Origin of the sequence: Rhodococcus sp. 05-2254-6 (assembly GCF_002258565.1) — a bacterium.
Lineage (GTDB): Bacteria > Actinomycetota > Actinomycetes > Mycobacteriales > Mycobacteriaceae > Rhodococcoides.
Genome location: NZ_NOZF01000096.1, coordinates 1 through 47685 on the forward strand (window position 1 = coordinate 1; position 47685 = coordinate 47685).

Sequence of the window (47685 nt, forward strand, 5' to 3'; positions counted from 1 at the left end):
TTCGCAACGTCCCGATGGTTCGCCAACGATTGCCGCGATCGACCGTCGTACCTCGATCGATACCGGTCGCCATGTGTCGTCCCCCGATTCAGCGTTGTGCGGCAAATGACGAGTGACCCCAGTGTGCACCTTTCCGGAAATTCTCAACATCGGTTGATGTCTCTGTAAATTCCCACGAACATGCTGACAGGTCACAACGCTGAATCGGGGGACGACACATGGCGACCGGTATCGATCGAGGTACGACGGTCGATCGCGGCAATCGTTGGCGAACCATCGGGACGTTGCGAACCGGGCCCGGTTCTGCAGTCCTTCCGTTCGGCTGGGGACCGGCGATCGTGTTGGTGCTCGTGGCCTTCGTGGACCGTATCGAATTCAGCCTCGTGGCCGCGGTTCTTCCTCAGCTGCAGGACGAATGGGGATTCGGCGACGCGGTGGCGGGATCGCTGCCCAGTGCGTCCGCGATCGCCGCGGGTGTCCTCGCGATACCGGCTGCATACCTTGCCGACCGTCACGATCGCGGCAGGATCGTGACCTGGGTCGTCGTTCTGTGGTCTCTGGCAACTCTCGGTTCGGCACTGGCACCCACTTTCCTGATCTTCTACCTCGTGCGGGTCGGTCTTGCCGCCGCGGAGGCCGTGGACAACCCGGCGAGTGCGAGCCTTCTTGCCGACTTCTACCCGCCTGCAACACGATCCACCGCGTTCGGTTGGTGGCGAACCTCGGCGTACCTGGGCGGGGCGGGCATAGTCCTGGGTGGTGTGCTGGCGGACTGGCTGGGTTGGCGCGGGGCGTTCATGGTCATGACGATCCCGGGACTGCTTGTCGCAGTGCTCGTCTCACGTCTGAGAGAACCCGAACGCGGATACGCAGACCGGTTGGCGGCCCGCGCAGACCCGAGTGCGCAGATTCCTACGCCGTCCGGACCGCTTGCCACCCAGCTACGCCGACTGCTGCCCATCCGAACGCTGTGGTTCACCGGCGCGGCCCTGACGGTCATGAGTCTGTCGATCGGTGGTCTGACCTTCTGGCTGCCGAGCCTGCTGCAACGCCGGTACGGCCTGTCCGAATCGGCCGCCGCGACGGCAGGCGGAGGAATGACACTGCTGGGAATCGTGTTCGGCACGCTCGTCGCGGCGATGGCAACCCGTCGAGCCGTCGTCGGCACCAGCCTCGCGCAGTGGCGAGTACTGCTGGGCGGTAGCGGAATTCTGGTGGGAAGTGTGTTCATGTCGATCGCGCTCGGCATGAACTCCACGGTGATGTTCGTCGTTCTGCTCACCGTGTTCGCCTTTTTCTCGGCCTTCGCCCTTCCCACGCTCACCGCCTGTGTCGCCGACGTGGTTCCGGCACGCGATCGGGGTCTCGGATTCGGCATGCTGCAGATCGCCGCGACCGCGGGCGGTGCCGTTGGGCCGCTCATGGTCGGTGTGGTGTCCGACGCGGCGGATTCACTCACCGTCGGCCTGATTCCGCTTCTTCCGCTGCTGGCGATCGGGGGAGTGTTCGCCCTCCTGGCCTACTGGTCCGTGGAACGCGACTCGACGCGCGTCCTGGCCGAGGCTGCGCGGGAAGAGTAATTCGTTGTCGTCGGTCACAATGTTCTTCATGACGAGTGAGCTATCGCGCGCCGAGGTCGGCCGGCGGCAGAGTCGATTCACTCCCGACGAGATCCCCCGCCTGCTGGCCATGGCCGGAGTCGTGGCCGCCCTGCACGTGATCGGGTGGGGGTTGTTCACCCATTACAACTCCATTCCGAGTATCCACAACCTCACCGGAGCGGACGGCACGCTGGTCTACGCCGGAGCCGGCGTGTTGGCGTACACCCTCGGGCTCAGGCACGCCTTCGACGCCGATCACATCGCCGCCATCGACGACACCACCCGCTTTCTGCTGCAGAAGGGCAAGCGGCCGTTGGCCGTCGGGCTCTTCTTCTCACTCGGTCATTCGACCGTCGTGTTCGTCTTCGTCGCCGCCATCGCGTTCGTCGCGTCGCGGGCGACGGCGTTCCAGGACGCGTTCGCCGGAGTCGGCGGCATCATCGGCACACTGGTCTCCGGAACGTTCCTCTATCTCATCGCGGCGTTGAACATCGCAGTGCTCGCGGGAATCGTCGGAGTGTGGCGACGCGCGAAACGAGGTGAGTTCACCGAAGCCGGACTCGACGAGTTGCTGGCCAAGCGTGGGCTGATGAATCGACTGTTCCGAGGTCGCTACGACAAGCTGATCGACCACTCGTGGCAGATGTACCCGCTGGGTCTGCTGTTCGGGCTCGGATTCGATACCGCCACCCAGGTCGGTCTGCTCGCGATCGCAGGCACGACGGCCATGGCAGGCGGACTTCCGCCGATGGCGATCATCGCCCTGCCGGTTCTGTTCGCCGCGGGCATGACCACCATGGACACCATCGACGGCATCTTCATGTCCAAGGCGTACGGCTGGGCGTTCGTGACGCCGGTGCGCAAGATCTACTACAACATGACGATGACGGGACTGTCCGTCTTCGTTGCTCTGGTGATCGGCACGGTGCAGCTCTTGACCCTGCTCGCCGAGCAGTACGGGCTGACCGGCGGACTGTGGGACGCGTTGTCCGTCATCGATCTCAATCTGGCCGGCCAACTCGTCGTCGGCACGTTCTTCGTCGTGTGGATCGGAGCGGTCGTGTATTACAAAGTGGCGCGCATCGACGAACGCGGTGGCTTCACACACTCGAACGAAATGGAGAACCAGTGAACTCTCGGCGTCGGATCGGTGTCCTCGCAGTTGCCGCGGCGCTCGCGTCGAGCATGGCGACGGCGCTGCTGGCCGTACCTGCTTCCGCTGCACCGTCTATCACTCAGAAGATCGGTGACGTCGTCTCGACTCGCGATCTGGACCGAAACCTCTGGATTCCCGGCGCGGCCTCGGCCGAGGTGCTCACCTACGTCACCACCGATACCTTCGGTGAGAAGGCTCTGAGCACCGGCACCGTCTTCCTACCGCCCGGAACTGCGCCGGAGGGTGGCTGGCCGGTGATCTCGTGGGCCCACGGCACTTCCGGGCTCGGCGACGCGTGTGCGCCGTCTCTGATCGGTCCGACCTACGCAGAGCGAGATCTGCCGTACCTGGCGAACTGGCTCGCGCAGGGCTACGCCATCGTCGCCAGTGACTATGCCGGCCTCGGAACACCAGGATTGCCAACGTATCTCGACGGTCGAACCACGGCTCACAACGTGGTCGACATGGTCAAGGCGGGCCGCAACTACAGCGAGGACCTCTCGCGATCCTGGGTGGCCGTCGGCCAATCGCAGGGCGGTGGCGCTGCGATCTACACCGCTCGGTACGCGACCGAGTTCGGCGGCCCCGATCTCGACTACCGCGGGGCCGTCGGAACCGGTACTCCCGCGTACATCGAGAAGTTGATCTCGATCGGTGGACCGGGCGTACCGCCGGTGGTACTACCGTCGGGCCTGACCGCCTACGTCGCGTACATCGGCGCGTCACTGCGCTACGCGCATCCCGAGCTCGGGCTGGACGACATCCTGACCCCGCTCGGGAAGAAGTATGCAGATCTGGCCGAGACGACGTGTGTGACGGACTTCGAGGCACAACTCGACGGTGTGACGATCGGTGACTTCTTTACGGCACCACTGACCGGTCTGCCGAACTTCACCGCCGTCCTCGACGACTACATGGCGATGCCCGAGACCGGTTTCGACAAGCCGTTCTTCATGGGAAACGGCCTGCAGGACATCGACGTTCCGTTCCCCACAACCGCCGCCTACGTCGCCCGTCTGACGGCCAACGGTCAGCCGGTGACGTTCCGGGCCTACAACACCGACCACAGTGGAGCCTTCGTGCAGTCGCAGGCGGATACGATTCCGTTCGTCGCGAACCTGTTTCGCTAGTTCACCGGCCGCTTGCTGGGCAGCCCGTAGGCGCGAGCGGTGAACAGTTCCAACACCGTGCGCGGCAGCAATCGCTGGGCGAGGAACACCGCCGGAGCATTGCTGCCGACCGCGTAGATGGGCAGCGTCTTCTTGTCCTCGACGGCTTTGAGGACGGTGAGAGCGACGGTCTCGGCTGTAATTCCCTCGGCCTCTTTGGCGTCCAGCTGTGAGATCACCGTGGTGAAGTCACGGAGGTAGGGCGAATGCGGGCCGCAGTACTTGGTCCGACGGGCCGAGAGCCCGGTGGCGATGGCCCCGGGTTCGACTGTGGTGATGTCGATTCCGTAGGGCTTGAGCTCGTAGCGCGCGGCCGTGGCGAACCCCTTGATCGCAGCCTTGGTGGCGGCGTACGACGAGCGATAGGCCAGCGGAAAGCTCGCGAGCATCGACCCGATGTTGACGATTTTTCCGCTGCCACGATCTCGCATGCCCGGCAGCACGGCCTGCGTCAACTCGATCGCTCCGAAGACGTTGAGCTGGAACAGCCGGGTGATCGCGTCGATGGGCAGCTCTTCGAGTGGGCCGCACTGGCTTTCGCCTGCGTTGTTGATCAGCACATCCACCGGGGCGTCGGCGATGCCGTCCGCGAACCGCCGGATCGATGCCGGGTCGGTCAGATCCAGGTCGCGGTAGTCGACGCCGGGTATCGGGTCGGCCACCGAGGAGCTGTCGCGGCTCGTTCCGATGACGTGGTAGCCCCGAGAGATCAGAACCTCGGCGACGGCCTCGCCGATTCCGGACGTCGCTCCGGTGACTATTGCAGTGTTCATCTACGCCTCTTGTTCACGGTGCGGGTAGGTGCCGGCTTCGTCGCGACAGGTGCCGGGCATTCTGTCCTGCGAAAAGCTGTGGTCGGCACTTTGGTGTGCAGGGACGGCACCGAGGTGCCCGACGCCATGACCGTGCGGTCCGGTCGCACGATGGCGGCGACAGCGTGGCCGCGGCGCAGCCAGACCCCCAGCTCCGACGACGCCGCAACCTCGACGACGACGGCTCCGCGGCGTTCGATCTCTCGACGGTGCCCGACGGCCAGGGGTGTCGACGAGACGAACAGGAACCGGCCCGGTGCGAGGTCGTCCAGACGAGCTCCGCCGTCCAACGGGCTGTTGGGGCAGAGCTTTCCGGCCAGTGTGCGAACCGGAACGGGTGAACGCAGCACGTACGGCGATCGAGCGAGTGGCGGGGTCGTGCTGGCGGTGACCTTCTCGCCGATGAACGGCAGATAGCCGAGGGCGGGTGCGATGTTCGCGCGCATGATGCCGGTGAGCCGGCTGCCGCCGGTCATGGCCCATCCGATCGCGACTGCCAACTCGATCATCTGCTTGGCGTGCGTCTTTCGTTCTGTCTCGTAGCTGTCGAGCGAGGTCTCCTTCAGATGCCCGTCGAGCACGCCGACGAGCTTCCAGACCAGATTGCGCGCATCTCGGAGTCCTGCGCCCATCCCCTGCCCGATGAAGGGCGGCGTCAGATGCGCGCTGTCGCCGAGCAGGAACACCCGGCGATCACGCCATCGGTCGACCACCCGTGCACGGAAGGTGTACTCCGCGCTGCGAATCAGCTTCATGTCCGGGATCTCGCCGGAAACGAACCACGGTGCGATGAACGGGTGGATGGCCGAGAGATCGGTGAACTCGTCGAGGGTCTCGCCGTCGAGCATCCGGAACTCCCAGCGGTAGCGGGTGGGGCCGATGCGCATGTACGTCGCCGATCGCTCGGAATCGCACACCTGGTGCACGCCATCCCACTGTTCGAGATCGACATCGGTCTCGATGTCCACGACCAACCATCGCTGCTCGAAACCGAGATCCTCCATTTTCGAGCCGATGGACCTGCGCACCACACTGTTGGCACCGTCGCAGCCGAGGACGTAGTCGGCGGTCACCCAATGTGGCGTCCCGTCCTCGGTCGAGTTGTACCGGACCCGAACCGAATCCTTCAGGTTCTGCACATCGGTGATCTCGCATCCGCCACGCATCTGCACGGAGTCGTAACGCGTGATGTGGGAACGCATCAGACGCTCGAGTTCGGGTTGATCGAACATGTTGGCCTGCGGGTAGCCGTGCGGTCGATCGTCGGGATCCCGCTCGAACTCGGCCAGCGTGTGAATCCGCTTGTCGCACAACCTCAGTCCGCGACCGGGACGCGAGATGGCCGCGAAGTCCTCGGCCAGGCCCAGATCGCCGAGGATGCGGTACACCTCGTCGTCGAGATGGACTGCCCGCGGCTGCGGGTAGACGTCCTCCCACCGGTCCAGCACGAGGCAGGGCACGCCGTACCGGCCCAACAGCAACGCCGCGGTCATGCCCGTCGGACCGGCACCGACGATCACCACGGGAAAGTGTCTGCCGTCGGACTCGGTACCGGTCATCGGTAGGAGACCCGGGTGCGCTGGACTCCCAGATCGAGGGCTCCGTCGGGAGTCGAGCAGGTCAGTTCGAGGACGTCGCCGTCTTTCAGGAACGCGGGATTCTTGGCCTGCTTCTTGAAGAAGACCTTCCACTTGACCGACGGTGGAACCAACGATCCGATCATCTCGATCGGCTTGGCGGGGGCCTTCAACGCGGTTCCACCGGGAGTGCCGGTGAGCAGCAGGTCGCCCGGGTCTATCCGCTGGAACTTGCTCAGCGCCTTCAGCGACTCGACCGGGCGGTAGATCATGTCGGCGACCGTACTGTCCTGTCGCACGGAGCCGTTGACCCGCAGGGTCAGTGCGAGTTCGCCGAACCGATCGAACTCGCCGGCCTCCAGAAGAACCAGGCGCGGCCCGACCGGAGTGAAGGTGGGATACGACTTGCCCTCGTAGAACTGAGTTTTCGGCAGCTGGACGTCGCGGGCAGAGACGTCGTTGGTGAGCACGAGCCCGGCGATGTACTCGGCCACGTTGGAGGCGTCGACCTTGGTTCCGACGGTGAGCGTCTTGCCGAACACCAGTCCGATCTCGATTTCGTAGTCGAGCAGCTTCACGTGCGGCGGCTTGATCACGTCGTCGGTGGGTCCGCTGATGGAACCGGAGGTCTTGCGAAAGAACGTCAGCGGAACGGTGTCGGGGTTCATCCCCGAGTCCTTGACGTGGGAGACGTAGTTGGTCATGTTCGCCATGACGCGGCAGGGTGCCGTCACCGGCGAGATCAACGACAGTGTTTCCACGGCAACGACATCGGTCGAACTGCGCGCGGATTCGATGGCCGGCCGATCGGCGAGGAGCTCGGCGGTGCTGACCGCGGAGGTGTCGATGCGTGACGCGCCTGCGGGGGTTTCGACCCACCACGCGTCGGCGGTGCGGAGTACAGCGATGCTCATGAGGATGCCACTTTCATCAGGCCGCGAAGGCGATCGGTGTCGAACTCGTTGTCGTTGCGCAGTGAGGAGAAGATCGATTTCAGTTCGTGCAATGACGCTCTGCTGGGAGCGATTCCGAGGAAGTCCTTCGACGCAGGCGGTCCCCACTGGGCGAGCCCGGACGCCGTCATCGGGGCCCAACCGGGTTCGAGGGAGTTGTCGAACATGTCGCCGTCGCTGAAATGTTCCACCAGGAAACCGTCGGGATCACGCCAGTAGTCGAAGATCTGGCTGCCCTGGATGTGTCTGCCGATGCCCCACGAATGTCGGTACCCACGTTGGGTCAGGTACTCGCCGCCCGCGGCGATGGCATCGAGATCGGACACCTGGTAGGCGGAGTGCACGTACCGGTTGGACGGGCCGAGAGTCATTGCGAGAGTGTGATGATCGGACGGAGTGTTGCCACGATCGCAGCGGATGAAACTCATCACCGGACCGCGATCGCGCTGGCCGTCGTAGTAGAGGAAGTCGCTGACGATCAGGCCGAGATGATGCAGATACCAGTCCAGATTCTGGAGGTAGCCGGTGCGCTGGAGCACCACGTGTCCCAGGCGCTGGACCCGGGCGGGCTGACGCGGTGGCCGCTGCGTCGCGTTGAGTCGAAAGCGCGGGTCACCGAAGTTGTAGGTGTGCGCTTCCTGACCGGGAAGTTCGGGATGCTCGGTGTATCCGGACACCACCTGGACGGGCTGCCCGCCCGGATCGGTGAGCGTGACCGCGACACCGCCGAGTGTCTCGGGGAGCCGTTGGACCCGCTGCCCGGTGGCCTCGGCCAATCTCATGAGGTCGCCGTCGTCGGCGGCGGCGAAGGCTGCGCCCACGAAGCGTGTTCGCTTGCCGCGGCGGATGATCACACACGGTGCGCCGACCTGCGTGCCGCGCAGATGGATCTCCTCCGGAGTGCGAAGCGAGACGGTGAAACCGAAGGCGACAGCGAACGCCTCGGCCTTGGTCAGATCCGGCTTGCGAAACTCCAGCCAGGCGATGTCTCGAACCTTGATGATCGGATCTTTCGCGCGACCGGGGTGCTCGCCGGGGAGTGCGCCCTGGTCCACGTGCATGTCCTTGTGGCCGTCGACGTCGTGTCCCATGAAGCCCTCCCTCGTTGGTGACAATATCGTCACCTATGACAGCACTGTCAGTCAAGATTATTGACAAATTCGTCAGCGGTGAGGAAGAGTCAGGGCGTCGACCAGCGGCAGACAGAAGTAGGGAACATGACAGAGACCCCGAATCGGCTCGAGCGGCGCAAAGCGCGCACGCGCGGCGCGCTGATCGCAGCGGCGCAAGGATTCATCGCCCGCGGCGAACTGAACGCTCCGATCGCGGAGATCACCCAGGCCGCCGACGTCGGGATGGGGTCCTTCTACAACCACTTCGTCAGCCGCGAGCAACTGTTCCAGGCCGCGGTCGACGGTGCCCTGGAACTGCTGGGAAACTATCTCGATTCGCTGACCGACAGCTCGGCCGATCCGGCGGAAGCCTTCACCCGATCCTTCCGAATCGCAGGGCGCCTGTTTCGGCTGCAGCCGGAACTGAGCCGCGTACTCATCCATTCCGGCCCCGACCTGATCACCTCGCAACACGGTCTCGGTCCACGCGCGGCCAGAGACATCCAGGCCGGCGTCGCCGCCGGCTACTTTCGGGTACCGGACCTCCAGCTGTCTCTGGCGTTGGTGGCGGGCGCGCTGATCGGCCTCGGCCAGTTGTTGCTCGAGCAGCCCGATCGAGACGACATCGAGTCCGTCGACAAGATGGCCTACGGTGTTCTGCTCGCCCTCGGAGTACCCGACACCGACGCCAGGGACCTGTGCGCGCGATCGCTACCGCCCATGAGTGACGTACCGAGCGTGGACGGGGACAGCGACTAGCACCAACGCGTGCCGGCGAGACTCAGTGGGCATGCGCATTCTCCAGGTCCCGGATGATCTCGGCTATCGCGCGGTCCTTCGCAAGTCTGCGTTCCAGAATCGGGTTGAGAACCCCGCGGAGCCAGAAGTACGGTGTCCAGGTGGCCGGCGCGATGATGCGGGCCCGACGCGTGCGGACCGAGTGCACGAGCAACTCTGCGGCGTGTTGCGAGGGCAGTCGCCGATTCAGTGGCCACGGCAGAAATTCGCCGATCCGTCGGCCCATCGGATCGCTGTCGAGGGTGTTGCGGGCCAGATCGGTATCCACCACACCGAAGTACGCCAGACCCGCTGTTGCGCCCACGGCCGCCAGTTCGATTCGCAGCGCGCGGCCGAGCTGTTCGACCGCCGCTTTGCTCACCATGTAAGCAGACCCGCCCATGCCGGGAGTGAAAGCGGCACAGGACGATACGAGCAGAATGTGGCCACCGCTCGCGACGATCTCGTCGGACGCAGCGCGCACGATGTTGAGCACACCACCGAAGTTCACGGCCACCACCGCATCGAACACTGCGCGGTCGACGGTCCTGATGGTGGCGGGCGGGGGCGTGATGCCGGCGTTGGCGATCACGATGTCGAGAACACCGAATTCGCTCACCGTCGCGGCCACGCAGTCCGCCATCGCATCGGGATCGGTGACGTCGCCGGTGAGCAGCAGGATCCGCTCGGAACGCGCAGCGTCCGGTGGAAAGTCTCGATCGACCACAGCCACGGAGGCTCCCGCGGATACCAATTCCGCGACCGTCGCGGCTCCGATTCCACGCGCTCCACCGGTCACCAACGCCACCTTCCCGGGCAGGTCGATTCGGTTCTTCATGCGAGGTCCTTCGTCGTCACGAGCTCGGTATCGGCCGGGGAATCCACACTGCGCCAGTGGTAGTGGCCGAGATCGATCGTGGACATACGCCGGGTGAAGTTGCGCACCGAACCGGGCCAGTACGTCACGTTTCGGCCCGACGGGCTCAGGTAGTAGCTGCTGCACCCGCCGGAGTTCCACACCGATCCCGCGAGCGTGCGGTCGGTGTGTTCGGCGAACGTCGACTGCGCGCGCATGCTCACTTCGAGCGCCGTGATCGCGTTGGAGTCCATGGCGCGCAACGCCGCGAGGATGTAGTTCACCTGAGCCTCGATGGTGACCACCTGCGAGGTGTACACCACCGAGTTGGGGCCGAGCAGCATGAAGAAGTTCGGGAACCCGTGCACCGTGGTACCCCGGTACGAAAACATCTCGCCGTTGGGCCATTTGTCCGCCAACGACTGTCCGTCGCGGCCGACGATGCGCCGAAAGCCGGTGTGGCCGGACACGGTGAATCCCGTCCCGAGAACGATCGCATCCACCTCGTGCACGGTTCCGTCGGTGGCGACGATGCCCTCGGGCACGATCCGAGCGATGCCGGTGGTCTCGACGGTGACGTTCTCTCGGCACAGTGCGGGATAGAACTTGTTCGAGAAGGTGGGTCGCTTACAGCCGAATGCGTAATTGGGCGTGAGCTTCTCGCGAAGAACAGGATCCTTGACCTGCCGGCGCAGGTGGGCACGCCCCATAGCCGTGAGCGGTGCCAGCAACGAGCGATGGCCGATGAGTCCGGGTACCAACGCTTCCTGGAACAGATCGAACACCCGGCGCATGGCCCGCTGGGCCCGGGGGTACTTCCGAAGCATGGACCTGCCGGATTCGGAGATCGGCCGGTCGGGGTGCGGAAGAATCCATGTCGGCGTCCGCTGGAACAGAGTCAGGTGTGCGGCCTCGGGGGCCAGGCGCGGAACGAATTGCACCGCAGATGCTCCGGTGCCGATGACGGCGATGCGTCGACCTTCGGCGGAGTGCTCGTGGTCCCACTTCGCCGAATGGGACACACTGCCTGAGAACGATTCCAGGCCTTCGATTCTGGGCGTGGCCGGTTCGCTGAACGGCCCGAGGGCTCCGATGAGGATGCGCGCCGACCACGTTCCTGCACTCGTCCGCACCACCCACCGGGCCTGCTCGTCGTACCAGGTTGCGTCCAGTACCTCGTGGCCGAAGCGGATACGATCCCTGATCCCGAACCTGTCGGTGCAGTCGTTGAGATATGCCTCGATCTCGGGCTGCAGCGGGTACAACCGCGTCCAGTCCGGGTTGGGCGCGAACGAGAACGAGTACAGCGCGGACGGGATGTCGCACTGCGCACCGGGATAGGTGTTCACGTGCCACGTTCCCCCGACGGCGGTGTCACGCTCGAAGATCAGAAAGTCGCCGCGGCCTTCCTGCTCGAGTCGGATTGCGGCACCGAGACCGCCGAATCCCGCGCCGATGATCGCGACGTCGATGTGCGGCATGGCCGTGCCGGATTGTGTTGCAGTCATGAGAGTTCGAGCTCCTTCTACAGATCGAGGACGAGAACTTCGCCGTCGACGGCGCCGCGCGAGACGCACAGGGTGAGCGAGTTTTCGCGTTCGGAGGCGTCGAGAACGCGGTCACGGTGATCGACGCGTCCGCCGACGAGACCGACCACGCACGCTCCGCAGAAGCCCTGGCGGCAGGAATAGGGCTGGTCCGGCCTCGATCGACGGAGGGCGTCGAGAGCGGTCTCCTGGGCACCGACCTCGACGGTCTCGCCGGAGCGGGCGAGCTGCAGCACGAACGGCGTGCCGTCCACCACCGGTGCGGGCGCGAACAATTCGGTGTGGAATCCACGGACGGCGGTACTCGAGAGGGCCTCGGCACGAAGCCTGCTCGACAGTGCCGCAGGCCCGCAGACATACATCGCGGAGGTGCCCATCCCGAGATCGACGATGTCCGCCGGAATCGGAAGTCCGTCGACATCGTCGGTCTTGACGATCACCTGACCACGTGAGGTCAGGGCCAACTGCTGCAGCACGGCAACGAACGGCAGACTCGCCCGAGACCGACCGTGGTAGTACAGCGTCCACCGCGCCCCGTCCTGGGCGGCGCGTTCGATCATCGCCCGGATGGGGGTGATGCCGATTCCGGCGGCCACGAAGAGGTAGTGCTCGGCCTCGGCCATCGGAAAGGCGTTGCGGGGTCCGCGAACTCGGAGGACATCGCCTCGGGTGAGGGTGTGGATCTCGGTGGACGCCGTGCCGCCGGGGATCTTGCGGACGCTGATGCGGTAGCGATCACCTGCGCCGGGGCGACCGGCGAGCGAGTACTGCCGCACCGAGCCGGACGGGGTGGTGACGTCGATGTGCGCTCCGGGCAGCCACGTCGGAAGCTGTGCACCGTCTCTGCGAGACAACACCAGTGAGCGAACGTCCTCGGCCTCGTCGATCGTCTCGTCGACGACGGTCTCGAATTCGTATCCGACGCTTCGCCGGGGCCGCGCCGGGGACAGGGCCGTGACGATCGAAAAATCGGTGACGAGCTTGGCGTAGAGGCGGGACGCGGCACCGACGGCCCGCAGTCCGATGCCGGGCGCCGTCACGTCGACCTCGCCCAGATGGCTGTGCACCGGAGGCGTCGTTGTCGTCACTGCTGGGCCGCCAGTGCTGCCGGGGAGATCGCCAGATACTGCACGGCCTTGTCGATGTCGCCCATGTTCGAGGGATGGAAGCCCGGGCGGATGTAGAGGGCGAGCTGTACGAACAGGAACGACAGACCGGGGATGAGGTGCTTGCGTGATGCGCGTGCGAAGGCGATCGGCCAGGGAGCCCGCATTCGGCGTCTTCCGGTGCGCGGCGTGGCAACCGAGTTCTTGTACAGGTACGCGGCGGTGCTGAACCACAGCACCGCCAATCCGGCACTGGCGACGACTGCCGTTCTGGCACGGCGGAATCCGCCACCGTCGACGTACTGGAACGCGTCGAATGCGACGTTGCGGTGCTCGAGCTCTTCCGCGCCGTGCCAACGCAGCAGGTCCAGCATCGTGGGGTCGACGCCGATACGGTCGAATTCGGTGTTGTCGAGCAGCCATTCGCCCACCACGGCAGTGAAGTGCTCTGCCGCTGCGTAGATTCCGAGACGCTCGTTCAACCAAGCTTTGCCTGCGCGGCCGGTGAGGCCGTGGTCGCCGAACACCACACCCACGGCGAAGCGAATGCGCTGCAGAATCGGTTCGATGTCCACTCCGTGTGCAACGAGGTAGTTGCGGAAGCTCTCGTGGGAGGACGCGTGCGTTGCTTCCTGGCCGACGAATCCCACGACCTCCTCGTGCAGCCTGCGGTCGTCGATGAACGGCAGTGCGCGGGCGAACACGTCCGCCATCGCGCGTTCGCCCTCGGGCAGGACCAGGTGCATCACGTTCCAGAAGTGGGTGGCGTACCACTCGTGGGGGATGTACTGGAGCGGAACGCCGGACCAGTCGAATGTCACTGCGCGCGCGACGATCGCATAGGACTCGTCCGTGTACTGCTCGTTCGCGTCGATCGCCTTGTTCCGAGACATTCCGAACTCCGTTTCTGCACGATGATCACCTGATGCTACATAGCAACAGTATGTGTTGCAATGTTGCATTCGTGGGTGTTGGACGGCCGATAGGATCGAACGATGCATCCAGATGGTGACGACGGGCCGATCCTCGATGCCGCCCTGGAACTGTTCGGTGAGGTGGGAATTCCTCGGACCACCATCGGCGACGTCGCCAAGCGCGCCAGGATCAACCGGGTTACCGTCTATCGCCGGATCGGGTCCAAGGACGACCTGGTGCGAGCCGTCATGGCGCGGGAGTCGTCGCGATTGTTCGTGGCGGTGGCGGCTGCGGCTGCGGAACAGACGTCACGCGCGGATCGGGCCGCTCACGGGTTCGCGACCACGATCGACTCGGTGCGCACCAATCCGGTGTTGATCAAGATGTTCGATTCCGAGAGTTCGTTGGTGCTCGAGCAATTGACCACGAACGCATCGGCATTGCTCGTGTCCGCGATCAACGCTGCCGCGCACATTGCCAGGGGTGAGCTGGAATCCGACACCTTCGCCGTGCCGGACGCTCCGGAAATCGTTGTGCGCGTCGTGCATTCGATCTTGCTGACCCCGTCGGCCGCCGCCCCGCTCGATACGTACGACGATCTGCTCGCGTTCGCGCACCGCAACATCGTGCCGCTTCTCGTCGGAACGACCTGACGCGTTCCTTTTCCGAATTCAGGCCCGCGGTACGTACGAGTCGAGCACGCGGAGCAGAGCGTCCTTCAGCTCGGTCCGATTGCCGCCCGGTGTCGGCCTGGCGATCTCGTGCAGGGTGTAACCGTCGATCAGGGCCAGGAAGTGCCGCGCCGGTAGATGCGGTTCCTCGATGCCGAATGCTCCCAGCGCGGCCTCGGCCGCCTCCTCGATCATCCGCATGATTCGGTGCACCGACACCGCGAGCTCCGGTCGCCTACGCACGGCGAGGTACGCCTCGAACTGCACGAGGGAGTCGTCGTCCTCCGGAGAGGACAGCAGTGAGACGAGGTCCATGATCGCGTCGGCGAGATCGTCGCGAGTGAGTCCACCGGCTTGCGCGACGTCCAGTAACGCGTTGACCTTGGTCGTCACGTTCTCGGCGATTCGAGTGATCGCGGCATCGATGAGTTCGCCGACCGAGCCGAAGAAATAGCTGGTCGTCGACGGCGGGAAGCCCGCGGCGTCGGCGACGGACCGAAACGAGACGCGTTCGAGTCCGCGTATTCCGATCACACCGATGGCGGCGTCGACCAGGGCGTCCCGGCGCTCCTGGCCACGCGCGTATCGAGTCTTCCGGCGCTCTTCGGTCATGGCTACAACGTAGCCGGGGTGTTGTCGCTGAGCTCCATCGCAGTGCTCTCCAGCAGGCACTTTCCGTCAATCCTGGCCTAGTGGCCAATATTGAGTTACTGTCGCCGCTACATCGAACAGCCCGGAAAGGAGCACCGATGAACGAGATCTCGGAAGCCTCGCGTGTGGACGTGGTGGTCGTCGGCGCAGGACTCGCGGGTCTGACTGCCGCCAGGAAACTGACAGCCGCAGGGTTGACCGTCCAGGTTCTCGAGGCCAGAGACCGGGTGGGCGGACGGACGGTCAACCATGCACTCGGGGAGAACGCGGTGGTGGAGACCGGCGGACAGTTCGTCGGTCCGACGCAGGACCACATCCTCCGCCTGGCCGCGTCCGTGGGCGTCGGGACGTTTCCCGCATACGACATCGGATCGAGCGTCTACGTCAAGAACGGACGCGCCCGACGCTTCGACGGCGGAGTGCCGCCGGATCTGGCGGCGCTACCCGACGTCGGGATGCTGGTGGCGCGAATCGATCGGGCTGCCGGGCAGATCCCCGTGGGTAGACCGTGGTCGGCACCGCGTGCCTCCGAGTGGGACACGCAGACTCTCGCCACCTGGGCCCGAAAACACTCGGCCACCGACGGCGGTGTGGAACTGCTCGACATCCTGCTCGGTTCGGTGTTCGGCGGCACATCCGCCGATGTGTCGGCGCTCTTCGGCCTGGCGTACGTGGCCGGGGCAGGCAACGAGTACACCCCCGGCACCGTCGACCGCTTGATGAGTGTCGCCGGTGGAGCGCAGCAGTGGCGATTTCTCGGTGGCTCACAGGCGATCTGCATCGAAATGGCGTCGCGACTCGGTGATTCGGTCCGCCTCGATACTCCCGTGCGCCGCGTGGAGCAGCATCCGGATCGCGTGGTGGTGCACAGCGATACCGAGTCGTGGGTGGCCCGATCGGTCGTCGTCGCGATTCCGCCTGTTCTGGCCACCCGAATCGACTGGAGCCCTACGCTTCCCGCGGCGCAGGAAGCACTGTTCCAGCGGATGAACTTCGGCGGACTGGCCAAGTGCGAGGCCGTGTATCCCGAACCGTTCTGGCGCACGAGCGGGCTGTCCGGCCAGGCACTCTTTCGCGACAGTGCCGTGCCGGTGTCCTCGATGTTCGACAACTCGCCTCCCGACGGAAGCCACGGAGTGCTGATGGGATTCGTCGGCACCTGGGGCGCGCGCCATCGAGGCGGCCGAAACTGTTCCGAGGGCAACGAATCCGAGCGCCGCGGTGAGGTGCTGCGTGCTTTTGCCTCGGTGGCGGGTCCGCGCGCATTGGAACCGACGGAGTGGATCGAACTGGACTGGACCGAAGAACAGTGGACGCGCGGTGGGCCGACCGCGGTGTTGACCCCCGGAGTGTTGACGGGGCTCGGACGGTGGCGCGATGTTCCGTTCGGTCGAGTGCGATGGGCCGGTGCCGAGCACTCCGACTATTGGAACGGATACATGGACGGTGCCGTGCGATCGGGTGAAAAGGCCGCAGCAGACATACTTTCGACCGAAGGAGAACTCTCGTGGAACAACGCTTCGTAATCTCGGCTCATCGCACACTCTCGGTGAGCCCCGAGGAGGTCTGGGCACTGACCGGTGACACCAGCCGCTATGCGGAATGGGTGTCCGACGTCCGTGCCGTCACCGCTCATCACGGCACCGCACGAACAGGTGGCGTCTACACCGAGAAAGTGGCGGCACTCGGCCGCTTCACCACCAACGCCACGTGGACCGTCCGGCATCTGGAACCGAACCGACTGCGAATCGATTCGGGTCAGGGATTCGCGCCGCTCACCAATGTGGCCAACGTCTTTCGCTTCGCACCGCTCAGCGGAGGGACCTCGACCGCGATGACCTTCGAATTCTGGTTCGACGTCTCCCCGCGCTGGCTGGGACGGATTGTGCGACCCATCGCCACCGCCGGGATGTCCGCACGATTCGACATCTCGATGTGCAACCTCGAGGCGCTGATCCTCTCCGAGCGAACCGCGACGATCCGATGAGGGAACCCGCGGAAGTCCTCACCCTCGGGGTGCACATACTCGACACCCTGGTGCGGCCGGTGACCGAGATTCCGCACGGTCAGACGGCGGTTTTGGCGGAGCAGATCGCGATGTCCGCCGCGGGCACAGCCGCGGGAACGGCACTGGTGCTGTCCCGGCTGGGTGCCGCGGTGCACACCGCGGGAGTCGTCGGCGCTGATTCGGCAGGTACGTTTCTACTGCAGCTCCTCGCCGACGAGGGTATCGACGTCTCGCTCGTCCATCGGATGGAGGGAGTGCAGACCTCGGCGTCGGTGTTGCCGATCAGGCCGGACGGATCGCGGCCGGCTCTGCACGTCATCGGAGCCAACGGCTATCTTGCCCAGCATGTTCCGTGGAACATGTTCCACAACGTCGACTTCCTGCATCTGGGCGGACCCGAGTTCTTCGGACCGGACACCGCCCGCGACATCGCGCGCCGCGCCCACGAGGACGGCGTCGTCGTCACCGTCGACAGCCTGGCACCGTCCGTTCCGGAAGGACTCGGCGCGTTCGCCGCCGCGCTGCCCCACGTCGACTACCTGCTGCCCAACGACGAGCAGGTCCTCGGCTGGACCGGCTGCGCCACCGTCGAAGACGGGTGTCGTCGACTGCTCGAGCTCGGAGCGTCCTGCGTGGTGGCCACCGCGGGGGCCTCGCCAACTCTCGTCGTCACGAACGACTCGGCCGTCGAGGTCCCCGCGTATGCCGTGGACGTGGTGGACACCAGCGGATGCGGAGATGCGTTCTCGGCCGGGTTCGTTCGGGGCCTGTCCCTGAGCATGAACGCCGTCGAGGCTGCCGAACTGGGCAATGCGACCGCCGCGCAGGTGGCACAGGGCCTCGGAACCGACTTCGGCACCTACGACCTCGAATTCGTTCGCAAGTTCGCGCGCACCTGCAGGACCATCTGATGCCGGCCGACGTCGACGAGCTACGGCAGTCCGTCGCAACGACCGCCCGGCACCTGGGCCGACGGGGCCTGGTGCTCGGCACCGCAGGCAATGTCAGTGCACGCGCGGGTGATGTGGTGGCGGTGACGGCGACCGGGCTGGTGTTGGCGGACGCGACGATCGAGGACATCACGGTTGTCGGTATGGACGCCGTCGTGCGCGCCGGTGCATGCGAACCGACCTCGGAACTGGGCTTGCACCTGGGCATCTACGCGTCGTCCGAGGTTCGGGCTGTGGTGCATGCGCACTCTTCTGCGGCCGTTGCTCTTTCGCTCGTCGCGAACGAACTGCAGCCCGTGCACTACGCGCAACTCGCCCTGGGTGGGACCGTCCCGGTGGTGCCGTTCGCGCCGTTCGGTACGGCCGAGCTCGCCGACGCGGTGGTGGCGGCGATGCGTTCGAGGTCGGCGGTGATCATGGCCCATCACGGATCGGTGGCCACCGGTCACGATCTCGGGGCGGCGCTGTCGAACATCGAGCTGCTCGAATGGCTCTGCGGGGTCTATCTTTCCGCTGCGTCGGTGGCGACCCCACGCACCCTCGACGACGCGCAGCTGGCGGCGACCCTCGACGAGGTGGTGCGCCGTGCATACGGGACAGCAGCACCCGTGCGAAGAGACTGACCGATGACCACCCGGGTGCGCCCGCTCTGGATTGTCGTGTTCTCCGTGGCGTGGCTGGGCTATTGGATGGCCAATCTGGTTCCACTGCAGCTGCTTCTACCCGAGCGATTGCAGGAGATCGATCCGCAGTCGAAGGTGTTCGACTTCGCCGTGATCAACGCGGTCTCCGCCGTGGTGCTCCTGATCGGTCTGCCTGTGTGCGGATCGCTGTGCGATCGTACGCGCAGCAGGTTGGGGCGGCGGCGCGTGTGGTTCGGCGGCGGTGTCCTGTTCTTCGCCGGTGCGTTGGTGGTCACGGGTCTGCAAAGTACCGTCCTCGGAATCGGGACGGCATGGTCGGTGGCGATGCTCGGATTGAGTGCTGCAACAGCAGGGTTGACGGCCGTGGTGGCCGACCGCGTGCCGGACGAGCAGCGCGGAACGGTGTCGAGCGCGATCTATGCGCCGCAGGCACTGGGCGTGGTGGCGGGCCTGGCCCTGGTGTCCACGCTCGCTCTGTCGGTACGGGGCGGGTACCTCGCCGTGGCGATCGCGTTGGTTGTCTGCGCGGTGCCGTTTCTGCTGACGTACCGCGAAAACAATTCGCCGACAGCTCTGTTGAGCCTGCGCAGCATCGTGGCCTCGCTGCTCGATTCGTTGCGTCACCGCGACTTCGCGTGGGCCTTCGGCGGTCGAATCCTGGTCAATGTGGCCAACTCGCTCGGCACCTGCTATTTGCTGTTCTTCCTCACCGACGGTCTTCGAGTGGCCGATCCGACGGGATCGCTGCTCGAGGTCACCGTCGTCTACCTGATCGCCTGTGTGGTGTGCACGTTCACCTTCGGGCCGTTGTCGGACAGGATGCGTCGCCGAAAGATCTTCGTGGCGGTTGCGGCATCGATGCAGGCCGTCGCCGGCTTCGTCCTGGCGGTCCATCCCACGATGGACGCGACGTTCGTCTCGGCGGCATTGCTGGGCGGCGGATTCGGCGCGTACATGGCCGTCGATCAGGCACTGGTGACCGGGGTTCTTCCGTCCGCCGACAGTCGGGCGACCGATCTCGGCGTGATGAACATCGGGGCGATCGTTCCACCTGCCATGGCACCGCTGCTCGCGAGCGTGTTCCTCTCCACCGTCGGTGGATACCCGGCGCTGTTCGCGGCAGTGGGGGTACTGGCCGCACTCGGGGCAGCGGTGACCTGGCAGGTGAAATCGGTGCGCTGATCTCTCAGCGGCGGTGACGCAGCCCCAGCACTCGGTCGATCAGCGGCATGACCCACCGTCGGCGTTGCAGCGTCACCAGTTCGAATCCGGGGATGTCGAACAGCTTCGTGACACGGCTGTGCGTGCGGCAGAATTCTGCGAACCCTTCGTCGCCGTGTACCCGGCCGAAGCCGCTGGCACCGACGCCGCCCATCGGAACCGATCCCATGCCTGCGAACGCGATCACCGAGTTGACGGTGACCTGACCGCACACCAGCTGCGCCGCAATCTCTTTGCCGTGCGTGCGGGAAAATACCGATGCGCCGAGGGCGTACCGATGATCGTTGCTCAGCTCGATCGCCTCCTCGATGCTGTCGACCGCACGGACGGTCACCGTGGGGCCGAACGTTTCCTCGCGGACGGCCGAGCAGCTCTCGGGCGTGTCCACCAACACGGTGGGTCCGACGAATCGCTCGCCGATCGACGGCAGTCCGCCGATCAGTGCTCGGCCACCGGCCGACTCGGCATCGGCGAGGTGGCGCCGGACGATGTCGATCTGGCTGGGCATCGTCATCGGTCCGTAGGTGGCCGACGCATCGCCACCGGGCGCGATGGCACGGGCGTGCTGCACGAGGGATCCGGTGAATTGTGCTGCGACACTGCGCTCGACGTAGACCCGCTCGACTCCGACGCACGTCTGGCCGCCGTTGGTGAATGCACCCCAGGCCACCGCCTCGGCAGCCGCTGCGATATCGGCGTCGGCTGCAACGATCACCGGATCCTTACCGCCGCATTCGAGAACCACCGGGGTGAGCGTCTCGGCGCACGTGGCCATGATCTTCGATCCGGTTCTCGTCGAGCCCGTGAACGCGATCTTGTCCACACCCGAGCGGCACAGCGCGGCACCGGTGTCGCCGTAGCCGGTCACCAGAGACAGAATGCCCAGCGGAAGAGCAGGATTGGCCTCATGGAAGGCGCGGACGTAGCGAGCCGCCACCGCGGGGGTGTACTCGCTGGGCTTGAACACCACGCAATTGCCTGCCGCCAGAGCCGAACCGATCGCACTGTTGGGTGCATAGAGCGGGTAGTTCCACGGGCCGATGACGCCCACGACGCCGAGAGCGACCTTGTCCACGTGTGCGGAGTAGTTCGCGAGCAGCACGCCGGGGTTCACCCTGCGTGATCGCATGAGCCGCGGTGCCTGCTTCTCCGCCCACGCGATGTGTTCGAGGGTCAGGACGATCTCCAGTAGCGCATCGTCGGCCGGTTTGCCGTTCTCGCGGTGGATCAGATCGATGAATTCGGCGCGGTGACTCCAAATTTCGTGTCGCCAGGCCCGCAGGTGCCGGGCGCGAGTGCGCGGCGGTAGTGCCGCCCAGGTGCGCTGCGCCCTCCGCGCGAGGCCGACCGTTCGCGCGACGGACTCCGCCGAATCGACGGTGAACGAGGCGATCGGACCGTCGTCGATGGACGAGATCGAATCGAAGGTGGCTCGCGTACGGACCTGGCTGGTCACAGGGAAGCTCCGAGTGCATCCCTCGCCACGTGGGCGTCCCGCAGTTCGCGCTTGAGGATCTTGCCCGCACCGCTCATGGGCAGTGCGGTGACGAACTCGATCGTGCGTGGGGTCTTGTATCCGGCAACGTAGCTGCGGGTGTGATCGCGAAGCTCTTCCACACTCGATGCGGCGCCCTCGGCCAGCACGACACAGGCGTGGACGCGCTCGCCCCATTCGCCGTCGGGAACACCGATCACGGCGCACGCCAGCACCGAGGGGTGCAGGCTCAATGCGCTCTCGACCTCGGCGCTGTAGACGTTCTCGCCGCCGGTGATGATCATGTCCTTGAGTCGATCGACGACGAACAGGAATCCGTCGGCGTCGAGGTAGCCGACATCACCGGTGTGCATCCAACCGTCGCGAACGGCCGCGGCGGTCTCGTCCGGCTTGTTCCAGTAGCCCAGCATCACGTGTCCACCGCGAACGCAGATCTCGCCGACGGATCCGGTGGCCAACTGCTCGTCGTTCGGGCCGAGAATCTGGATCTCCGAGTGCGGGGCCGCGCGACCGGCCGAGCCGATGCGTTCTCCCACATGGTGTTCCGGCCAGAGCAGCGAGGCGACCGGTGCGAGCTCGGTCATGCCGTAGGCCTGAGTGAGGCGGGCCTGCGGGAGCCGGGCGAGGGTCCGCTCGAGGACGCCCGCGGAGATCGGGGATCCTCCGTACAACACGCGGCTGAGCGAGGAGGTGTCGAACTCATTCAACGTGGGGTGGTCGACGAGAAGCTGAATCATGGTGGGCACCAGCAGCACATCGGTGACCGAGTGCGTCGCGATGGCACCGAGGACGGCAGTCGGCTCGAAGAACGGAACCATGACGTGGGTGCCGCCGAGCATGACCTGACCCACCCATGCGGCCAGATCTGCGAGGTGGAACATCGGTGCGGCATGGAGCAGGATCGACGCGTCGTCGAGCAGCTGTCCGGTCGCCACCGTTCCCAGGCCCGAGGTGACGAGGTTCGCGTGCGAGAGCATCACGCCCTTGGGGAAGCCGGTGGTGCCACCGGTGTAGAACAGGCCGGCGAGGGCGTCGCCGCTGCGGCGCGCGTCGGGAACGGGATCGTGGGAAGAGATGAGGTCCTCGTACGAGACCATGCCCTCGGGGGTGGCCCCGTCCCCGCAGTAGACGATGGTCTGCAGGCCGGCGCATGCGGGGCGCAGTGCCGGCACCATGGCGCCGAAGGTGTCGTCGACCAGCAGGACCTTGGTGTCGGAGTCGTTGAGTGCGTACGCCACCTCCACGGGCGACCACCGGATGTTCACCGGGTTGAGCACGGCGTCGGCCCACGGCACCGCGAGCAGGTACTCCGAGTACCGGTCGCTGTTGAACGCCAGCATCGCAACTCGATCGCCGGACTCGACGCCGATGGAGTGCAGGCCCGCAGCCAGTCTTGCCACTCTGTCGAGTTGCTCGGCGAACGTACGAACACGATCGCCGAACACCGTTGCTGCCCGGTTCGGTGTGGTCGACGCGGAGCGGTGAAGGCCCTGAGTGAGATACATGGCGAGTCCCTTGTGCGAGTGGGGGCGAGGGTGCCCGAGGTGAGTACCGCCACAGTTCCACCTTGTTGGCACAGTGTCAATAGGAGTCATGGGCGTTCACCACTCGTGAGGTCTGCCGAAATGGATTGTCCGGCTAACGGTCTCGGGCGTCGTCCAGGGAGCGCGCCGTGCCGAGGACGGTGACGAGCACGTCGGTCAACAGAATCTCGACCTGCTCGCGCGTCAGTGTGCCGCGCACCAACCATTCGCGGCCCGCGGCCTTGACCATGCCGCCGAACGCGCGCACGGCCGAGGTCGCGATTCGACGATCACCGCCCCTGCCCTCGAATGCTGTTGCTTCCAAGACGCGTTCGGCGGCGAGATCATCGGCCTCGTCCAGAATCTGGGCAACCTGCTCGTCGACACCCGATCCGCTCGCCACCGACACCCAGGCAGTACCGTGCGTCTTGATGACGCCGACCAGCCAGTGGACGCTGCCCCGGGCCCGGTCCTCGAGCGAGCCCGTCGGCAGGTACACGTCCTCGATCGGCGGCACGGTGACCAGGAAGCGAACGCACTCGAGGTACAGGTCGCGTTTGCTCCCGATGTAGTGGTGGATGAGCCCGCGTGCGACGCCGGCCGAGGCAGCGACGTCCGACATCGAGACCTCGGCATAAGGCTTGTCGCCGAACAAGCGAACGGCCGCGGCCAAAATCTGCGTCCGTCGCTTGTCCGGTTCCAGTCGATTCCACTTGGGTGTACTTGCAGCCGGCATGGTTGTCATGATTGCACCGAACCGACGTCGCGAGGCGTCAGAGGTACCGCTCGGTGCGTGAGCGCAGTGATCTCGGCACGACGAACCGATCTCCGTACCGTGCCCGCAGGTGGTCGGCCCGCTCGACGAATCCCGGAATGCCGCCGTCGAACTGATTGACGAACTGGAGCACGCCACCGGTCCACGCGGGGTAGCCGATGCCGAGGATGGAGCCGATGTTCGCATCCGCGACGGTCCGCAGGACACCCTCGTCCAGACATGCGATCGAGTCGAGCGACTGCGCGACCAGCATGCGATCCATCATGTCCTCGAACGGAATTCCGTGATCGGGACGGTGACAGTGCTCCACCAGGCCCGGCCACAATCCGGCTTTGGTGCCGTCCTCGGTGTACTCGTAGAAGCCGCGTCCGGCCTTGCGTCCGGGGCGATCGAATTCGTCGACCATGCGATCGACCAGGGCATAGGACTTCGAGACGATCCACGGTCGACCATCGGCGCGCGCGGCCTGCGCCATGCCCTCGCGGATGTGCCGAGACAGGGTCAACGAAATCTCGTCCATCAGAGCCAGCGCTCCGGACGGGTAGCCCGCCTGAAGAGCTGCCTGCTCGACGGTGGCCGGGTGCACGCCCTCGGCGACCAACGAGATCGCCTCGTCCATGAACCGGCCGATGACGCGGGTGGTGAAGAAGCCGTGACTGTCTCCGACGACGATCGGAGTCTTACCGATCGAGCGAACGAAGTCGAACGCGCGGGCCAGCGCGGAATCGCTGGTGTGATCTCCCACAACGATTTCCACCAGCGGCATCTTGTCCACCGGGGAGAAGAAGTGCGTGCCGATGAAGTCCGCGGTGCGCGAGACTCCCTGGGAAAGTTGGGTGATGGGCAGCGTCGAGGTGTTCGAGCACAGCAGTGCGTCGGCGGTCAGGTACTTGTCGACAGCCTCGAAAGCACCCTGCTTGACGGCGGGATCCTCGAACACGGCCTCGACGACCAGATCGCACCCCTCGGCATCGGCCGCGTCGGAACTGGGTGTGATGCGCGCGAGCACCGCATCGGCGTCGGCCTGGGTCTTGCGTCCCTTCGCCACGGCCTTGCCGAGAATCGAACGCGCGTAATCCTTACCGCGTTCGGCGGACTCGATCGAGACATCGCGCAGCACAACGGGAACCCCGGCCGAGGCGACGACGTAGGCGATGGCGGCACCCATCATTCCCGCACCGATCACCAGCACCTTCTCGGGTGCCCGGTGCGGTTCGGCGCTCGGACGAGAGCCACCCTTGTTGATGGATCCGAGATCGAAGAACATCGATTGGATCAGATTGCCCGAGACCGCTCCGCAGGCGAGCGAGGTGCAATGCCGGGTTTCCACCAGCGATGCCGACTCGAAGTCGAGCACCGACCCTTCCACGGCCGCAGCAAGCACGGCGATCGGAGCGGGCATCGGTGCACCCTTGACCTGCTTGCGTACCGTTGCCGCGAAGGCAGGCAGCTGCGTAGCCAGTGCGGGTGAGGCCGCGGTGCCGCCGGGAATCGTGAATCCCTTCCTGTCCCAGGGCTGTAGCGCGTCGGGATTGGCGAGAATCCAGGCACGTGCGTTCGCCATCATCTGCTCGTGGGTGTCGACGACCTCGTCGATCAGTCCGAGTTCGAGGGCCTGCGCCGGCCGATACCGCTGGCCCTGGCCCACCACCTGTGTCAGAGCCTTGACGATGCCGAACATCCGAACCGTTCGGGTGACGCCGCCGGTGCCGGGCAGTAGACCGAGCGTCACCTCGGGTAGACCGAATCGAGAATTGTTTCTGCTCAGCGCGATTCGACGATGACACGCCAGCGCGATCTCGAAGCCGCCGCCGAGTGCGGTGCCGCCGAGCGCAGCCACCACGGGCTTGCCGAGCTTCTCGAGCCGGCGAAACTTGTCCTTGGTGAAATCGAGGGCGTCGGCGATGGCCTTGTGGTCGTTGGGTCCTGCGTCGCGCAGCAATTCGAGGTCGCCACCGGAGAAGAACGAATCCTTGCCCGAGGTGACGATGATGCCGTCGTACGCATCGATGTTGGTCTCGAGCCAGTCGACGGTCTGTCCGAGCGATTCGCCGAACGCGGTGTTCATCGTGTTGGTGGACTGCGTCGGGTCGTCGATCGTCAGCACGAGTACCCGGTCGGTGCCGATATCGCCGGTGATCGTGGGGGTCCGCAGAGTTGCTGTGGTCATCAAGGTCCTCGGGTCGTTGTTCTGTCTCGTGATGGTCACAGGCGCTCGATGATGGTGGCGACGCCCATTCCGGCACCGATGCAGAGCGTGATCAATGCGTAGCGCTCGCCCCGGCGCTCGAGCTCGTCGAGGGCCATTCCGGTGAGCATCGCGCCCGTTGCGCCCAGTGGGTGGCCCATCGCTATCGCGCCACCGTTGACGTTGATGCGTTCGTGGTCGATATCCAGCTTGTTCGCGTAATTGAGCACCACCGAAGCGAAAGCCTCGTTGACCTCGAACACCGCGATGTCGTCGAGAGTGAGCCCCGCCGCAGCCAGTACCTTGTGGGTGGCCGGAACCGGGCCGGTGAGCATCAGCGTCGGGTCCGATCCGGCGACGACCCCGGCCACGACGCGTCCACGCGGGGTCAATCCGCCTGCGCGCCCGGCTTCTTCGGAGCCGATCAGCACCATCGCGGTGCCGTCGACGATGCCGGAGGAGTTCCCGGCGTGGTGCACGTGATCGATGCGCTCGACCTCGGTGTACTTCTGCATCGCGACGGCATCGAACCCGGCGAGCGCACCCATCCGGGCGAACGACGGTGTCAGGGCAGCGAGATCGGCCGTGGTGGTCTCGGGTCGCATGATCTCGTCGTGATCGAGCATCAGCCGGCCGTTCGCGTCGAAGACCGGGATGACCGACTTCTCGAAGTGGCCCATCGACCAGGCGTGTGCCGCGCGCTGCTGGCTGCGCACGGCGAAGGCGTCGACCTCGTCGCGGTCGAACCCCTCGATCGTCGCGATGAGGTCTGCACTGACTCCCTGCGGCACGAAGTAGCTGCCATAGTTGGTCAGCGGGTCGCACGGCCAGGCACCGCCGTCCGCCCCGAGCGGGACCCGAGACATCGATTCGACGCCACCGGCGACGATGAGCTTATCCCAACCGGACCGAACACGTTGCGCCGCAGTGTTCACGGCCTCCAGACCCGATCCGCAGAAGCGGTTGAGCTGAATGCCGGCGACACTGTCCGGCAGGCCGGCAACCATCGCGACCGTCCGGGCGATGTCGCAGCCCTGGTCGCCGACCGGGGTGACGACACCGAGCACGACGTCGTCGATCAGGGCCGGATCGAGCTGGGAGTGTCGAGAGAGCAACGTGGACAACGTGTTCGCGGCCAGGTCGACCGGTTTGACGGTGTACAGCGAACCGGAGCTCTTGCCGCGGCCACGTGGGCTGCGCACTGCGTCGTAGAGGAACGCCTCCATGGTGGCACCCTTTCTAGAGCGAGCGGGAGATGAGGTCTTTCATGACTTCGTTGGCACCGGCGTAGATGCGCGCGATGCGGCCGTCGACGAACATGCGAGCGATGGGGTATTCCTCCATGTAGCCGTACCCGCCGAAGAGTTGCAGGCAACGGTCGACCACCTCGAACTGTCGGTCGGTGGTCCAGTACTTGACCATCGCTGCAGTGGTGACGTCGAGGCTGCCCGAGATGTGCTTGGCCATCGCGTCGTCGACGAAGGTACGCACGACGCGGCCGATGGTGGCGCATTCGGCGAGCTCGAACTTGGTGTTCTGCAGATCGAACAGTGTCTTGCCGAACGCGTTGCGCGACTTGGTGTATTCGACGGTCTGCGCGACGGCGGCATCGATCATCGCGGCGGCGGCGACGCCGCAGATGAGGCGTTCCTGGGGGAGTTGCTGCATCAACTGCGCGAAGCCGCGGCCTTCTGTTTCGCCCAGGAGATTTGCGGCGGGGACGCGAAGCCCGTCGAAGGTGAGTTCGGCTGTGTCCTGGCCCTTCTGGCCGATCTTGTGCAGCACGCGTCCGCGATGGAAACCCTCGGTGTCGTCGGAGACCTCGGCGACGAGCAGCGACAGTCCACGGGCTCCCGCGGACGGATCGGTCTTGGCGGCGATGATGATCAGATCGCAGTGAGCTCCGTTGGAGATGAACGTCTTTCCGCCGGTCACCACGTAGTCGTCGCCGTCACGCACTGCGCGGGTGGTGATGCCCTGCAGGTCCGATCCGGTGCCCGGTTCGGTCATGGCGATGGCACCGATCCACTCTCCCGCGCACAGCTTCGGCAGCCACTGCTGCTTCTTGTCCTCGGAGGCGTAGGCCAGGACGTAGTGCGGAACGATGCCGCTGTGCACGCCGAGCTGCATGGACGAGTCGCCGGAGCGCACCTGCTCGGAGAACAGCACCGCCTCGTGGCGGAAGTCGCCCCCGCCTCCGCCGTACTGCTCGGGCACCGACATGCCCAGCAGTCCGAGACTGCCAGCGGTGCGGTAGACCTCGCGGCTGGGGCGTCCGGCAGCCGCGAACTCCTCGCGGTGGGGCGCGACTTCCTTCTCGAAGAATCCTCGGGCGAGCTGTCGCACGTCGGCGAGCTCGGTGGCGAGGTCGCTGGGGGTGCGGTCTGCGAGTGCAGTCATGGTGGGTCCTTGGCTCGAAGCGCACCTGTGGTTTATTGGCGCTGTGCCAATAATGATGGCGCGGGGTTGCCTCGGATGTCAACTAGGTAGTGCTCCCCGAGGACTGCTGCCGGAGTTCTAGCTGTCGAGCGAACGCAGCAGCGCCACATCCGAGACGAGTCGGATGTGGTCGGCCATGGCCCGTCCTGCCTCGGCCGGATCCTGATTGCGCACGGCCTCGGCGATGCGTCGGTGGTGTTCCAGCGAGGCCTGGGGGCGGTCGGACTGCGAGAGGGATTCGATGCGGGTTTCGCGAATCAGCCCGGCGATCTCGCCCATCAGACGGGCGAGTAGCGGGGAGTGCGCGGCCTCGGTGATGGCGTGATGGAAGAGCTCGTCGCCCGAGTCTCCTCGATCGCCGTCGGTGATCTCCGACGCCATGACGGACAGGGCGTGGTCGATCGCGGCCATTTCACTGTCGCTGCGACGCGTGGCAGCGAGTTCGGCGAGCTTGACCTCGAGTGCCTCGCGGGCCTCGATCACCTCGGGTAGCCGGTCTGCGTGCTCGCGTAGAGCACGAATTGCCATGTCTCCGACGGGCCGTCGTACGAGCACTGCGCCGTCGCCGTGTCGGACCGACAGGATGCCCTGTACTTCGAGGGCGACGAGGGCCTGGCTCAGGGATGCTCGACTGACCCCGAGGTGTCCGGCCAGTTCGCGCTCGGGCGGAAGTCGATCGCCGGGGTTCATCTCGCGGTCGGCGATGTGCTTGCACAGCTGTTCGACGATGACCTCGTACAGCCGTGGTCGGGTCACGGGGCGAATTTGCTCAGCCACTGTGTCACTCGCTCTCTGTTCCTCTGGACCTCCACCCTAGTCGCCGCCATGCGCGTAACGGCGGACACATCGGGGGTTGACAAGTGATCCACTTCACTGGTTGAGTCCCTATTGACTCAGTGGCCAGTCCAATTAGCCACTGGAGATCCTGGGCAACCGCTCGGGTGACACCACAGACGGACCGGAGACCTTCGATGTCGACCGAGTTGATACCCATCCTTGCGCTCGTCGTCATGTTCCTCGCCGCAACCGTGTTCCCCGTGAACATGGGCGCGTTGGGGTTCGTGGCGGCGTTCTTCGTCGGAACACTTGCCGTGGGCATGGGTGCCGACGACATCATTGCCGGCTTCCCGAGCAGTCTGTTCCTCACGCTCGTCGGCATCACCTACCTGTTCGCCATCGCGCAGAACAACGGCACGGTCGACCTGCTGGTCCGCGGAGCCGTTCGACTCGTCGGAGGCCGGGTGGCACTCATTCCGTGGGTGATGTTCGGCATCACCGGAGTCCTGACCTCCATCGGCGCGCTCGGCCCGGCCGCGGTGGCCATCGTCGCGCCGATCGCCCTCGGATTCGCCGCGCGCTACAAGATCAACGCCCTGCTCATGGGCATGATGGTCATCCACGGCGCGCAGGCGGGCGGATTCTCGCCCATCAGCATCTACGGTGTCACGGTCAACAACATCGCCGCCAACGCGGGACTCGTCAACAGTCCGCTCGCACTCTTCCTCGGCAGCCTGTTCTTCAACGCCGCAATCGGTGCGCTGCTGTTCATGTTCCTCGGTGGCCGCTCGCTCATCGGACGCAGCGTGCACGACGAGGACGGCACGCGTCCCGACGGTGACACCGGCGGAGTCGGCGGTTCGGGTTCGCGAACGGTCATGCGCGGCTTCGGCGCATCGACGCCTCGTCCGTCCGGCCAGACGGTCACGGTCGAGAACGCACCACCCCTGGCCACCGCGGTCAAGGCCATCACCTTCGATCAGATTCTCACGCTCGTCGGCCTGGCCTCGCTGGCTCTGTTCGCCCTCGTGCTCGACCTCGACGTCGGATTCATCGCGATGACGGTGGCCGTGATCCTCGCACTCGCATCGCCCAAGGCCCAGAAGGGCGCGATCAACCAGATCAGTTGGTCGACGGTGCTGCTCATCGGTGGCGTGCTCACGTTCGTCGGGGTGCTGCAGGAAGCCGGAACCGTCGAGTACGTCGGCGATTCGGTCGCCAGCATCGGCATCCCGCTTCTGGTGGCGCTGCTGCTCTGCTACATCGGTGCCATCGTCTCGGCGTTCGCGTCGTCCACCGCGATCCTCGGCGTCACCATCCCGCTGGCGGTTCCGTTCCTGCTCGCCGGCGAGGTGGGAGCCATCGGAGTCATCGTGGCTCTGTCCATCGCATCGACCATCGTCGACGTCAGTCCGTTCTCGACCAACGGAGCCCTGGTGCTCGCCAATGCCCAGGACATCGACCGCGACGTCTTCTACAAGCAGATCCTCAAGTACAGCGCCCTGGTGGTGGTCATCGGCCCGCTGATCGCCTGGGCATTGCTGGTCGTACCCGGCTGGATGTAGCGGTACTACAGCTCGAAACAGACGCTCGATGATGGCGGCACGTGTGTTCGACGTGCCGCCATCACGCGTCTGAGCTGGGCAAAGGCACGTACATCGTTACTTGACATCGCCGTGGTTCGCTGGTCCAATTGAATTGGCTAGGCCACTGGCCCAGTAATCCAATCGGACTTCGAGTCCAGCTCCCACCCCGCTTCGACGTAAGGATCAATTCGATGCCCCTCAACACGACAGGCAGAACCGGACCGCTCGAAGGCACCGTGGTGGTCGATCTGACCCGCGCCCTGGCCGGCCCGCATGCAGCGATGATGCTCGGCGACCTCGGGGCAGACATCATCAAGGTCGAGACCCCGAAGGGCGGCGACGACACACGCGTCTGGGGTCCCCCCTTCGTCACTCCGCGCGACGCCGAGCGTGAGTCGACGTACTTCCTCTCGGCCAATCGCAACAAGCGGTCCATCGCGCTCGACCTCAAGACCGACGACGGCCGAGAAGCGTTGGAGCACATGATCGAACGGGCAGACGTATTGCTCGAGAACTTCCGCACCGGCGTGCTGGACCGCCTGGGCTTCTCGCCCGAGCGCATCGCCGAGATCAACCCGCGCACGGTCGTGCTGTCGATCAGCGGCTTCGGTCACGACGGCCCCGAGGGCGGCCGATCCGGCTACGACCAGATCGCTCAGGGTGAGGCCGGGCTGATGTCGTTCACCGGCTCGGGTCCCGAGGACGTCCAGCGCGTCGGCGTCCCCATCGCGGACCTGCTGGCCGGAATGTACGGAGCCTTCGGCGTTCTCGCTGCACTGCGTGAACGCGACCGCACCGGCCGCGGCAAGGTCGTCCGTACCTCGCTGCTCGCCAGCGTCGTCGGAGTGCACGCCTTCCAGGGCACCAAATGGACCGTCGCAGGCGAGGTCGGCGCGGCGCAGGGCAATCACCACCCGTCGATCTGCCCGTACGGCCTGTTCCCGACATCGGATGGCGCAGTGCAGATCTCGGTGGGCAGCGAGGGACTGTGGCATCGGTTCTGCGAGGGCTTCGGCATCGACCCCGATCTCGAAGGCATGGCCACCAACCCGCAACGGGTGAACAGTCGCGACGACGTCATCGAACTCGTGTCCAAGATCTTCCGCACGTACGAGACCGAGCCGCTGCTGGCCCTTCTCGACGAGATCGGTGTTCCCGCAGGCAAAGTGCGCAACGTCCAGGAAGTCTACGAGTGGGAGCAGACCAAATCCCAGGGCCTGCTGGTGGACGTCGAACACGCGACGTTGGGCACGGTGACACTGCCGGGACCGCCACTGCGGTTCTTCGAATCCGACGGCACCGAGGTCACCGAAACCAATCATCTGGCACCGCCGGTGCTGGGTGCCGACGACGAGCTCGTCCGCGACTGGCTGAAAGAGGCGACACGATGACCAGAATGACCGCCCTCGAACTCCTCGATCTGGTGATCGATTCCGGCAGCTTCGACTCCTGGGACACCCCGACGGCCGACTACGTCATCGACGACGAGTACGCAGGCGAACTCGCCGCGGCACGTGAGAAGACCGGCCTGGACGAGTCCGTGCTCACCGGCTCCGCGACCATCCGCGGCCGCAAGGTGGCCATCCTGCTCGGCGAGTTCGCGTTCCTGGCGGGCTCGATCGGGGTCGCGGCGGGCGAGCGCCTGGTCAACGCCGTCCACCGGTCGACCGACGAGCGGCTGCCGCTGCTGGCGCTGCCTACGTCCGGCGGAACCCGAATGCAGGAGGGCACGGTCGCGTTCCTGCAGATGGTCAAGATCACCGCCGCGATCACCGCGCACAAGGCTGCGAACCTGCCGTACATCGTCTATCTGCGGCACCCCACCACCGGCGGAGTGTTCGCGTCCTGGGGATCGCTCGGTCACGTCACCGTCGCCGAGCCCGGTGCTCTCGTCGGATTCCTCGGCCCCCGCGTGTACGAGGCGCTCTACGACGCGAAGTTCCCCACCGGTGTGCAGACGTCGGAGAACCTCCAGGCACACGGGCTCATCGACGCCATCCGTCCGCCCGAGCAACTCGGCGAGATCGTCGATCGCGCACTGCGGATCATGACCGACATCCCGTCCTACCGCCCACGCACCGTCGAGGCGCTGGAATGGAAGATCGAGGACGTGCCCGCGTGGACGTCCATTCTGGCCTCGCGCAGGGCAGACCGCCCCGGGGTTCGTGAGTTGCTGTTCAGTACCGCAGCAGATGTGCTGCCGCTCAACGGAACCGGCCAAGGAGAGTGGGATCCGGGTCTGATTCTTGCCCTCGTCCGGTTCGGCGACATGCCCTGTGTCCTGCTCGGGCAGGACCGACGCGGTCAGACGACGAAAACGCCGCTCGGTCCCGCAGCGCTTCGCGAGGCTCGACGCGGTATGCGTCTGGCCCAGGATCTGAAGCTTCCGCTCGTCACGGTCATCGACACGGCGGGTGCCGCACTGTCGAAGGAGGCGGAGGAAGGTGGCCTGGCCGGCGAGATCGCACGGTGCATCGCAGACATGGTCGACCTCGAAACCCCCACGCTGTCATTGCTGTTGGGGCAGGGGACCGGCGGCGGCGCACTCGCTCTGGTACCAGCGGACCGCGTTCTCGCCGCTCAGCATGCGTGGCTCTCGCCGCTGCCGCCCGAGGGGGCGTCGGCCATCGTGCACCGCGACACCGCCCATGCCGCGGAGATGGCGACGAAGCAGGGAGTGCGCTCGCTCGATCTCTTCAGGGCAGGCGTTGTCGACATCATCATTCCCGAATTGCCCGACGCGGCAGACGAATCGCAGCAGTTCTGCGACCGGGTGGGTGCGGTACTGCACCGCGAGCTCGCCGAACTGATTGCTCAGGACCCATCGATGCGGATGATCGCCCGAGAGAAGCGATTCAACAGAATCGGCTTCGCGGCGGCCGCGGTGTAATTCCCGCCGAACTCGAAGTTATGGACGGTTTTCGGCCGAAATGTATCCATAACTTCGAGTTCGGCGGGTGGTCGGGGAGGCTATCGTCGTCCGGGTGGCGGGCAATGCGCGGGATCCGGGGGTGTCGGTGGCCTCGCGGCTGCTCGCGCTTCTGGCTGTGTTCGACGAGAAGACCCCTTCGCTGACGCTGTCCGAACTGGCCGACGGCGCAGGCCTGCCGATCGCCACCGCGCATCGGATGGTGCGTGAACTGGTCGACTGGGGGGCGCTCGTTCGCGGCGAGGACGGCCGCTACGTGGTGGGGCGTCGACTGTGGAAGTTGGGATTGCTGGCACCGGATCAAGCCGATCTGCGGGAGATCGCCTCACCGTTTCTGCACGACATCTACGGCGCGACACTCGCCACGGTGCATCTGGCCATTCGCGACGGCGACCAGGTGCTCTATCTCGACCGGCTTGCCGGGCACGCGTCGGTGCCTGCGGTCAGCCGGGTCGGAGCGCGCCTGCCCCTGTGTGCGACCGGAGTCGGCAAGGTGTTGTTGGCCTACGCCCCGCGCGAGGTGCACGATCGCGTGCTGGGGAACCTGACCCGCATCACCGCGTACACGGTGACTCATCCGGGGAAGTTGGACAGCGAACTACGCCGAGTGCATCGCGAGGGGTATGCGCAGACGGTCGAGGAGATGACGCTGGGGGCGTGTTCGGTGGCCGTACCGGTCCGCGGTGAGGGTGATCGGGTGGTGGCGGCGTTGGGCATCGTGGTTCCGAGCATCGGACGAGATCGAGCCAGACTGGTTGCCGCTCTGCAGGTTGCCGCCCGAGGAATCGAGCGAAGTCTGCGGGGATGAGAGCGGTGTTTTCGCTGAGTGGAAACGTGGTCTTGTTCGCGGCCCCGATGCGCGGTGTACTCGATGCATGCGTACACAGGTCGCCATCATCGGTGCAGGGCCCGCGGGTCTGCTGCTGTCCCACCTGCTCGGGGAGCAGGGAATCGACTCCGTTCTGATCGAGTCACGCACGCAGGAGTACGTACTCTCGCGCATTCGCGCCGGCATTCTCGAGCACTCGACGGTCCAGTTGCTCGACGACCACGGCCTGGGGGAGCGGTTGCATCGCGAAGGCCACGAGCATCGCGGAATCTATCTGCAGTGGCCGGAAGAGCGGCACCACATCGACTTTCGCGACCTGGTGGATCGAAGCGTGTGGGTGTACGGGCAGACCGAGGTGACCAAGGATCTCGTTGCGGCCCGGGAGAAAGCAGGCCAGCAAATCTTCTACGACGTCTCCGATACCGCGTTGCACGACGTCGAGTCCGACTCCCCGTACGTCACGTTCACCGATGCCTCGGGTACTCCGATGCGGATCGACGCGAATGTCGTTGCCGGGTGCGACGGTTCGTTCGGTCCGAGCCGCGCTGCGATGCCGGACTCGGTGCGCAACACCTGGGAGCGAACGTATCCGTTCTCCTGGCTCGGGGTGCTGGCTGACGTCGCGCCCTCGACCGACGAGCTCATCTATGCCTGGCATCAGGACGGATTCGCGATGCACTCCATGCGATCGTCGACGGTCAGTCGGCTGTATCTGCAGGTGCCGAACGGGACCGACATCGCCACCTGGTCCGACGACAGAATCTGGGATGCGTTGGCACGCAGGCTCGGTCACGGGCAGAACGGCTGGGAGCTCACTCCTGGACCGATCACCGAGAAGAGCGTGTTACCGATGCGCAGCTACGTACAGACGCCGATGCGACACGGCAATCTCTTTCTGGCCGGTGATGCCGCGCACATCGTGCCGCCCACCGGAGCGAAGGGCCTCAACCTCGCAGTGGCCGACGTCGCCCTGCTGGCACCGGCACTGACATCACTGCTGGGCAAGAACGATTCCAGCGCCGCCGATGCCTACAGTGACGACGCACTCCGACGCGTCTGGCGCTGCACGCACTTCTCCTGGTGGATGACGACGATGCTGCACACCGGCGACGACCCGTTCGATGCGCAGTTGCAGCTCTCGCAGTTGAAATGGGTTGCTTCCAGCGAGGCGGGGGCAAAGGGACTGGCGGAGAACTACGCCGGTCTGCCGATCGGATTCTGACCCGGGAACTACCGTCGACGATCCAACACGTAGGTCACCGCAACGCCGGCGACCAGTCCCCAGAACGGAGCCCCCAGGCCCGCGACGTCGGTTCCGGAGACGGTGACCAGCAGGGTGATCAGCGGCGCGAGTACCGGACGGCCGGTCGAGTCGGAGAATGCGGCGGTGAAGGCTCCGCGCAGTGCCTCGAGCATGGCCAGACCGGCGAGGGCGGCGATGAACGTCGCGGGTACCACTGCCAGTCCGCGCACCAACACCGGTGCCAGTACACCCACGACGACAGCCAGTGCGCCGCAGGTCATTCCGGCGATGTACTGCCGCGACCGTTCACCCACAGCGACGAGCAGTGCGTTGGTGGGACCGGCGAGACACGTCGACACCGCACCGAGCGGTGCGACGAGAAGCGACCACACCCCGCACGCGATGGTGACAGCGGTCATCGGAGGCCGGTGGCCCGCGGAGCTCAGGACGGCAGCGCCTTGACCGTTCTGCACCGCGACCACGGTGATGGCGAGCGGTATCACCAACTGCGCCATTGCCGCCCCACTGAACGACGGCGCAACGAGTTCGGGCAGACCGATCAGAGGGAGCTCGGCCGCGGGGCCGGTCAGTGGGGTGTATCCGCCGGTGACCGCTAGCGCAGCGAGACCGGCCACCAATGCCGCCAGCACCGGCGGTATCCGCTTCGACCAGACATCGGATCGCGTCAGGGCCAACCACGCCACGACCATGGTGCCCGCGACCAGTACGTTCGACGAAACGGACTGCACCAGTCCGGTTCCGAACGACAGGAACGCGCCGGCAACCATCGCCATCACCACACTGTGCGGCAGAAAGGCCATCAGCTTCGCGACGACACCGGTGGCACCGAGCACGATGATGAGAACCCCGGTCGCGAGATAAGCCCCGACGACTTCCGGCCAGGTCAGCGACGCCAGCGACTGACCGACCAGGACGGTGCCCGGAATGGTCCAGAAAAAGCTCAGCGGCATTCGGTACACCCAGCTCGCCACCAGGGTGAGAATGCCGTTGAGCACGAACACCCCGAACACCCATGACGCCGTCTGCGCGGCGGTGAGCGAGCCTGCTGCCGCGGCACCCATGATCACCGCAACGGGCCCGGTCGCGCTGAACAGCACGCCGGTCGCCCCTGCACCGACGTACAGCCCGCCGAAGTCCGCGCGCAGAGCACGCAGATTCGGCGGGCGACGTTCCGGTAGTTCGCTCGAGGTCGGCCTCTGGAAAATATCTGTCATTCAGCCACTTTCACCGGTTCTTCGATTGCTGGATCGGATCGACGCAGTGCCCGAACCGCAGGGACGGCTGTGGTGACGAGAGCTCCGAGTAGGGCAACGACGGCGAAGATGTAGAACGCCTGCGAGGACGCGATTCCCGCACCGAGCAGGATACCGCCGAGCAGCGGCCCGAGAATGCCGCCGAGGCGTCCGAAACCGGCGCACCATGCGACGCCCGCCGCCCTGGCGGTCGTTGGGTAGTAATTGGAGACGAAGCCGTAGATCAGCACCTGGGTGCCGATAGCGCCGATTCCGGCACCGGCCACGGCGACGAGCAGTACGCCGAGTGGGAAGTTCAACGTCAACAACACCAACGACAGTGCGGCGAGGCAGAAGGTGGCGGCGATGACGCGCTGTGGTCCTGTCCGATCGGCGACGCGAGAGGCGATCAATCCACCGATGATGGCACCACCGTTGAGCACCAACAGGAACGACAGTGAACCCTTGGCGTTGTATCCGGCCTCGGACATGATCTGCGGGAGCCAAGTATTGAGTCCGTAGGTCAGCAGCAGGCCGGAGAAGCTCATCAACCCGAGGAGCGCCGTCGGGCGCAGCAGTGGTTTGCGGGCGAGCGCGGCGAATCCGACGCGATCGCCGGCGACTGCGGGCTCGGGCTCGGGCATCGGGATTCCGGTCTTCGCGCAGATCTGCTGGGCATCGGCGACGCGTCCGTGCGCGAGCAACCACCGCGGGGATTCCGGCATACGGAGCACCGCGAGGGGCAGCAGGATGACCAGGGGCAGTGCTCCGATCCAGAACAGTCCGCGCCAACCGATGCTGTCCTGCAGGGCGATTGCGGCCAGAGAAGCCAGGACGCCGCCCGCGGGGATACCGCTGTAGACGATGGCGTTGAACAGATTTCGACGGCCTGCCGGTGCGAACTCGGCGATCATCGCGCCGACCGTGGCGACGAGTCCGCCGACTCCGATTCCGGTGACGAATCGAAGGATTCCGAAAGCGGTGATGTTCTGGGCCAGTGCGGTGGCCCCCATCCCGACCGAGAACCACACGATGCACGTCAGCATCGTGCGCCGACGCCCGATGCGATCGCCGAAGGCTCCGGCTGTCAACGCACCCACCATGACTCCGATGAGAGCGTACGAACCGAGGGCACCGGCCTGCTCGGGGCCGAGAGCACCCAGTTGGGTCGAGTCGGCCAGCAGTGTCGGCAGGACGGTTCCGTACACGACGAGGTCGTATCCGTCGAAAACGATTGCTGCGGTGGAGAGTGCGACGATCCAGATCACGCTACGTCGGTGACGGTCGCTGGCCCAGCCGGCGGCGGCTGCGCTGCGGGGCGTCGGAATTGTCGGTGAGGTCATCGACTGTCCTTCGGTAGAGGGCCCGTCGTGGCGGGCGAATGCGGCACCCGGTCGGTGCAGTACGGCAAGTGTGTCGCACTGTGCCCTGGGTCACACCGGGTAAATGCCTAGGATCGACCCAGGGTTCGTGCCGAAAAGCACTGTTGCACAATCATGGTGGCGTGCTCTCGGATGCGCGGGCCGCGGCGAGTTCGGAACGGGATCGAACGCCGAGCTTGGCATAGACACGCGTGAGGTGGAACTGCACGGTCTTCACCGACAGGAACAGTTCCGCGGCCACCTCTCGATTGGTCAAACCCGTTGCGACGAGGGTGGATACCGCGTCCTCCTGTGGCGTCAGCGCGTTGTGCGGCCGGTCCTTGAGGATTGCGTGCACTCCACCTGCCTTGAGCTCGCGGTCGCACCGCCGGACGTACGTCGTAGCGCCGAGGGAAAGGTAGTCGTCGCGGGCCGCGGTGACCACCACGTCGGCTTCGCGTCGCTTGCCTGCCCGCCGCAGCGTCTGGCCGTACGCGTAGTTCACCCGGGCGCGGTCGTACACCAGGGGCAGTGGCATGAGCGAATCCAAAGCATCCTCGAAAGATGCTCGTGCAGAATCCATGTCGCCCGTTGCGCCGTGCCATCTACCGCGCGCACACGCGAGCCGGGCATGTGCCGATCGGTGGCCGCGCTCTGCCACCCGGGCTTCGTGGGGAGTGAGGAAGGCATCGGCTTCGTCGAGCCTGCCCTCCACGATCAGCGCGTTGGCGTACACGTCCGGCCAGGCCCAGAAGCCCGGCTCGGAGACGTCGGCGTGTGCCCATTGCTGTGTCAGCGGACTCAGGGCACGCAGAACACCGGCATAGTCGGCCCGAGCCTCGGAGATCGCTGCGCGGCCCAGAGCGGTGGGGACGCGCATGATCTCGTAATCTCGAGCGCCGGATTCGCCTCGTCGTGAACTCGCCGCGGCGGCATCCCAGTCACCCCGAAGCGCGTGGATCTGCATGGCGGTCCACTGCAGGAGCGGGACGATGAGGGCGGCACCGGAACTGTCGGCCAGGTCGGAGGCGCGCCCGACTATCCGCAGCGCCGCGTCCCATTCTCCGGTGACGAAATACGTGCGGGCCAACCAGGCGTTGGCCCACAGTGCGATTCGGGTGGAGCCGCCGAGGAAGTCCGTCGGTGCCGCGGCTTCCAGTTCGGACCTCGCCAGCTCCACCGAGTCGGTGGCCAGGTGCAGCCAGCCGGCACCCATTTGCACTCGCTGTCCCACGGCTCCGGTACCGGCCTGTCCCCACAGATCCTCGTAGCTGGCCAATGCTTCTGCGACGCGGCCGGTTCCGGCCAGGCCGAGCCCCCGGATGGCCTGTGCTTCGACGGCAGTCGGATGGTCCGAGCCGACGAGTTCGACGGCGCGGTCGGCCCAGTACACCAGTGCGCCGCCGTCGCAACGGGCGAGATTGTGCAGTACCTGGCGATGACAGATGACGGCGGCGACGTCGCGATCGTGGCGGGTTCGGACGAGCTGCCACGCCCGTGTCAATCGGGCGTCGGCCTCCTGCGGGCGGCCCCGCAGAATGGCGAGATAGCCGAGAACGGCGTTGCGGCTCGGTGTTTCGTGCAGACTCTCGATCTCGGCGATGTAGTCCGATGCTCCGCGAACGTCACCGGCACCGATGAGGGCGTCGACGCCGCGCACGAGTCGATCCTCGCGCAGGCCTGAGTCGCCGGACGCTCGGCTCGAGAGCATGAAGAGCCTGGCAGCGGTAGCCCATTCTCCGGTCCGCGCGCGTTCTGCGGCAAGTGATTCGAGCTCGCCGGCCATGTGCGGCTCGGGTAGGAGCGCCGCCTCGGCCCGGTGCGCAAGCCGATCGGCCGGGTCGGCTTCGGCGGACGCCGCGGCTCTGTGGACGTCGGCGATGCAGGTTCTGCTCATGGTGGCCAGTACGGCTGCGCGAATCATCCCGTCCGGGCACTCGAGCAGGGTGATACCCGATCGACGGCGCACGAGAACAAGGCCCAATGCCTCCGCCAGATCGAGTGCAGCACTGGGATCGTCGATCTCTGCTACCTCGCGCACTGTCGAGACCGGTCGAGCGCCATCGAGCACGGCCACGGCCTGCACCAACCGAACTGTGTCCGAGGAACTCTTGCTCAGTGCCGCTCGCACCGATGCCTGCACGTACTCGGGTGCGGGTAGTTCGGGCCGCACGCCCGTCCACATGTGGCCGGGCAGTTCGGACAGCAGCGCCGACACCTGTTTCGGGCGGCCACCCGTGTGCGCGGTCAGGTGCGCGGCCGACGACGGTGAGAGTATGACGCCGCGCAGCGCAGCGAGTTCTGCGACGTTGTGGCTTCCCAGCGGTTCGACGACGAACCGGGTATCGGCTGCGCGATCGAGTATGTCGTGCGATTCGATGCTCCCCGCGGGCAGAACTCGACGGATGCACACCACGGCAATCTTCGAGTCGCGGTGGCGTCGGACGGTAGAGGCAAGCACGCGAAGCGAATCCGCGTCGGCGTCCTGAGCGTCGTCGATCAACACGGCGGTCACCGAGGGGCCGTTGCTGCCTGCGATTCGCTCCGGCAGCGTCCGGCCGTCGGCGACGTCGATCTCGGGAAAGCACTGATGCGCGATCTCCCACGGTCTGCTCGTCTCCCACGGTACGGCGGACACCTGCCGGACGCGCGGGCGAGGCTCGGCCGCGTCGAGGCGGGCAGCCAGCTCTCGCAGCACAGCGGTCTTGCCGACACCCGCCGCGCCGTCCACGACGACGAACCTCGATCGGGCGTCGGCGTCCTGCACCTCGTCCACCAGCGCATCGAGCAGCTCGCCACGGGCAACGAGCGGCGCGGGGGACATGAGCTCACCGTAGCGGTGACGTGCGGGTACGTCCGGCAATCGAACCGACATCGCGCACACTCAGCCCGGGTCGCCGCCGGCGACGGGGAGCACCGTACCGGTGATGTACGACGCCTCGTCGGAAGCCAGGAAGCAGATCGCCGCGGCCTGCTCGTCCAGCGTCCCGTAGCGCTTGAGCAGGGACGAGTCGACGGTCTGATCGACGATGGCCTGGTACCACTGCTGTTCCTGATCGGTGCTCGGCGCAGGTCCGCGAGCGACTCGGCGCGGCGGTGCCTCGGTCCCTCCGGGCGCGGTCGCGACCACCCTGACCCCGTGCGGAGCCGCCTCCAGTGCGAGTGCGGAGGTGATGGCGTTGACTCCACCCTTGGCTGCGGCGTAGGGAACTCGGTGCACTCCGCGGGTCGCGACCGAGGAGACGTTGACGATGGTTCCGGTGCCTTTCGAGATCATGTGCGGGATCACCGCGCGACACGACCAGAGTGTGGGGAACAGCGAGCGCGAGATCTCCTTCTCGACCTGCTCCGGTGGGTATTCCGCGAACGGCTTCGCCCAGATGGTCCCGCCCACCACGTGGATCGACACGTCCACTCGTCCGTGCGCTGCCAGCGCCGCGTCCACTGCGCTCGACGCACCGGCCCACGTTTCGAGATCGGCCAGCACACTGGATGATTCGGTGCCGTCGCGGCCGAGCTCGGCGCTCAGTTCTTCGACGAGTTCGGATCGATCGGCCAGCATCAGGGTGCCGCCCTCCGCGGCGATCCTGCGTGCGACGCACTCTCCGATGCCCTGCGCGGCACCGGTGATCAGGACGACCTTCCCGGCGAACCGACCCGGGCTGACGAATCTGGGTCGCTTGCTCGCGGCCGAGTCGTGCATGGCGCGCTTCATCGTGGTCTTGGAGCGGTCGGCATGGTCGGCGATCAAGGTGCGGGCGCGTTCTCGGTCGCCTGCCTCGAATGCGTCGACGATGTCGAGGTGATCCTGCGCGCACAACGGGTCACACCACGTCGCATTGCGGAGCACGTCCTCCATTGCAGCTTCGACCCCGAGGGCCCGATATGCCTGCAGCAGATGCTCGTTGCGTGTCTGGGTGAACAGGTAGTCGTGGAAGGCGGCGTTGGTTTCGGTGTACGCGGCGGCGTCGACGAAGCGATCGCCGTCCACGTAGCGGGTGGTGGCCTCCGCGAGCAATCGGTAGCCCGCGATCTGCTGGGAGCTGAGCCTGCCGATGACCAACTCCAGTGCGCCGAGTTCGAGTGCGCGTCGGGCCTCGAACACCGCATCGGATTCGTGCACCGAAGGATGTTCCTCGCCGATCTCGTAGTCGACGGTGGCTGCGGCAGGCTCGACCCGGTCGAACAACGGCTCGATATCTCGGTCCGGCCATATGCGTTGACCGGCGACCGACTGGGCATCGGGTGTGACGGCGAGACCGTCCGAGGCCTCGTCGAGGGGGTCGGCATTACCGGTGCCGTGGGAGACGATGCGCTGGCGGGCGATCGAGGTGATGGCAAGGGCTTCGTCGCTCGCCGAGATCGCAGTGCCGGCGCGGAGGGGATTCTCGTCGCGAGCATCGAAGAGCGTTCGGCCGCAGACGGATCGAGCGTCGGTGGCAGGCCGGTCCTCGGTGACGAGGTCGTGCTCCTCCGCACCCGTCGCGGGAACCCGTTCGACCGCAAAGGGCGTGGTGTCCGCTGCAGTCGGCTTCTCGACGGGATCAGGACGCTCGACGGCCGGGGCAGACGGTGCGAACTTCTCGTAGTAGAAGCCGGTCGGTTCGATTCCCGACTCGGCGAAGTGCGCACGCACGGCCTCCACCATCGGCGGAGGACCGCACAGGTAGACGGCAACATCGCCGTCGTACAGGTGTTCCTCCCTCAGCAGCGACGTGACATAGCCCTTGTTCGCGGCCGTGCTGTTCGGATCCGACACACAGTGATCGAAAGTGAACGCATCGAGTTGCGAGGCGAGTGCGGCCAGCTCGTCGAGGAGTACGACGTCCTCGTCGGTGCTGACGCCGTAGACCAGATGCACAGGACGCGAGGATGATTCGGCCGCCAAGGTGCGCAGAATCGACAGGATGGGAGCCAAGCCGGTTCCGCCGGCCAACAGCAGCGCGGGCCGTTGCGCTTCCCGAAGGAAGAAGCTGCCGTGCGGCCCGGTGAACGAAATCTTGTCCCCGACGGCTGCGGCGTCGGCCAGGTAGGTCGACATCGACCCGTCGGGGGTCAGCTTCACCAGGAACTCGAGCTCGTCGGATCCGGACACGCAGCTGAACGAGTACGACCGGGTCTGCTCCGATCCTGGCACGGTGATGTTGACGTACTGGCCCGGTAGGAAGGTGAGTTCGTCGCCCTCCGGTGCCTCGACGGCGAGGCGGACCGTCGTCGGTGAGAGTCGATCGACTGCGGTGACCACGGTTTCGTGCGTCGCCGCTCGGGTTTTCGCAACCGCGGAGGTGCTGGCGATCTGGAGTACGAGGTCGGACTTCGGAGTCATGCTGCACGGCAGGCAGTAGCCCTGCTCCGATTCGCCGGCGCTGAGCGCGTCGTCGAGGTACGTGCCGCCGTCGAAGTCGCCGGATTCGCACAGTGCCTTGCAGGTTCCGCACGCCCCGTCCCGGCAGTCGAGGGGGATGTTGATTCGCGACCGATAGGCGGCGTCGGCGACGGTCTGGCCGTCGGAACAGGTGATGAATCGGGTGACGCCGTCCTCGAAGGACAGTGCGACGGAATGGCTCACGAGGGGTCTCCTTTCCTGATCAGAAGTGATAGATGTCGACGACGTGGTGGATGTAGTCGTTCTTGAGCACCACGGTCTTGCGGCGGATCAGCGGGGATTCGCCCGAGAAGTCGATGGTGTAGAAGGACGTCCCGTAGTACGGATCGATCGTCTTGTACCGGAAGTACATCGTGTGCCAGTTGAAACGCACATCGACCAGGTCGCCTCGGCGTTCGATCACCTCGACGTTGCTGATGTTGTGACTCGTGCGCGGCTCGGGAATCGAGGTGGCACTGGAGCGCTCGGTGCGGATGCGGAACACCCGGTCCTCGAGGCCACCCTTGTTCTCGTAGTAGATCAGCGAGATGTCGGTCTGCGGATCCTCGGTGAGCAGATCGTCGTCGCCCCAGCAGGGCATCCAGTACTCGACGTCGTCGGCGTAGCAGGTGAGCCAGAGTTCGAACTCCCGGTCGTCGAGGTATCGGGCCTCGCGGTAGAGGAACTGCTCGATCGCGCTCTGCGTGATGCGAGTTTCGGTGGAGGTCATGTCATTTCACCCGGCTCTCGGTAGCTGTCCTGTCGATGGCAGCGAGCAGGGTGCTGCGCCAGTAGCCGTGCTGAACGGGGAAGAGTCCCTCGTCTTCGTTCTTGACTCCCGCGGAGATCACCCCGTGCATGTCCAGTGCCTCGGCCACTGGATCCGGCCCGGTCAGCCAGTGCTCGGCACCGCGGCTCATGTCGTTCCACGGCGCATTGGTCGCCTGGAACGTCAGCTGGCAGGAGCGGAACTCTTCCAGGTCGTCGGGGGTGGCCATGCCGGAAGCGTTGAAGAAGTCCTCGTACTGCCGAATGCGGTGCGAGCGAGCGTCTTTGCTTTCGCCCTTGGGAGCGATGCAGTAGATGGTGACCTCGGTCTTGTTCGGCGCGATCGGGCGGAAGTGCCTGATCTGGGTGCTGAACTGATCCATCAGGTAGACGTTCGGGTAGAGGCACAGGTTGCGTGAGCCCTTCACCATGAATTCGCCCTTGGCATCGCCGAACTGCTCCTTGAGCGCATCCATCTGGTCCCACAGCGGCCGATCCTGGGGGTTGGCGGCCCACGTCCACAGGCACAGGTGCCCGTTGGGGTAGGACCAGTAGCCGCCACCGGATTTGCCCCAGCCGCCTGCGTCGAGGGCCTTGGTGGTGTTCTTCGATTCGCCGTTGTTGCGCCGCGAGGTGGTCGCGGCATAGTTCCAGTGCACGGCACTGACGTGATATCCGTCGGCACCGTTCTCGGCCTGCACCTTCCAGTTGCCGTCGAAGGTGTAGGTCGAGGACCCCCGCAGTACTTCGAGACCGTCCGGTGATTGATCGACGAGCATGTCGATGACCTTGGTGGTGTCGCCGAGGTGCTCGGCGAGCGTCGAGACGTCGTCGTTCAGGCTGGCGAACAGGAACCCTCGGTAGCTCTCGAACCTCGGCACCTTGGTGAGGTTGTGCGAGCCGTCGACATCGAACGTGTCCGGATAGCCGGCACCCTCGGGATCCTTGACCTTGAGGAGTGTGCCGTCGTTGCGGAAAGTCCAGCCGTGGAACGGGCATGTGAGGGTGGGGCGATTGTCGGTCTTCCGGCGGCACAGCATCGCGCCACGGTGCGCACAGGCGTTGATCAGGCAGTGCAGCTCCCCGTCCTTGTCGCGGGTGATGACCACCGGCTGACGACCCATGTGCACGGTGAAGTAGTCGCCGTTGTTCGGAATCTGGCTCTCGTGGGCGATGTAGATCCAGTTGCCCTCGAAGATGTGCTTCATCTCGAGCTCGAAGATCTCCTCGTCGGTGAAGATGCTCCGATTGGCTCGATAGACGCCGGCGTCGGCATCGTCGATCACCGCTCCGTCGATGGCGGCGTGCGCCTGATCCAAGATTTCCGTCATGGTCGTGTCCTCGCTGTCGTTCGATTCCGCGGCGGTGCAAGTCGCGTGGCGGTTGTCTCCGACTCTGACACCGAGTGGCATCGGTCACACCAGGGCTTTGTCTAGGCTCGACCAGGGTGCATATTGATCGCGTTCACTTATCAATCGACCGGAAATTGGTCTTTGCTGTCGATGGATGTGCGGCTTACTGTGGGCAGGGTCACGCCGAGGAGTACATCGGCTCGGAACGCGATATCGGAGAGGAAGTCACCGTGGAGCTGCGGCACCTGTATCAGTTCGTGGCGGTGGCCGAGACGTGCCACTTCGGTCAGGCTGCCAAGCGCCTGCATCTGGCGCAGCCGGCGCTCTCCCAGTCGGTTCGTCAACTCGAGGCAGAACTCGGCGTCACGCTGCTCACTCGCACCACACGGCAGGTCAGCCTGACGCCCGCGGGCGAGTTCTTCTACCGCGAGACGGTCCGAAACCTGGAGAACATCGAGCGAAGCACCCACGGTGTTCGACGCATCGCCGAGGGGCGCTACGGGCTGGTACGTATCGGTTTCACGGGTACCGCTGCCTTCGATCAGCTGCCGCCGATCGCCAGAGCGATCAAGCAGCGCCTGCCCGGCCTCGCACTCGAGGTCCACGGGGATCTGCTCACTCCTGCTCAGGTGGAGGGGCTGCGCTCCGAGCAACTCGACGTGGCGGTACTGCGGCCGCCCGTGGCGGGCGACGATCTGGTCATCCGCACCATCACCACCGAATCTCTCTTGCTGGCAGTGCCCGTCGACCATCGGTACGCCGCCGAGGCCGCACTCGAGGTAGCCGACCTCGCCTACGAGGACTTCGTGATGTACGCGGACTCGCATTCGGTGGTCAACGAGGCAGTTCTACGTAGTTGCCGCGCAGCGGGTTTCAGCCCCCGACGTGAGCACGAGGCCCCCGACACGTCCGTGTTGCTGGCCCTGGTCGCTGCCGGGCTCGGGGTGGCGCTCGTTCCGGAATCCGTCCGAGCACTGCAACTCACCGGGGTCGTCTTCCGGGACATTGCGGGCGCAAGCACCATAGATCTGGCATTGGCCTGGCATCGCGACCGACCGTCGGCCCTCGTCGACGCATTGGTCGGCGCTCTCGAAGAGGCCGGGGTCCTGCCCCGCGTCGACACACTTTCTCCACCACCCGACCCGAAGGCAGTTCTATGAAGATCGTTGCAGTCGAGGCGATTCCGTACAGCATTCCGTATGTCAAGCCGTTGAAGTTCGCCAGCGGAGAGGTGCATGCCGCCGATCACGTGCTGGTTCGAGTGCACACCGACGACGGTATCGTCGGCACCGCAGACGCGCCCCCACGTCCCTTCACCTACGGCGAAACTCAGCGCGGAATCGTCGCGGTAGTCGAAAGCCTCTTCACCCCTGCAGTTCTCGGACTCACCCTGCTCGATCGGGAAGTGATCCGCTCCAGGCTGACCCGCACCGTGGGCAACCCGGTGGCGAAGGCTGCGATCGACATGGCCGTCTGGGACGCGCTCGGTCGCACCCTCGACCTGTCCGTCACCGAGATGCTCGGCGGATACACCGACCGGATGCGGGTGAGCCATATGCTCGGATTCGACACTCCTGCAGCGATGGTCGACGAGGCGACTCGAATGCGCGAGACCTACGGAATCGAGGTGTTCAAGATCAAGGTCGGTCGCCGACCCGTAGCCCTCGACACCGCCGTCGTGCGCGCGCTCAGGGAAGGTCTCGGTGAGGACGTCGAACTGTACGTCGACGGCAATCGCGGCTGGACTGCTGCAGAATCGGCACGCGCCATGAAGGACATGGCCGATCTCGGACTCACCCTTGCCGAGGAGCTGTGTCCGGCCGACGATGTTCTCGGTCGCCGCTGGCTGGTGCAGCAACTCGATGTCCCCTTCGTCGCAGACGAATCGGCCACCACGCCTGCCGAAGTGACTCGCGAGATCCTCGGCGGATCGGCGACGGCGGTGAGCATCAAGACCGCCCGCACGGGGTTCACCGACTCGACGCGACGTCAGGTCGAAGGCGGCACCGAAGGCAACGGTGCAGGCCGAGCCGAGTTGACCGTCGATCTGGTTGCCCATCACCACATCCAGGCCGA

Annotated in this window: 39 protein-coding genes; 17 read left to right on the top strand and 22 right to left on the bottom strand. The window is 65.6% G+C overall.

What is annotated here, in order from left to right:
- Window positions 1-218: 218 nt before the first annotated feature.
- From CH256_RS11620 to CH256_RS11630, 3 genes are read left to right on the top strand one after another with little or no spacing between them, the layout of a single operon-like run.
- Entirely contained in the window at window positions 219-1580 is a 1362-nt protein-coding gene (locus tag CH256_RS11620) for an MFS transporter (RefSeq protein WP_094669666.1), read from the top strand.
- A gap of 28 nt (window positions 1581-1608) precedes the next feature.
- The gene (locus CH256_RS11625; protein WP_094638977.1) at window positions 1609-2733 is read left to right on the top strand and encodes a HoxN/HupN/NixA family nickel/cobalt transporter; all 1125 of its coding nucleotides are present in this window, start codon (window positions 1609-1611) and stop codon (window positions 2731-2733) included.
- 53 nt (window positions 2734-2786) lie between these two features.
- Window positions 2787-3887, top strand: coding sequence for a lipase family protein (locus tag CH256_RS11630; RefSeq protein ID WP_255183216.1), 1101 nt, complete (start codon window positions 2787-2789; stop codon window positions 3885-3887).
- Here CH256_RS11630 and CH256_RS11635 read toward each other — a convergent pair.
- The 4 genes from CH256_RS11635 to CH256_RS11650 are packed head-to-tail and all read right to left on the bottom strand — an operon-like array spanning window position 3884 to window position 8359.
- Window positions 3884-4699 carry an SDR family oxidoreductase gene (locus CH256_RS11635; RefSeq protein WP_094669667.1) on the bottom strand — a complete coding sequence of 272 codons (816 nt, stop codon included), beginning with the start codon at window positions 4697-4699 and terminating at the stop codon, window positions 3884-3886. The genes CH256_RS11630 and CH256_RS11635 overlap by 4 nt on opposite strands.
- Window positions 4696-6297 carry a bifunctional 3-(3-hydroxy-phenyl)propionate/3-hydroxycinnamic acid hydroxylase MhpA gene (gene mhpA / locus CH256_RS11640; RefSeq protein WP_094669668.1) on the bottom strand — a complete coding sequence of 534 codons (1602 nt, stop codon included), beginning with the start codon at window positions 6295-6297 and terminating at the stop codon, window positions 4696-4698. The genes CH256_RS11635 and mhpA overlap by 4 nt, the downstream gene beginning before the upstream one ends.
- The gene (locus CH256_RS11645; RefSeq protein ID WP_094669669.1) at window positions 6294-7229 is read right to left on the bottom strand and encodes a fumarylacetoacetate hydrolase family protein; all 936 of its coding nucleotides are present in this window, start codon (window positions 7227-7229) and stop codon (window positions 6294-6296) included. Before CH256_RS11645 ends, mhpA begins: the two co-directional genes overlap by 4 nt.
- The gene (locus CH256_RS11650; RefSeq protein ID WP_094638878.1) at window positions 7226-8359 is read right to left on the bottom strand and encodes a VOC family protein; all 1134 of its coding nucleotides are present in this window, start codon (window positions 8357-8359) and stop codon (window positions 7226-7228) included. The genes CH256_RS11645 and CH256_RS11650 overlap by 4 nt, the downstream gene beginning before the upstream one ends.
- 126 nt (window positions 8360-8485) lie before the next feature.
- Between CH256_RS11650 and CH256_RS11655 the strand changes: the two genes are divergently transcribed.
- Window positions 8486-9139: a TetR/AcrR family transcriptional regulator gene (locus tag CH256_RS11655; protein WP_094638877.1), complete on the top strand. Its 654-nt coding sequence runs from the start codon at window positions 8486-8488 to the stop codon at window positions 9137-9139.
- A gap of 22 nt (window positions 9140-9161) precedes the next feature.
- Here the strand turns inward: CH256_RS11655 and CH256_RS11660 are convergent, their stop codons facing one another.
- Genes CH256_RS11660 through CH256_RS11675 form a run of 4 tightly spaced genes read right to left on the bottom strand, consistent with a single transcriptional unit; the run spans window position 9162 to window position 13559 of the window.
- A complete protein-coding gene (locus CH256_RS11660) occupies window positions 9162-9995 on the bottom strand; it encodes an SDR family NAD(P)-dependent oxidoreductase (RefSeq protein WP_094669670.1) in 834 nt (277 codons plus the stop codon).
- On the bottom strand, window positions 9992-11521 hold the full coding sequence (locus CH256_RS11665) for a flavin-containing monooxygenase (RefSeq protein WP_094669671.1): 1530 nt from the start codon (window positions 11519-11521) through the stop codon (window positions 9992-9994). The genes CH256_RS11660 and CH256_RS11665 overlap by 4 nt, the downstream gene beginning before the upstream one ends.
- Before the next feature lie 17 nt (window positions 11522-11538).
- Window positions 11539-12648: a PDR/VanB family oxidoreductase gene (locus CH256_RS11670; protein ID WP_256989425.1), complete on the bottom strand. Its 1110-nt coding sequence runs from the start codon at window positions 12646-12648 to the stop codon at window positions 11539-11541.
- A complete protein-coding gene (locus CH256_RS11675) occupies window positions 12645-13559 on the bottom strand; it encodes a metal-dependent hydrolase (RefSeq protein WP_094669672.1) in 915 nt (304 codons plus the stop codon). The genes CH256_RS11670 and CH256_RS11675 overlap by 4 nt, the downstream gene beginning before the upstream one ends.
- Before the next feature lie 102 nt (window positions 13560-13661).
- On the opposite strand from CH256_RS11675, the gene CH256_RS11680 reads away from it, so the two are divergent.
- Window positions 13662-14234, top strand: coding sequence for a TetR/AcrR family transcriptional regulator (locus CH256_RS11680; protein ID WP_094669673.1), 573 nt, complete (start codon window positions 13662-13664; stop codon window positions 14232-14234).
- An 18-nt stretch (window positions 14235-14252) separates the two neighbouring features.
- Here CH256_RS11680 and CH256_RS11685 read toward each other — a convergent pair whose 3' ends face one another.
- Window positions 14253-14864 carry a TetR/AcrR family transcriptional regulator gene (locus CH256_RS11685; protein ID WP_094669674.1) on the bottom strand — a complete coding sequence of 204 codons (612 nt, stop codon included), beginning with the start codon at window positions 14862-14864 and terminating at the stop codon, window positions 14253-14255.
- Window positions 14865-15001: 137 nt separating this feature from the next.
- Between CH256_RS11685 and CH256_RS11690 the strand changes: the two genes are divergently transcribed.
- Genes CH256_RS11690 through CH256_RS11710 form a run of 5 tightly spaced genes read left to right on the top strand, consistent with a single transcriptional unit; the run spans window position 15002 to window position 19687 of the window.
- Window positions 15002-16429, top strand: a complete 1428-nt coding sequence (locus CH256_RS11690) for a flavin monoamine oxidase family protein (RefSeq protein WP_094669675.1) — start codon at window positions 15002-15004, stop codon at window positions 16427-16429.
- The gene (locus tag CH256_RS11695) at window positions 16411-16890 is read left to right on the top strand and encodes an SRPBCC family protein (RefSeq protein WP_094669676.1); all 480 of its coding nucleotides are present in this window, start codon (window positions 16411-16413) and stop codon (window positions 16888-16890) included. Before CH256_RS11690 ends, CH256_RS11695 begins: the two co-directional genes overlap by 19 nt.
- Entirely contained in the window at window positions 16887-17822 is a 936-nt protein-coding gene (locus tag CH256_RS11700) for a carbohydrate kinase family protein (protein ID WP_094669677.1), read from the top strand. Before CH256_RS11695 ends, CH256_RS11700 begins: the two co-directional genes overlap by 4 nt.
- Entirely contained in the window at window positions 17822-18484 is a 663-nt protein-coding gene (locus CH256_RS11705; RefSeq protein WP_094669678.1) for a class II aldolase/adducin family protein, read from the top strand. The genes CH256_RS11700 and CH256_RS11705 overlap by 1 nt, the downstream gene beginning before the upstream one ends.
- A gap of 3 nt (window positions 18485-18487) precedes the next feature.
- On the top strand, window positions 18488-19687 hold the full coding sequence (locus tag CH256_RS11710; RefSeq protein WP_094669679.1) for an MFS transporter: 1200 nt from the start codon (window positions 18488-18490) through the stop codon (window positions 19685-19687).
- Window positions 19688-19691: 4 nt separating this feature from the next.
- On the opposite strand, the gene CH256_RS11715 is transcribed toward CH256_RS11710, so the two are convergent.
- The 7 genes from CH256_RS11715 to CH256_RS11745 all read right to left on the bottom strand — a co-directional run bounded on the left by CH256_RS11715 (window position 19692) and on the right by CH256_RS11745 (window position 28923).
- Window positions 19692-21182, bottom strand: coding sequence for an aldehyde dehydrogenase family protein (locus tag CH256_RS11715; RefSeq protein WP_094669680.1), 1491 nt, complete (start codon window positions 21180-21182; stop codon window positions 19692-19694).
- Entirely contained in the window at window positions 21179-22726 is a 1548-nt protein-coding gene (locus CH256_RS11720) for a long-chain-fatty-acid--CoA ligase (RefSeq protein WP_094669681.1), read from the bottom strand. The genes CH256_RS11715 and CH256_RS11720 overlap by 4 nt, the downstream gene beginning before the upstream one ends.
- A gap of 133 nt (window positions 22727-22859) precedes the next feature.
- Window positions 22860-23489, bottom strand: coding sequence for a TetR/AcrR family transcriptional regulator (locus CH256_RS11725; RefSeq protein WP_306438714.1), 630 nt, complete (start codon window positions 23487-23489; stop codon window positions 22860-22862).
- Between the two features lie 28 nt (window positions 23490-23517).
- The gene (locus tag CH256_RS11730) at window positions 23518-25689 is read right to left on the bottom strand and encodes a 3-hydroxyacyl-CoA dehydrogenase NAD-binding domain-containing protein (RefSeq protein WP_179272077.1); all 2172 of its coding nucleotides are present in this window, start codon (window positions 25687-25689) and stop codon (window positions 23518-23520) included.
- Between the two features lie 35 nt (window positions 25690-25724).
- On the bottom strand, window positions 25725-26933 hold the full coding sequence (locus CH256_RS11735; protein ID WP_094669683.1) for an acetyl-CoA C-acetyltransferase: 1209 nt from the start codon (window positions 26931-26933) through the stop codon (window positions 25725-25727).
- Between the two features lie 13 nt (window positions 26934-26946).
- Window positions 26947-28107, bottom strand: a complete 1161-nt coding sequence (locus CH256_RS11740) for an acyl-CoA dehydrogenase family protein (protein ID WP_094669684.1) — start codon at window positions 28105-28107, stop codon at window positions 26947-26949.
- Window positions 28108-28224: 117 nt separating this feature from the next.
- A complete protein-coding gene (locus CH256_RS11745) occupies window positions 28225-28923 on the bottom strand; it encodes a FadR/GntR family transcriptional regulator (RefSeq protein WP_094669685.1) in 699 nt (232 codons plus the stop codon).
- Window positions 28924-29117: 194 nt separating this feature from the next.
- Here CH256_RS11745 and CH256_RS11750 point away from each other — a divergent pair, with 194 nt between their 5' ends.
- From CH256_RS11750 to CH256_RS11770, 5 genes are all read left to right on the top strand, one after another.
- Entirely contained in the window at window positions 29118-30488 is a 1371-nt protein-coding gene (locus tag CH256_RS11750) for an SLC13 family permease (RefSeq protein WP_094669686.1), read from the top strand.
- Between the two features lie 212 nt (window positions 30489-30700).
- On the top strand, window positions 30701-31900 hold the full coding sequence (locus tag CH256_RS11755; RefSeq protein ID WP_094669687.1) for a CaiB/BaiF CoA transferase family protein: 1200 nt from the start codon (window positions 30701-30703) through the stop codon (window positions 31898-31900).
- Window positions 31897-33399, top strand: a complete 1503-nt coding sequence (locus tag CH256_RS11760) for a carboxyl transferase domain-containing protein (RefSeq protein ID WP_094669688.1) — start codon at window positions 31897-31899, stop codon at window positions 33397-33399. The genes CH256_RS11755 and CH256_RS11760 overlap by 4 nt, the downstream gene beginning before the upstream one ends.
- Window positions 33400-33493: 94 nt before the next feature.
- Window positions 33494-34246, top strand: a complete 753-nt coding sequence (locus CH256_RS11765; RefSeq protein ID WP_094669695.1) for an IclR family transcriptional regulator — start codon at window positions 33494-33496, stop codon at window positions 34244-34246.
- A 67-nt stretch (window positions 34247-34313) separates the two neighbouring features.
- The gene (locus tag CH256_RS11770) at window positions 34314-35489 is read left to right on the top strand and encodes a 4-hydroxybenzoate 3-monooxygenase (protein ID WP_094669689.1); all 1176 of its coding nucleotides are present in this window, start codon (window positions 34314-34316) and stop codon (window positions 35487-35489) included.
- An 8-nt stretch (window positions 35490-35497) separates the two neighbouring features.
- Here CH256_RS11770 and CH256_RS11775 read toward each other — a convergent pair whose 3' ends face one another.
- From CH256_RS11775 to benA, 6 genes are all read right to left on the bottom strand, one after another.
- The gene (locus CH256_RS11775) at window positions 35498-36745 is read right to left on the bottom strand and encodes a benzoate/H(+) symporter BenE family transporter (RefSeq protein WP_094669690.1); all 1248 of its coding nucleotides are present in this window, start codon (window positions 36743-36745) and stop codon (window positions 35498-35500) included.
- Complete coding sequence (locus CH256_RS11780; protein ID WP_094669691.1) at window positions 36742-38106, bottom strand: MFS transporter; 1365 nt, start codon at window positions 38104-38106, stop codon at window positions 36742-36744. Before CH256_RS11780 ends, CH256_RS11775 begins: the two co-directional genes overlap by 4 nt.
- Window positions 38107-38257: 151 nt before the next feature.
- Window positions 38258-40948, bottom strand: coding sequence for a LuxR C-terminal-related transcriptional regulator (locus tag CH256_RS11785; RefSeq protein ID WP_094669696.1), 2691 nt, complete (start codon window positions 40946-40948; stop codon window positions 38258-38260).
- Window positions 40949-41008: 60 nt separating this feature from the next.
- Window positions 41009-43723 (bottom strand): benzoate 1,2-dioxygenase electron transfer component BenC, encoded by a 2715-nt coding sequence (gene benC / locus CH256_RS11790; protein ID WP_217901109.1) that lies wholly within the window; start codon window positions 43721-43723, stop codon window positions 41009-41011.
- Window positions 43713-44219: a benzoate 1,2-dioxygenase small subunit gene (benB, locus tag CH256_RS11795; RefSeq protein ID WP_094638854.1), complete on the bottom strand. Its 507-nt coding sequence runs from the start codon at window positions 44217-44219 to the stop codon at window positions 43713-43715. The genes benC and benB overlap by 11 nt, the downstream gene beginning before the upstream one ends.
- A 1-nt stretch (window position 44220) precedes the next feature.
- The gene (gene benA / locus CH256_RS11800) at window positions 44221-45588 is read right to left on the bottom strand and encodes a benzoate 1,2-dioxygenase large subunit (RefSeq protein ID WP_094669697.1); all 1368 of its coding nucleotides are present in this window, start codon (window positions 45586-45588) and stop codon (window positions 44221-44223) included.
- Window positions 45589-45839: 251 nt separating this feature from the next.
- Between benA and CH256_RS11805 the strand changes: the two genes are divergently transcribed.
- Both CH256_RS11805 and CH256_RS11810 read left to right on the top strand, forming a co-directional pair.
- Window positions 45840-46769, top strand: a complete 930-nt coding sequence (locus CH256_RS11805; RefSeq protein WP_094669698.1) for a LysR family transcriptional regulator — start codon at window positions 45840-45842, stop codon at window positions 46767-46769.
- A partial coding sequence (locus tag CH256_RS11810; RefSeq protein WP_094669692.1) for an enolase C-terminal domain-like protein occupies window positions 46766-47685 on the top strand: 920 nt, incomplete at its 3' end. The genes CH256_RS11805 and CH256_RS11810, both read left to right, overlap by 4 nt.

What these genes read in the sequence shown, in the direction of transcription:
- CH256_RS11620 (WP_094669666.1), top strand. Translation starts at nt 219, where the DNA reads ATGGCGACCGGTATCGATCGAGGTACGACGGTCGATCGCGGCAATCGT.
- CH256_RS11675 (WP_094669672.1), bottom strand. Translation starts at nt 13,559, where the DNA reads ATGTCTCGGAACAAGGCGATCGACGCGAACGAGCAGTACACGGACGAG.
- benB (WP_094638854.1), bottom strand. Translation starts at nt 44,219, where the DNA reads ATGACCTCCACCGAAACTCGCATCACGCAGAGCGCGATCGAGCAGTTC.
- CH256_RS11700 (WP_094669677.1), top strand. Translation starts at nt 16,887, where the DNA reads ATGAGGGAACCCGCGGAAGTCCTCACCCTCGGGGTGCACATACTCGAC.
- CH256_RS11685 (WP_094669674.1), bottom strand. Translation starts at nt 14,864, where the DNA reads ATGACCGAAGAGCGCCGGAAGACTCGATACGCGCGTGGCCAGGAGCGC.
- CH256_RS11760 (WP_094669688.1), top strand. Translation starts at nt 31,897, where the DNA reads ATGACCAGAATGACCGCCCTCGAACTCCTCGATCTGGTGATCGATTCC.
- CH256_RS11735 (WP_094669683.1), bottom strand. Translation starts at nt 26,933, where the DNA reads ATGGAGGCGTTCCTCTACGACGCAGTGCGCAGCCCACGTGGCCGCGGC.
- CH256_RS11625 (WP_094638977.1), top strand. Translation starts at nt 1,609, where the DNA reads ATGACGAGTGAGCTATCGCGCGCCGAGGTCGGCCGGCGGCAGAGTCGA.
- CH256_RS11635 (WP_094669667.1), bottom strand. Translation starts at nt 4,699, where the DNA reads ATGAACACTGCAATAGTCACCGGAGCGACGTCCGGAATCGGCGAGGCC.
- CH256_RS11740 (WP_094669684.1), bottom strand. Translation starts at nt 28,107, where the DNA reads ATGACTGCACTCGCAGACCGCACCCCCAGCGACCTCGCCACCGAGCTC.
- CH256_RS11660 (WP_094669670.1), bottom strand. Translation starts at nt 9,995, where the DNA reads ATGAAGAACCGAATCGACCTGCCCGGGAAGGTGGCGTTGGTGACCGGT.
- CH256_RS11755 (WP_094669687.1), top strand. Translation starts at nt 30,701, where the DNA reads ATGCCCCTCAACACGACAGGCAGAACCGGACCGCTCGAAGGCACCGTG.
- CH256_RS11680 (WP_094669673.1), top strand. Translation starts at nt 13,662, where the DNA reads ATGCATCCAGATGGTGACGACGGGCCGATCCTCGATGCCGCCCTGGAA.
- CH256_RS11630 (WP_255183216.1), top strand. Translation starts at nt 2,787, where the DNA reads ATGGCGACGGCGCTGCTGGCCGTACCTGCTTCCGCTGCACCGTCTATC.
- CH256_RS11725 (WP_306438714.1), bottom strand. Translation starts at nt 23,489, where the DNA reads ATGACAACCATGCCGGCTGCAAGTACACCCAAGTGGAATCGACTGGAA.
- CH256_RS11645 (WP_094669669.1), bottom strand. Translation starts at nt 7,229, where the DNA reads ATGAGCATCGCTGTACTCCGCACCGCCGACGCGTGGTGGGTCGAAACC.
- CH256_RS11785 (WP_094669696.1), bottom strand. Translation starts at nt 40,948, where the DNA reads ATGTCCCCCGCGCCGCTCGTTGCCCGTGGCGAGCTGCTCGATGCGCTG.
- mhpA (WP_094669668.1), bottom strand. Translation starts at nt 6,297, where the DNA reads ATGACCGGTACCGAGTCCGACGGCAGACACTTTCCCGTGGTGATCGTC.
- CH256_RS11655 (WP_094638877.1), top strand. Translation starts at nt 8,486, where the DNA reads ATGACAGAGACCCCGAATCGGCTCGAGCGGCGCAAAGCGCGCACGCGC.
- CH256_RS11730 (WP_179272077.1), bottom strand. Translation starts at nt 25,689, where the DNA reads ATGACCACAGCAACTCTGCGGACCCCCACGATCACCGGCGATATCGGC.
- benA (WP_094669697.1), bottom strand. Translation starts at nt 45,588, where the DNA reads ATGACGGAAATCTTGGATCAGGCGCACGCCGCCATCGACGGAGCGGTG.
- CH256_RS11775 (WP_094669690.1), bottom strand. Translation starts at nt 36,745, where the DNA reads ATGACAGATATTTTCCAGAGGCCGACCTCGAGCGAACTACCGGAACGT.
- CH256_RS11665 (WP_094669671.1), bottom strand. Translation starts at nt 11,521, where the DNA reads ATGACTGCAACACAATCCGGCACGGCCATGCCGCACATCGACGTCGCG.
- CH256_RS11650 (WP_094638878.1), bottom strand. Translation starts at nt 8,359, where the DNA reads ATGGGACACGACGTCGACGGCCACAAGGACATGCACGTGGACCAGGGC.
- CH256_RS11705 (WP_094669678.1), top strand. Translation starts at nt 17,822, where the DNA reads ATGCCGGCCGACGTCGACGAGCTACGGCAGTCCGTCGCAACGACCGCC.
- CH256_RS11780 (WP_094669691.1), bottom strand. Translation starts at nt 38,106, where the DNA reads ATGACCTCACCGACAATTCCGACGCCCCGCAGCGCAGCCGCCGCCGGC.
- CH256_RS11750 (WP_094669686.1), top strand. Translation starts at nt 29,118, where the DNA reads ATGTCGACCGAGTTGATACCCATCCTTGCGCTCGTCGTCATGTTCCTC.
- CH256_RS11710 (WP_094669679.1), top strand. Translation starts at nt 18,488, where the DNA reads ATGACCACCCGGGTGCGCCCGCTCTGGATTGTCGTGTTCTCCGTGGCG.
- CH256_RS11720 (WP_094669681.1), bottom strand. Translation starts at nt 22,726, where the DNA reads ATGTATCTCACTCAGGGCCTTCACCGCTCCGCGTCGACCACACCGAAC.
- CH256_RS11770 (WP_094669689.1), top strand. Translation starts at nt 34,314, where the DNA reads ATGCGTACACAGGTCGCCATCATCGGTGCAGGGCCCGCGGGTCTGCTG.
- CH256_RS11690 (WP_094669675.1), top strand. Translation starts at nt 15,002, where the DNA reads ATGAACGAGATCTCGGAAGCCTCGCGTGTGGACGTGGTGGTCGTCGGC.